Source organism: Maribacter forsetii DSM 18668 (assembly GCF_000744105.1).
GTDB lineage: Bacteria > Bacteroidota > Bacteroidia > Flavobacteriales > Flavobacteriaceae > Maribacter > Maribacter forsetii.
In genome coordinates this window covers 1,845,486-1,903,156 of record NZ_JQLH01000001.1, presented here as the reverse complement: position 1 = coordinate 1,903,156, position 57,671 = coordinate 1,845,486, and the positions used below count along the sequence as shown (strand labels likewise).

Annotated in this window: 50 protein-coding genes (2 of these 50 cut by a window edge); 20 read left to right on the top strand and 30 right to left on the bottom strand. The window is 34.4% G+C overall.

What is annotated here, in order from left to right:
* The 3 genes from P177_RS07960 to P177_RS07950 form a co-directional block, all read right to left on the bottom strand.
* Positions 1-132, bottom strand: partial view of an aminotransferase class I/II-fold pyridoxal phosphate-dependent enzyme gene (locus P177_RS07960; RefSeq protein ID WP_036153710.1) — the 5' end (the start) only. 1,128 nt of this gene lie to the left of the window's left edge; the window shows 132 of its 1,260 coding nt (coding positions 1-132); it begins with the start codon at positions 130-132; the stop codon falls past the left edge of the window.
* Between the two features lie 116 nt (positions 133-248).
* On the bottom strand, positions 249-1,289 hold the full coding sequence (locus tag P177_RS07955) for a PLP-dependent cysteine synthase family protein (RefSeq protein WP_036153707.1): 1,041 nt from the start codon (positions 1,287-1,289) through the stop codon (positions 249-251).
* A gap of 79 nt (positions 1,290-1,368) precedes the next feature.
* Positions 1,369-3,426 carry a S9 family peptidase gene (locus P177_RS07950; protein WP_036153704.1) on the bottom strand — a complete coding sequence of 686 codons (2,058 nt, stop codon included), beginning with the start codon at positions 3,424-3,426 and terminating at the stop codon, positions 1,369-1,371.
* 125 nt (positions 3,427-3,551) lie between these two features.
* Between P177_RS07950 and P177_RS07945 the strand changes: the two genes are divergently transcribed.
* Positions 3,552-3,878 carry a YbaB/EbfC family nucleoid-associated protein gene (locus tag P177_RS07945; protein WP_036153701.1) on the top strand — a complete coding sequence of 109 codons (327 nt, stop codon included), beginning with the start codon at positions 3,552-3,554 and terminating at the stop codon, positions 3,876-3,878.
* A 41-nt stretch (positions 3,879-3,919) separates the two neighbouring features.
* Complete coding sequence (locus P177_RS07940) at positions 3,920-4,372, top strand: thioredoxin family protein (protein ID WP_036153699.1); 453 nt, start codon at positions 3,920-3,922, stop codon at positions 4,370-4,372.
* 435 nt (positions 4,373-4,807) lie between these two features.
* On the opposite strand, the gene P177_RS07935 is transcribed toward P177_RS07940, so the two are convergent.
* Complete coding sequence (locus P177_RS07935) at positions 4,808-5,908, bottom strand: OmpA family protein (RefSeq protein ID WP_036153696.1); 1,101 nt, start codon at positions 5,906-5,908, stop codon at positions 4,808-4,810.
* A gap of 192 nt (positions 5,909-6,100) precedes the next feature.
* Here P177_RS07935 and P177_RS07930 point away from each other — a divergent pair, with 192 nt between their 5' ends.
* Positions 6,101-6,415 (top strand): YegP family protein, encoded by a 315-nt coding sequence (locus tag P177_RS07930; RefSeq protein WP_036153695.1) that lies wholly within the window; start codon positions 6,101-6,103, stop codon positions 6,413-6,415.
* Here P177_RS07930 and P177_RS07925 read toward each other — a convergent pair.
* Both P177_RS07925 and P177_RS07920 read right to left on the bottom strand, forming a co-directional pair.
* On the bottom strand, positions 6,408-7,430 hold the full coding sequence (locus P177_RS07925) for a threonine aldolase family protein (RefSeq protein WP_036153692.1): 1,023 nt from the start codon (positions 7,428-7,430) through the stop codon (positions 6,408-6,410). The two genes, P177_RS07930 and P177_RS07925, sit on opposite strands and share 8 nt — an antisense overlap.
* An 18-nt stretch (positions 7,431-7,448) precedes the next feature.
* The gene (locus P177_RS07920) at positions 7,449-9,857 is read right to left on the bottom strand and encodes a zinc-dependent metalloprotease (protein WP_036153689.1); all 2,409 of its coding nucleotides are present in this window, start codon (positions 9,855-9,857) and stop codon (positions 7,449-7,451) included.
* A gap of 194 nt (positions 9,858-10,051) precedes the next feature.
* On the opposite strand from P177_RS07920, the gene P177_RS07915 reads away from it, so the two are divergent.
* From P177_RS07915 to P177_RS07885, 7 genes are all read left to right on the top strand, one after another.
* Positions 10,052-11,515 carry a circularly permuted type 2 ATP-grasp protein gene (locus tag P177_RS07915; protein ID WP_036153687.1) on the top strand — a complete coding sequence of 488 codons (1,464 nt, stop codon included), beginning with the start codon at positions 10,052-10,054 and terminating at the stop codon, positions 11,513-11,515.
* Positions 11,516-11,524: 9 nt separating this feature from the next.
* Positions 11,525-12,472 carry an alpha-E domain-containing protein gene (locus P177_RS07910; protein WP_036153684.1) on the top strand — a complete coding sequence of 316 codons (948 nt, stop codon included), beginning with the start codon at positions 11,525-11,527 and terminating at the stop codon, positions 12,470-12,472.
* Positions 12,473-12,500: 28 nt separating this feature from the next.
* Positions 12,501-13,352: a transglutaminase-like domain-containing protein gene (locus tag P177_RS07905; RefSeq protein WP_036153682.1), complete on the top strand. Its 852-nt coding sequence runs from the start codon at positions 12,501-12,503 to the stop codon at positions 13,350-13,352.
* A gap of 64 nt (positions 13,353-13,416) precedes the next feature.
* A protein-coding gene (gene prfB, locus P177_RS07900; RefSeq protein WP_157486491.1) for a peptide chain release factor 2 occupies positions 13,417-14,518 on the top strand; the annotation gives its coding sequence in 2 pieces (ribosomal slippage) (positions 13,417-13,482 and positions 13,484-14,518; 1,101 coding nt in all).
* Between the two features lie 64 nt (positions 14,519-14,582).
* Positions 14,583-14,927: an arsenate reductase (glutaredoxin) gene (gene arsC, locus P177_RS07895; protein WP_036153680.1), complete on the top strand. Its 345-nt coding sequence runs from the start codon at positions 14,583-14,585 to the stop codon at positions 14,925-14,927.
* A gap of 87 nt (positions 14,928-15,014) precedes the next feature.
* Complete coding sequence (locus P177_RS07890) at positions 15,015-15,530, top strand: hypothetical protein (protein WP_051941757.1); 516 nt, start codon at positions 15,015-15,017, stop codon at positions 15,528-15,530.
* Entirely contained in the window at positions 15,531-18,023 is a 2,493-nt protein-coding gene (locus P177_RS07885) for a TonB-dependent receptor domain-containing protein (protein WP_036153678.1), read from the top strand.
* 59 nt (positions 18,024-18,082) lie between these two features.
* On the opposite strand, the gene P177_RS20195 is transcribed toward P177_RS07885, so the two are convergent.
* Entirely contained in the window at positions 18,083-18,256 is a 174-nt protein-coding gene (locus P177_RS20195; protein ID WP_167333102.1) for a hypothetical protein, read from the bottom strand.
* A 172-nt stretch (positions 18,257-18,428) separates the two neighbouring features.
* On the opposite strand from P177_RS20195, the gene fumC reads away from it, so the two are divergent.
* Entirely contained in the window at positions 18,429-19,829 is a 1,401-nt protein-coding gene (gene fumC / locus P177_RS07880) for a class II fumarate hydratase (protein ID WP_036153676.1), read from the top strand.
* A gap of 68 nt (positions 19,830-19,897) precedes the next feature.
* On the opposite strand, the gene P177_RS07875 is transcribed toward fumC, so the two are convergent.
* A complete protein-coding gene (locus P177_RS07875; protein WP_036153674.1) occupies positions 19,898-20,785 on the bottom strand; it encodes a hypothetical protein in 888 nt (295 codons plus the stop codon).
* 154 nt (positions 20,786-20,939) lie between these two features.
* On the opposite strand from P177_RS07875, the gene P177_RS07870 reads away from it, so the two are divergent.
* Positions 20,940-21,404, top strand: a complete 465-nt coding sequence (locus P177_RS07870; protein WP_036153671.1) for a GNAT family N-acetyltransferase — start codon at positions 20,940-20,942, stop codon at positions 21,402-21,404.
* A gap of 4 nt (positions 21,405-21,408) precedes the next feature.
* A complete protein-coding gene (locus tag P177_RS07865) occupies positions 21,409-22,230 on the top strand; it encodes an MBL fold metallo-hydrolase (protein WP_036153669.1) in 822 nt (273 codons plus the stop codon).
* Between the two features lie 139 nt (positions 22,231-22,369).
* Here P177_RS07865 and ettA read toward each other — a convergent pair whose 3' ends face one another.
* The 3 genes from ettA to P177_RS07855 all read right to left on the bottom strand — a co-directional run bounded on the left by ettA (position 22,370) and on the right by P177_RS07855 (position 25,353).
* Positions 22,370-24,061 carry an energy-dependent translational throttle protein EttA gene (gene ettA, locus P177_RS07860; RefSeq protein ID WP_036153667.1) on the bottom strand — a complete coding sequence of 564 codons (1,692 nt, stop codon included), beginning with the start codon at positions 24,059-24,061 and terminating at the stop codon, positions 22,370-22,372.
* A gap of 67 nt (positions 24,062-24,128) precedes the next feature.
* Positions 24,129-24,305, bottom strand: coding sequence for a CAL67264 family membrane protein (locus P177_RS20190; protein ID WP_167333101.1), 177 nt, complete (start codon positions 24,303-24,305; stop codon positions 24,129-24,131).
* A 76-nt stretch (positions 24,306-24,381) separates the two neighbouring features.
* A complete protein-coding gene (locus P177_RS07855; protein WP_036158013.1) occupies positions 24,382-25,353 on the bottom strand; it encodes a Gfo/Idh/MocA family protein in 972 nt (323 codons plus the stop codon).
* Positions 25,354-25,427: 74 nt separating this feature from the next.
* Between P177_RS07855 and P177_RS07850 the strand changes: the two genes are divergently transcribed.
* On the top strand, positions 25,428-27,056 hold the full coding sequence (locus tag P177_RS07850) for an acyl-CoA carboxylase subunit beta (protein ID WP_036153665.1): 1,629 nt from the start codon (positions 25,428-25,430) through the stop codon (positions 27,054-27,056).
* A gap of 3 nt (positions 27,057-27,059) precedes the next feature.
* On the opposite strand, the gene P177_RS07845 is transcribed toward P177_RS07850, so the two are convergent.
* From P177_RS07845 to P177_RS07815, 7 genes are all read right to left on the bottom strand, one after another.
* Positions 27,060-28,790 (bottom strand): carboxypeptidase-like regulatory domain-containing protein, encoded by a 1,731-nt coding sequence (locus P177_RS07845; protein WP_036153663.1) that lies wholly within the window; start codon positions 28,788-28,790, stop codon positions 27,060-27,062.
* 212 nt (positions 28,791-29,002) lie between these two features.
* The gene (locus tag P177_RS07840) at positions 29,003-30,745 is read right to left on the bottom strand and encodes a carboxypeptidase-like regulatory domain-containing protein (RefSeq protein WP_167333100.1); all 1,743 of its coding nucleotides are present in this window, start codon (positions 30,743-30,745) and stop codon (positions 29,003-29,005) included.
* A 182-nt stretch (positions 30,746-30,927) separates the two neighbouring features.
* Positions 30,928-33,564 (bottom strand): carboxypeptidase-like regulatory domain-containing protein, encoded by a 2,637-nt coding sequence (locus tag P177_RS07835; protein WP_167333099.1) that lies wholly within the window; start codon positions 33,562-33,564, stop codon positions 30,928-30,930.
* Positions 33,565-33,732: 168 nt separating this feature from the next.
* Positions 33,733-35,082, bottom strand: a complete 1,350-nt coding sequence (locus tag P177_RS07830) for a M24 family metallopeptidase (protein ID WP_036153657.1) — start codon at positions 35,080-35,082, stop codon at positions 33,733-33,735.
* Positions 35,083-35,122: 40 nt separating this feature from the next.
* On the bottom strand, positions 35,123-36,193 hold the full coding sequence (locus tag P177_RS07825) for an AMP-binding protein (protein WP_036153655.1): 1,071 nt from the start codon (positions 36,191-36,193) through the stop codon (positions 35,123-35,125).
* A 3-nt stretch (positions 36,194-36,196) separates the two neighbouring features.
* Positions 36,197-37,144 (bottom strand): CPBP family intramembrane glutamic endopeptidase, encoded by a 948-nt coding sequence (locus P177_RS07820; protein ID WP_036153653.1) that lies wholly within the window; start codon positions 37,142-37,144, stop codon positions 36,197-36,199.
* The gene (locus P177_RS07815) at positions 37,135-38,187 is read right to left on the bottom strand and encodes an o-succinylbenzoate synthase (protein ID WP_036153651.1); all 1,053 of its coding nucleotides are present in this window, start codon (positions 38,185-38,187) and stop codon (positions 37,135-37,137) included. Before P177_RS07815 ends, P177_RS07820 begins: the two co-directional genes overlap by 10 nt.
* Before the next feature lie 54 nt (positions 38,188-38,241).
* Between P177_RS07815 and P177_RS07810 the strand changes: the two genes are divergently transcribed.
* Positions 38,242-39,027, top strand: a complete 786-nt coding sequence (locus tag P177_RS07810) for an SDR family oxidoreductase (protein WP_036153649.1) — start codon at positions 38,242-38,244, stop codon at positions 39,025-39,027.
* A gap of 2 nt (positions 39,028-39,029) precedes the next feature.
* Here the strand turns inward: P177_RS07810 and P177_RS07805 are convergent, their stop codons facing one another.
* The 9 genes from P177_RS07805 to P177_RS07765 form a co-directional block, all read right to left on the bottom strand.
* Positions 39,030-41,000 (bottom strand): sensor histidine kinase, encoded by a 1,971-nt coding sequence (locus P177_RS07805; protein WP_036153647.1) that lies wholly within the window; start codon positions 40,998-41,000, stop codon positions 39,030-39,032.
* Positions 41,001-41,403: 403 nt separating this feature from the next.
* On the bottom strand, positions 41,404-42,168 hold the full coding sequence (locus P177_RS07800) for a LytR/AlgR family response regulator transcription factor (protein WP_036153645.1): 765 nt from the start codon (positions 42,166-42,168) through the stop codon (positions 41,404-41,406).
* A gap of 32 nt (positions 42,169-42,200) precedes the next feature.
* Entirely contained in the window at positions 42,201-43,109 is a 909-nt protein-coding gene (gene menA / locus P177_RS07795) for a 1,4-dihydroxy-2-naphthoate octaprenyltransferase (RefSeq protein ID WP_036153643.1), read from the bottom strand.
* Positions 43,109-43,717, bottom strand: coding sequence for an SPOR domain-containing protein (locus P177_RS07790; protein ID WP_036153640.1), 609 nt, complete (start codon positions 43,715-43,717; stop codon positions 43,109-43,111). Before P177_RS07790 ends, menA begins: the two co-directional genes overlap by 1 nt.
* Positions 43,718-43,889: 172 nt before the next feature.
* Positions 43,890-44,726, bottom strand: a complete 837-nt coding sequence (locus tag P177_RS07785; RefSeq protein WP_036153636.1) for a CvfB family protein — start codon at positions 44,724-44,726, stop codon at positions 43,890-43,892.
* Positions 44,727-44,820: 94 nt separating this feature from the next.
* Complete coding sequence (locus P177_RS07780) at positions 44,821-45,165, bottom strand: DUF2853 family protein (protein ID WP_036153632.1); 345 nt, start codon at positions 45,163-45,165, stop codon at positions 44,821-44,823.
* A gap of 33 nt (positions 45,166-45,198) precedes the next feature.
* The gene (gene menD, locus P177_RS07775; protein WP_036153629.1) at positions 45,199-46,950 is read right to left on the bottom strand and encodes a 2-succinyl-5-enolpyruvyl-6-hydroxy-3-cyclohexene-1-carboxylic-acid synthase; all 1,752 of its coding nucleotides are present in this window, start codon (positions 46,948-46,950) and stop codon (positions 45,199-45,201) included.
* A 49-nt stretch (positions 46,951-46,999) separates the two neighbouring features.
* A complete protein-coding gene (locus P177_RS07770) occupies positions 47,000-48,112 on the bottom strand; it encodes a chorismate-binding protein (protein WP_036153627.1) in 1,113 nt (370 codons plus the stop codon).
* A 1-nt stretch (position 48,113) separates the two neighbouring features.
* Entirely contained in the window at positions 48,114-48,536 is a 423-nt protein-coding gene (locus tag P177_RS07765) for a PaaI family thioesterase (RefSeq protein ID WP_036153624.1), read from the bottom strand.
* A gap of 64 nt (positions 48,537-48,600) precedes the next feature.
* Between P177_RS07765 and P177_RS07760 the strand changes: the two genes are divergently transcribed.
* A complete protein-coding gene (locus P177_RS07760) occupies positions 48,601-49,245 on the top strand; it encodes an alpha/beta hydrolase (protein ID WP_036153622.1) in 645 nt (214 codons plus the stop codon).
* Entirely contained in the window at positions 49,242-49,799 is a 558-nt protein-coding gene (locus P177_RS07755; RefSeq protein WP_036153619.1) for a GNAT family N-acetyltransferase, read from the top strand. Before P177_RS07760 ends, P177_RS07755 begins: the two co-directional genes overlap by 4 nt.
* A gap of 3 nt (positions 49,800-49,802) precedes the next feature.
* On the opposite strand, the gene P177_RS07750 is transcribed toward P177_RS07755, so the two are convergent.
* Together P177_RS07750 and dnaK are read right to left on the bottom strand one after the other, a co-directional pair.
* A complete protein-coding gene (locus P177_RS07750; protein ID WP_036153616.1) occupies positions 49,803-50,732 on the bottom strand; it encodes a hypothetical protein in 930 nt (309 codons plus the stop codon).
* A gap of 103 nt (positions 50,733-50,835) precedes the next feature.
* Positions 50,836-52,737 carry a molecular chaperone DnaK gene (gene dnaK / locus P177_RS07745; RefSeq protein ID WP_036153614.1) on the bottom strand — a complete coding sequence of 634 codons (1,902 nt, stop codon included), beginning with the start codon at positions 52,735-52,737 and terminating at the stop codon, positions 50,836-50,838.
* Between the two features lie 186 nt (positions 52,738-52,923).
* On the opposite strand from dnaK, the gene P177_RS07740 reads away from it, so the two are divergent.
* The 3 genes from P177_RS07740 (at position 52,924) to P177_RS07730 (ending at position 57,011) form a co-directional block, all read left to right on the top strand.
* The gene (locus tag P177_RS07740; protein ID WP_036158010.1) at positions 52,924-54,348 is read left to right on the top strand and encodes an L-serine ammonia-lyase; all 1,425 of its coding nucleotides are present in this window, start codon (positions 52,924-52,926) and stop codon (positions 54,346-54,348) included.
* An 87-nt stretch (positions 54,349-54,435) separates the two neighbouring features.
* Positions 54,436-56,355, top strand: a complete 1,920-nt coding sequence (locus P177_RS07735) for a DUF294 nucleotidyltransferase-like domain-containing protein (protein WP_036153612.1) — start codon at positions 54,436-54,438, stop codon at positions 56,353-56,355.
* Positions 56,355-57,011, top strand: coding sequence for a 3'-5' exonuclease (locus tag P177_RS07730; protein ID WP_036153609.1), 657 nt, complete (start codon positions 56,355-56,357; stop codon positions 57,009-57,011). Before P177_RS07735 ends, P177_RS07730 begins: the two co-directional genes overlap by 1 nt.
* 2 nt (positions 57,012-57,013) lie before the next feature.
* On the opposite strand, the gene P177_RS07725 is transcribed toward P177_RS07730, so the two are convergent.
* Positions 57,014-57,671, bottom strand: the 3' portion of a protein-coding gene (locus tag P177_RS07725) for a phosphoribosylaminoimidazolesuccinocarboxamide synthase (protein WP_036153608.1). Its footprint extends 299 nt past the window's final position; only the last 658 of its 957 coding nucleotides appear in the window; its start codon lies beyond the right edge, outside the window — the gene reads right to left on this strand; the stop codon is at positions 57,014-57,016.

Below are 57,671 nucleotides of genomic sequence, written 5' to 3'. Positions count from 1 at the left end.
TTTACCTTGAAATTTCATTCTATTAGAAATAGGACCTTCCAATTTAGGGAACACAAAGTACCCCTCTGCTTGTGAAGCCCATTTACCTAAAGGGCCTTTATTCGCTAAAATTCTATCAAATAAGTCTTTCATTGTTTAATTTGGATCTGTCTGCAAAAGTAAATAATTTTGCTAAAAATTCATAAATTATTTACAACGCAAAAAAGTGGGCTATAAACCCACTTTAATAACACTATATTTTGTATTAATTATTTTATGTATTGGATCTCTTGTGTCTCTTCAACCGTTTCGGTATTTAAGAAACCTTGATCTTCCATCCACTGGTCGCTATATATTTTACTCATGTAACGAGAGCCATGATCAGGAAAGATGCAAACAACATTACTATTTTCGTCAAACGTATTTAATTCATCTAACTGCTTAATAGCCTGCATTACCGCACCACTTGTGTACCCAACAAAGATACCTTCTGTTCTAGAAATCTCTCTAGCCGTATGTGCACTTTCTGCATCGGTTACCTTAATAAACTCGTCTATAGCGCTAAAATCCGTTGCTCCAGGAATTAAATTTTTACCTAAACCTTCTATTCTATATGGGTAGATTTCGTTGGTATCCAATTTACCGGTTTCGTGATATTTTTTCAATACAGAACCAAACGCATCAACACCAATAACTTTGATATTAGGGTTTTGCTCTTTTAAAAAGCGAGCTGTACCAGAAATAGTACCACCAGTACCACTACAAGCAATAAGGTGTGTTATTTGTCCGGCAGTTTGTTCCCAAATTTCAGGACCGGTAGATTTGTAATGCGCTTCCATATTCAGTTTATTGAAATACTGATTGATGTATATGGAACCTTTAGTTTCTTTATGCAATCTTTTAGCCACTTCATAGTACGATCTAGGATCATCTGCACTTACGTGAGCCGGACAAACATATACCTTAGCACCCATAGAGCGAAGCATATCTATTTTATCTGGAGATGATTTAGAACTTACCGCTAGTATACAATCGTACCCTTTAATGATACTTGCCATTGCAATACTAAATCCTGTATTTCCTGAAGTTGTTTCTATTACTGTGCTGCCTTCGGTAAGAATACCTGCTTTCTCTGCCTGCTCAATAATATGAATCGCAATTCTGTCTTTAGAAGAGTGACCTGGATTAAATGCTTCTACCTTGGCGTAAAAATTACCAGTAAGGTTTTTTGCAATTTTGTTTAACTTAACTAGTGGTGTATTACCTACTAGTTCTAATATATTGTTGTAAGCCCTGATCTCATTTTTCATAAGGGGGATATCAATGTTTAGTTAATATATAAACGAAATTTGTTAAAATTTCTGATGCAAATTTACAGTTTTTTTTCCACTATGCGATTTTCCCTTCTAAATCTAAAAGAAATGCATATTCCTTAGCTACCTCTCGTAAAGACTCAAACCTACCCGAAGCACCGCCATGACCTGCCTCCATGTTTGTATTTAACATCAACAGATGATCATCTTTTTTTAATTCCCTTAGTTTAGCCACCCACTTTGCGGGTTCAAAGTATTGTACTTGAGAATCGTGCAATCCTGTTGTTACCAGCATATTTGGATATTCTTGGGCAACAACATTATCATAGGGAGAATATGATTTCATATAATCATAATATTCTTTTTCATTAGGATTGCCCCACTCATCATACTCACCTGTAGTCAAGGGTATGGAATCATCTAGCATAGTAGTAACAACATCTACAAAAGGTACCGCTGCAATAACGCCGTTGTAAATATCGGGTTGCAAATTAATTATCGCTCCCATTAGCAGACCACCGGCAGAACCGCCCATTGCATACAAATGCTTGGCACTGGTCATTTTCTGTTCAATCAAAAATTTAGAACAATCGATAAAATCTGTGAACGTATTCTTCTTTTTTAAAAGTTTACCAGTTTCGTACCATCTACGCCCTAAATATTCACCTCCTCTAATGTGAGCAATGGCAAAAACAAAACCGCGATCCAATAAACTCAACCTAACGGTAGAAAAATAAGGATCGATCGTAGAACCGTAAGACCCATACGCATATTGTAAAATAGGCGTATTTTCATCTAAAACAGTATCTTTTCTATAAACGATGGACATAGGTATTTTTTCACCATCTCTCGCGGTAGCCCACAAACGTTCCTCTTTATAATTTTCTTTATCGAACAGCCCTCCTAGTACCTCTTGTTCTTTTTTGATTTCCTTTGCCTTAGTTCGCATATTAAAATCGATTACCGAACTAGGTGTTGACATAGAGTTGTAAGAATACCTTAAAACCTCAGTATCAAAATCAGGATTACTACCCACATAAGCAGTATACGTTTCACTTTCAAAAGGTAAGAAATACTCTTCCATTCCATCCCAACGAATAATTCTAATTTTATTAAGTCCGTTTTCACGTTCAGAAAGCACATAATATTCTTTAAAAATATCTATATCCTCTAAAAGCACATCTTTTCTATGTGGTATAAATTCTTGCCAATGCTCAGAAGAAGTCTTGTCTTCTGAAGTTTGCATCAATTTAAAATTCTCCGCTTTATCCTTATTGGTTAAAATATAAAAGCTATTTTCATAATGAAAAATAGTGTATTCCAATCCGCGTTCTCTAGGCGAAAATATTTGAAACTCCGCATTGGGTGTATCCGTAGACAAAATTTGAAATTCAGAGGTTAAAGTACTGAACGAACCAATAACCAAGTATTTCTTAGATTTTGTGCGATATATAAATGTACTAAACGTATCATCTTCCTCATGAAAAATCAATACATCTTCAGAAGTTGGAGTACCTAATTTATGCTTGTAAATTTTATCTGAACGGAGAGTAACCGGGTCTTTACGAGTATAAAACAATGTCTTATTATCATTTGCCCAAACTCCGCCACCTGTAGTATTTTCAATTTTATCATCTAGAACAACTCCTGTTTCAAGGTCTTTGATCTGTAAGGTATATTGCCTTCTAGAAACTGTATCTACCCCAAAAGCGGCCATTTTATTGTTCGGGCTAATAGCTATACCACCAAGACTAAAATAATCATGGCCTTTAGCCATATCATTACAATTGAACATAATTTCCTCTTCAGTATCTAAATTATTCTTAAATCTAGAGTATAAAGGATATTCACCTCCAATAACATATCTAGTGCTATACCAATAATCGTTCAATTTATAAGGAACAGAAGAATCGTCTTCTTTGATCCTACCTTTCATTTCTTGAAATAAATCTTCCTGAAACACTTTGGTATGCTCGGTTAAGGCATCATAATACTCATTCTCAGCTTCTAGATAAGAAATAACATCTTTGTTTTCCTTATCATTCAACCAATAATAATTGTCTACCCGTACATCATCATGAATAACCAATTCTTTGGGAATTTTTTGCGCCTTTGGCGGATGCTTAACACTCATACAAACTTCATTATAAAATAAGACGGCAAAAATAAGACTAATTAACAGACCCCCGTTTTATTACAGTTAAAAACTAAAATGCCCCTATTTTTATTATTTTTACAACCTAAATTAAAAATGAAATTATGTTCGGAGATATGATGGGTATGATGGGAAAGCTTAAAGAGACCCAAAAAAAAGTAGAAGAAACCAAAAAAAGATTAGATACAGTTTCTTTAGAAGAAAAGTCTAATGACGGTTTAGTTTCTGTTACCATAACAGCGAATAGAGAAATTAAGAAAATAGCAATAGATGACAGTCTTTTGCAAGATAAAGAGCAACTAGAAGATTATTTAATTCTAACGTTAAATAAGGCTATAAAAAATGCAACTAACGTTAACGAAACCGAATTAGCAGCTGTTGCTAAGGACGGAATGCCCAATATTCCCGGCATGGATTCGTTATTTAAATAAGATCGGCAAGTTATTTGTAGTTAACCTTTTAAATATTAATTATGAAGTATTTAATTTTATTATTCATGATTCCGCTTTTTGCCTCAGCACAAGCTGACTTTAATAGCGTAGATGATTCTAAGTGGCTAACTAATTACGATTCCGCTATTTCTAAAGCTAAAAAGCAAAAGAAAAATGTACTGGTTTATTTTACGGGTAGTGACTGGTGTCCGCCATGTAAAATGTTGAAAACTGATTTGTTCGATACTAACGAGTTCCAACAATTATCAAATAATTATATACTTCTATATATAGATGTACCTAGAAACAGAGATTTAATATCAGAAAAGCAAATGGTTCACAATAAAGAATTGTTGACGAAACTGAACAAGAAGAAGGTGTTTCCTATGTTTAAAATTATAGATGCCAAAGGAAACGAACTAGATAAATTATCTGGCTACAGTATGAACGGTGTTATAGATTCCCACCTAAGACTTTTAGAAAAGAACAAATAAAAAACATTACTAATAGATAAAAAGGGCTTACATGATGTAAGCCCTTTTTATTTTTACATACCTCTATAAACCAGTTTTAAACTAAAGCTTTGACAAATATTTAATTGTCTTTACCATAACAACATAGATATCCTCAACGTTTACTACTTCATTATAAAGCTTAAACTCACCTACTGTATCTTAATATCTATAGTTTACATACATCATATCTAATTGCATGCCTTATAAAGTAAAACAAATCTTAGCTCCAAAGCCTTAATAACAATAGTATTCATCGTTCTGGTGATTACGAAGAATCTTTATGACCATAACCTATTGTGTATAGATTACAATAGACCGTAAAGTAAAAAGCTTAGTACATGTAGAATGGAAAATTTACCGCATAAAAAAAGGGCTTACTACATGTAAGCCCATTTTAACTAAATAACCTAATTACTAGTTATTAATTAATCTAAATTGAGTTCTTCTGTTTGCAGCATGCTCTCTTGCAGTACAAGAAACACCATCTTTACATCTGTTCAATAATTTAGTTTCACCATAACCGTTAGCAACTAAAAGACTAGAGTTAACACCTTTAGTGATTAAGTAATCAGCAACCGCCTTAGCTCTTCTTTCAGAAAGATTTTGGTTAGAAGCTGCACCACCTTGAGAATCTGTATGAGAAGCTAATTCAACTTTAACACCAGGGTTTTGAGCTAATACAGGTAATAATCTGTTGTCAATAATACTTTTTGCTTGAGAAGTTAATGTAGCGCTACCAGAATCCCAGTTAATCGGTAAAGCTTGGTACTCAACTAGTGCACACTCTACCTCTTTCCAAGTAGTTAAGCCACCTTTTTCTTTTAAAACTTCTTTTGTTAGTGTAGTCGTTTTTGCAGGAACTATTTCTTCAACAGTATAAGCATCTTTATCCAATACAGTTTTAGTAATTTCTCTGTACTCAGCAGGAATAATTTTCTCTACAACAGTTGCTGGAGAAATCAATACTGATTTAGTGTATGATCCGTTTTTAGAACCTAAAGGACTACTTGTAGTTGAAGCATCGTTTGCAAGAACTTGAGTTGAAACTGTCTCAAATTGTGCAGGATACCCTTTGTAACACCAGTATCTACAATCATCTGGATTACCAGACTCACAATCAGGAGCGGCAACACCTAACTCCCATTGAGCATAAGCTGGCTTTATTTCTAATGTTTGTGTGCTAGGAGAAAAAGAAGCAGGGATTACCTGTAAAGAATTTCCACCTCCTTTAGATACATATGTTACAGTTTCTGTTCCCCACTTAGCAGGAACAACTGTAAGCACTTTTTCTTCTTCTCTCACTAGTACACGTTCTGTTATTGTTTTGAATGTAGCAGGAATCGTTTTTAAAATCTTGTACGACGGATTTGTTGTAATGGTTGTTGTTTCATTTACATAAACATCTGGAGTTGTACAACGAACGTAACATTTACCAGGTTCTGGATTTGATGGCAGATCTTGAGCCATTGCAAAAGAAGCTGAAAATGCAACTGCTAGGAATAATACTTTTTTCATTTTGATAAGGATTTTAATAGTTAATATTTGACAATTTATGTTAATATTTTAACATTTGAATAAGAATTACCTTACTTTCTGTAATCTTTCTCTTAATCAAAAGTTAAATGGATTAACTTCTCAATAGTTAAGACACAGCATTATTTAAAAAGTCACTAAAAAGCAGAGAAAATATTATATATCTTTATTGATATGATTAAAATTGACAAAAAAGAAGATGGGTTTTATCAGTTTATCCTGAAGTCTGATAACGGTAACATTTTATTGAAGAGTGTATCGTTCAGTACTGAGAACGAAGTAGATAACACTTTAAATGACATAAAACATTTAAAGGATACTAATGGCAAATTGTTTGAACGCAGAACAAATACTGATGGTAAATTTTTAATTGAATTAAAAAATTCTAACGGAAAAATAATTGGCTCCAGCGGACTTTATTCCTCTGAAGCCGGTATGGAAAATGGCATCCTAAATATTTCTAACAGTATAGACTTAGCTATTAAATAGCTTTTAACTGCTTCAATAATTCGTAATGCATATCATCTGTATAATCTAAATGGGTAACCATTCTTAATTTACCTTGCCCCATGCCTATGATTAAAATATCCTTTTCCTTTAATTTACTTACAAACTGATCACTGGTCATAAAAGCTTCATCTATCTCAAAAATGACAATATTGGTCTCAATAGACTCTACTTTCTTAATAAATGATTTAGCAGCTAAAGCTTTCCCAATTTCCTTGGCTCTTTTATGATCTTCTGCCAAACGGTTTACATGATTATCCAAAGCATATATTGCTGCAGCCGCCAAAAAGCCCGACTGCCGCATACCACCACCAAAAATCTTTCGAATACGTAGCGCTTTATCCATATGCTCTTTAGTTCCAATCAACAAAGAACCTACCGGGCAACCCAAACCTTTGCTTAAACAAACACTAATAGTATCGAAAAGTTGACCGTATTGCAATGCAGTTTCATTCTTTTCTACCATGGCATTCCATAAACGGGCTCCGTCTAAGTGGTAACCTAACTTATGTCCATCACAGACTTTTCTGATTTTCTGTAATTCTTGAAAATCCCAACAAGTACCACCTCCTTTATTCGCAGTATTCTCTACACATACCAAAGTAGATAACGGACTATGATAAAAATCCGGAGGATTAATTGCAGCTTCTACCTGAGTAGCGGTCATTGTGCCCCTGTCACCATCTACCAACCTACAAGAGACTCCGCTATTAAAACTTACTCCCCCACCCTCATAATTAAAGATATGCGCATATTTATCACAAATCAATTGTTCACCAGGTTGGGTATGCAATTTTATAGCTGTCTGATTGGTCATGGTACCACTAGGGAAAAACAACGCAGATTCCATTCCAAAAAGTTTGGCCGCTTTTTCTTCCAAAGCATTTACCGTGGGATCCTCTTTGAATACATCGTCACCAACCGCTGCAGACATCATAGCATCTAACATGCCTGGCGTGGGCTTTGTTACCGTATCACTGATAAGATTAATTAACATAAAAACTGTAAAATTGAATTAATGAAAACAACTTGTTCCTATTGGTGATCCATCAGGAATCTTTGGTGAAGGTATCACTTTGAACAATTCTGGATGCTCACTAAATGTTTTTATTCTTTTCACCATTTCTGCACTAATTGCATTTGAACCTGAATCCTTATTAAATTGAGTACGCAACTCTTTTAATTTTTGAGATGCTATAGCATTTACCTGCGGATGCACATTCGTATGCCCTGCCAAGTTCATGACATGAAACAATACCCTAAAATTGATAATTGTCTGGGCTTCGTTCAGGTAAGCATCTTTCTTTTTCTTATTAATAGTTGATGCTATCAATTTATCTAACACCTCATCTAAACCAACATTGTCGGTATCTATAGCTTTTTGCTGAATAAGTCTTGATGCTTTCTCTGGATGCAATAAAAATTTCAATGTCATATCAGAAGCAGTTTCTACAGCCGACAATGCATCAAAAGAAACTCCTGTTTTACCATTAATAGACTCTCTTGTTCTAGGTGTTCCAAAAGATCTTGGTGGAAACAAACTAAGTTTATCTTTAGGTATTGCTATTTCTGCAGCATCCAAAGTCCTTAACACACTCTTTAATGCCTCTTGTTGCATAGACTTATCGGCAATGGCAACAACTTCTTGTCCGTCACCTTTCACTGCATAATTATATTCTAATCCACCTATAACTTTTGCCACACCTTCAGTTTGGTATCTATGAAAGAAATATAACGGAACAAAAACATCCTCTAAAACAGAATATGGCGTACCATCTTGGATATTATCTACAGAAAAATTATTGATAGCCACTTTACGCAACCTTAGCATATCATCTAACTCCTTACTAACATTTGTACCGTTATCCCATAGATGAGCTAACACATGAGCACTACCCTGCGGACGTGCATCTTGATCGGTAATGTAACGTAGTCCATCAGCTTTAGCTTTATCTAAAATCTTATTTAATTCATCTTTCTCGTTCTTTCCTTCATTGAAGCTCTGATAAGAATAGGCAACTGTTACTTTATCCCAATCTCCTATACCTACTTCGTAAGCTTTAGAAAAATCTACCTTACCATCAACTAAAGTAAATTGCGGATGAGGATAATCCATCACAGAAGCTTTACCCGTTGTACTTGCCGCATAATTATGTGCAAAACCTAAAGTATGCCCAATTTCATGAGCCGATAATTGACGAATACGAGCAATAGCCATTTCCAACATTGGCTGGTAATTATCATCTCTTTCAGCAAAAGGTTTATTCATTAATGCTTGAGCAATTAAAAAATCTTGACGTATTCTCAAGCTACCTAAACTTACATGTCCCTTCATAATTTCGCCAGTTCTTGGATCTGTAATGCTACTTCCATAACTCCAACCTCTTGTTGATCGGTGCACCCATTGTATTACATTATACCGTACATCTAATGGATCTGCATCATCTGGTAACATTTTTAATTGAAAGGCATCTTTATATCCAATTGCCTCAAAAGCCTGGTTCCACCAACGACCACCATCTAAAAGTGCGGAACGTACGGGTTCTGGCGTACCATTATCTAAATAATAAATAATTGGCTCAACCGCTTCACTAACTGCAGCAGTAGGGTCTTTTTTCTCTAAACGGTGTCTTCTTATAAATTGCTTTAAAATATTAGATTCAACAGGAGTTGCATAATCATAATAATTAAAAGGAGATGATCCTGACCTTGGATCAAAAACGCGCTTTTCATATTTATCATCTGGCAGCTCAATAAAAGAATGATGCTCTGCAACGGTAATTAAATCTGCATTTGGCGTTACGCTTTTAATATAACTTCCTTTTGCTTGTCCTTTAAAAGTCATGGTAACATCAAACTCTACATTCTTTGGAAATGCTTTGGTTCTATCTAAAGCAAATGCACTTTTAGATTTATCTAGGCTATACGAACCTTGTTCTGTTCTTTTTAGACGATTAGAAACACCGTGGGCATCTTGCATTAAAAAATCGGTAATATCAATAACATACGTACCACCCTTCTCTTCTATGATAGGAAAACCGAATAAAACTGATTTTGCAAAAGCCTGCTCAACAGATTTGCGCTCTAATTCATTATCGGTAATCGCCCTATATTTCATATTTGGCTGAACCAACAATAACTTGTTCCCAGCTTTCTTAAAAAATACTACTTGCTCATCTCCTAATTGACCTCGATCTAAACCAATGTCATTGCTACCAATCCCACTACTTAAAGAGTAGACATATAAAAACTCTTCATTTAAATTGTCAACCTCTAAAAAGATTTTATCAGTATCACCATCGTAATAAAAATCATAAAGCCCCTCGTACTTAGTAAAGTTCTTCTTTTGATCACTAAACTGTGCAGATAACATATTAACAGATAGTAATACCAGCCCAACCAGTAGTGCGTAATTCTTTCTCATTTTCAATTAGTTTTCTCTAAAAGTATAGAAAAACTTACGAATGAAAAACAAGAGCAGCCAACTAAATTATAAATACGGTAGTTGTTAAAAATGCTGTCGAATTATTACAGAATAAAGAAAAAATCTACCGATTATTACAAAAATGTCATTTGTTTATTGCTTTTTATCATGTACCTTTTAACAAAAGAATATATATGACCAACATTGAAAATCAAATTTTTTCTTCTTATCAAAGAAATCCAGATTTATATGATGAAATATATGATAAGAATGGAAAAATAAAGGAGGTATACCAAAAACTATTTAACCTTTATGGCGAACATTCTATTATTGATTATGTATCATTGAATAACAAAGCCAAGTCTTCTTTTTTCAATCAAGGAATTACTTTTCAAGTATATGGTGATAATAATGTACAAGAAAAAATTTTCCCCTTCGATTTATTCCCTCGAATAATTGACCCGGTCGACTGGGATATCATAGAACGTGGATCCATACAAAGAAGTAAAGCCTTAAACTTATTTCTTTGGGATATTTACCATGATAAAAAAATTCTTAAAGATAAAGTAGTACCTATAGAACTAATTACCTCTTCTGCCAATTACTTAGATCAAATGAATGGAGTAAATCCGCCCGGCGGAATTTACAATCACATTTCAGGTACAGACGTCATAAAACATAATGATGGTAAATATTACGTACTTGAAGACAACATTCGTTGTCCTTCAGGAGTAAGTTATGTTATATGTAACCGAACTGCATTGAAAAAAGCACTGTTTGGCGTGTTCAACCATTACCAAACCCATACCGTTACTAACTATGCCGAAAACTTATTAGAGCTATTAGAATCGGTTAAACCTAAAGGGGTTGACATACCAAATGTAGTTGTCATTACACCAGGCATGTACAATTCTGCATTTTACGAACATTCATACTTAGCAAAAACCATGGGTGTTGAATTGGTAGAGGGTCGTGACCTATTTGTAGAAAATGATTTTGTGTACATGAAAACTATAAAGGGACCAGAAAAGGTTGATGTGATCTATAGAAGAATAGATGATCAATTTATAGACCCCTTAGAATTTAATCCAGATTCCGTACTTGGCGTACCTGGTTTGTTCGCCGCTTATAAAAAAGGCAATGTTACGTTAGCAAATGCACCAGGCACCGGAGTAGCGGATGACAAAGCCGTATACACCTACATGCCAGAGATCATAAAATATTACTTGGACGAAGAACCTATATTAAACAATGTACACACCTACCACTGTAGTAGACCAGACGAATTAAAATATGTACTAGAACATATACATGAATTGGTTATTAAACCAGTGGATGAAGCTGGTGGTTACGGTATTTCTATAGGTAACAAACTCACCAAAGCAGAAATTGAAAAAGTAAAAGCCGAAATTAAGGCTAGCCCTAGAAAATATGTTGCCCAGCCTATATTGTCTTTATCTGTTCACCCAACATATATAGATGATTCAGAGTCTTTTGAACAACGACACGTAGATTTGAGAACGTTTACTGTACTTGGCAAGGATAAAGAATTTGTTTTAAAAGGCGGATTAACACGAGTAGCATTAAAAAAAGGAAATTTAATTGTAAACTCTTCGCAAGGAGGGGGATCAAAGGATACCTGGGTATTAAAAAAATAAAGAAACTATATGTTAGCAAGAGTTGCCAATAATCTATTTTGGATGGGGCGTTATATTGAACGTTCTGAACACGTAGCAAGATATTTAAATGTAAATTATTTCTCTTCACTAGATGCACCAAATCTAAAATCTCAAGACCGCCAGTTTGTATTGCGTTCTATGTTATTTATGGTCGGTGATCCTGAAAAAGACCCTAATAAATTTCTGAAGGAAGAAGATGTATTATATAAAATAGGGCTTGATCCAAATTACAGCTCATCTATAATAAACAACATAAAATTTGCAAGAGAAAATGCCAATAGTGCTCGTGATTTAATTTCAACAGAGCTGTATGAAGCAATTAATAAATTTTACCATTTTGTAATCAACTACCCTAAAGAAGTATTTGTAAAAAACGGACTTCATGAATTTACTACTCATGTGGCTGAAATGACAGATATTCTAAGAGGGAAAATACGTGGTACGCTATTACATGATGCAACCTATGCAATCATTTCCATGGGTATAAACATAGAGCGAGCCACTCAAATTACTAGAATGATCAATGCAAAGTATAATGATGCATTATTATCTCAAGATGGTGAAAATGAAAGATTCAGAAAAAGTTTTGAATGGACAACATTATTAAAATGTGCAGAGTCTTATGATATGATGCGTAGGTTCTACAAAAAGACCCCAACAAGTATCTCTACATTAGAATTTTTAATCCTAAACCCTAACTGCCCTAGATCTGTAATGAACTCTTTAAATCAGGTTAACCAACATGTAAAAATGCTTAACCCAGAAAAGAGATACAATAAAGATTCTACTGTCTTTTTAATTGGTAGAGTAAGATCAGAATATGAGTTCAAATATATTGAAGAAATAGATGAAGACATTAAATCTTTTATAGAAGATATTCTAAAAAGTCTAGTTGACATAAGCGACAAGGTAGACGAGGAATTTTTTAACTATTAGACCATTAAAATAAGGTATATTTGCTCTTATGCCGAGAGAATTTGAGATTACCTATAATGCGGAAAATGTTTATGATGATTGGGTGTATGATGCACATTGGCAATTTTTAATAATTCCCGTTGAAAATGAAAGTCAGTACGAGGTCGAAATCGAGTTTGAAAACTCTTTATTTGCCTATACTGAAGAATCTATTAACGGCTTTGGTTTTAAAACCCTTCGCATACACCCAAAGAAGAAATTCAAAAAGATTTCTTTTGAGGCAAAGTTTAAGTTCAAAAAAAAAGAAGTTGACCCTTATAATTTCTATATAGAACCTGATATTTCTATTGCATATAATGAGTTGCAAGATTTTAATTTTAAAATAACCCATGAGCGTTTTCTAAAATTAACCTCTTTTACAATTTTAGAAAGTTTACAAGAACAGTTGTTTAAATTCAACAATTCTCTCTCTATTTTTGATAATCTTGAAGCCCTAAATCATTGGATTTATAAGTACATTAAGTTTACCACTGGCGTAACAGAAGTAGGTACCCCACTTAAAGATGTCATTGCTAAGAAAAAAGGAGTTTGTCAAGATTTTGCCCACCTATTTTGTGCATTATCCAGAACCAATGGTGTACCCACCAGATATGTTTCTGGATACCTTGATCAAGAAAGCGGTTTTGTTGGTGATTCCCAAATGCATGCTTGGGTAGAATCATTTATTCCTGGAATTGGCTGGAAAGGATTTGACCCCACAAATAATATTTTGGCAAACACCAACCATATAAAAGTATCTCACGGAAAAGACTACAATGATTGTGCACCGTTAAAAGGCATAATTCATACAGTAGGGCAAAATAAAACCTCCCACTCGGTAACTGTTCAAAGCCAACAATAAGTATTCTCAAGATATCTCTAATCATTATTTAAAAGAGTATTATTTTTACCCAAAATATAATTATATGAACGTAAGTACAGACCACTACAAAGGTCTTATAGATCGCCTTGGTGCGTTAAGGAGGTATCTTTGACATTGATGCCAAATTAATTGAAATAGAAAACGAGCAAGAAAAAACCTTGGCACCTGATTTTTGGGATAATCCTCAAGAAGCGCAGGCACATATGAAGTTTATCCAGTCTAAAAAACAATGGGTAGATGATTATAATGCAGCAGAAGTTCTAATTGCTGATCTAGAAGTGCTCATTGAATTCCAGCAAGAAGGAGAAGTTACCGAAGCTGAAGTTGAAAGCCAATACGAAAAGGCTTTGAATACTTTAGAGAAGATGGAATTTAAGAACATGCTTTCTGAAGAAGGTGATGAATTACCGGCTGTACTTCAAATTACTGCAGGAGCTGGTGGTACCGAAAGCTGCGATTGGGCGGCAATGCTTATGCGTATGTATATGATGTGGGCAGAAAAAAACGGTTATAAAATCAAAGAGCTCAACTATCAAGAAGGTGATGTAGCCGGAATAAAAACCGTTACATTAGAAATTGATGGAGAGTATGCCTTTGGTTGGTTAAAAGGTGAAAACGGTGTACATAGATTGGTACGTATTTCTCCGTTTGATAGTAATGCCAAGAGACATACGTCATTTGCATCTGTATATGTGTATCCTTTAGTGGATGATAGCATAGAGGTAGATGTCAATCCGGCTGATATAACAATTACCACAGCAAGGTCTAGTGGTGCTGGTGGACAAAATGTAAACAAGGTAGAAACCAAAGTTCAATTGACCCACCACCCTACCGGAATTCAAATTTCATGTTCAGACAGTAGAAGTCAACATGACAATAGAGCCACGGCTATGAAAATGCTAAAGTCTCAATTGTACGAGATAGAGCTACGTAAAAAGATGGAGGCACGTCAAGAAATTGAATCCTCTAAGATGAAGATTGAATGGGGTTCTCAAATCAGAAATTATGTTATGCATCCTTACAAATTGGTAAAAGATGTAAGAACAGGTCAAGAAACAGGAAACGTTGACAATGTAATGGATGGGGACATAGACCAATTTCTTAAAGCCTATCTAATGATGATGGGACAAAAGGATGAAGAATAAAATAGATATCCCTACTTGTTTTTAAATCAAGTAGGGATATCAACATTTAAAGTGAATACAAATTATGATTAAAATATATCACAATTCTAGATGTAGTAAATCTAGAGAAGGGCTTAAAGTACTTGAAAATTCTGGCAAGAAATTTGAAGTAGTAAAGTATTTAGAAGACATACCAACAAAAGATGAGTTAAGAAATGTAATTAGCTGTTTGGGCATTAAGCCCATTAATCTAGTGCGTAAGTCAGAAGCAATCTGGAAAGAAAAATTCAAGCATTTACCATTAAATGATGAAGAAGTATTAGAAGCGATGATCACATACCCTAAATTAATTGAAAGACCAATTGTTATAAATGGCAACAGTGCGGTCATTGGTAGACCTGCTTCTAACATAGATCAATTATTAAAATAGAATTCGCTATAATTGATTGGTTTATTATCTTAACAAACAATTAACCATTTTCAGTTAAACCATAGTATAACTTTATAATCTAAACACATGAAAAAAGTAATAAAATGTAGCAATCTAAAGGTGTTAGCATTGCTATTAATTCTATTAGGAAGTTCTGAAATTTACGCACAGTACGGTTATGGCAATAACGGTTATGGATCACGTGGCGGTTACGGTTATGGTAATCAAAGAAGTTCTATACCACAGGCACAAACACCTGCTGAGCCACCAAAACCTAAAACTGCTGAAGAATTGGTAGATGGTGAAATGCCAAGAATTACAGAAGCCCTTGCACTTAATGAATTTGAACAGGCAGTATTAAGTTCTGTTTTAAAGAAATATGTACAAGAACGTATAGAAGCTCAGATATTAAAGCTACCGCCAGAAAAAATGGCTGAAGTATATGAGAATATTACTAAAAGGCAAGACGAAGAATTAAAAGCAGGTTTGCCATTAGAGAAGTATGAAGCTTTTGTTGCACTACAAAAAGATGGTGTTTCAAAAACTTTGAAGAAAAATAAAAAGAAGAAAAAAGAAAAACGAAAGAAATCAAAATCCGACTAAATGAAACAACTTTTCCCTTTACTCCTACTCCTATTACTATCAAGCAATTATATACATAGTCAAAGACCGGGAGGAGACCGGGAAAGAGGTCCAATTGTCATTAGCGGAAAGGTTCTAGACAAAGATGATAACCTTCCCTTAGAATATGCTACACTAGTACTACAAAGTGTAAACAACCCAGATCAAATTACAGGTGGTATAACAGATATAGACGGAAATTTCAAAGTAGAAACCACTCCTGGCAAATACAATATCTCCATTGAATACATTTCATACAAAACATACAAACTACCCAATCAAACTCTGACAAAATCTACAGATTTAGGCACCATTAAACTTGCTTTAGACGTTGCTCAATTAGAGGCCGTAGAAGTAGTTGGCGAAAAAACTACGGTAGAAGTTAGGCTAGACAAAAAGATTTACAATATTGGTAAAGATTTAACCAATAGTGGTGCAACCATTACAGATGCCTTAAACAATGTACCGTCTGTTGATGTAGATGTTGAAGGTGCTATAAGTCTAAGAGGTAATGAGAATGTTAGAATCTTAATCAACGGAAAACCATCTGCATTAGCAGGTTTTGGCTCTACCGATGCCCTTACGCAACTTCCCGCAGATGCTATTGAAAAAGTTGAGGTTATTACCAGTCCGTCTGCAAGATATGATGCTGAAGGTACCGCCGGTATCTTGAACATTGTACTTAAAAAAGAAAAGACATTAGGTTTCAATGGCTCAGTAAATACAACTATAGGTTACCCTGTTAATAGTGGTATTTCTGTAAATGCAAATTTACGTACAGATAAGTTCAACTTATTCAATACCACAGGTTATAACTACAGAGACGCACCAGGAAATGCATTTTATGACAACACCTATTCTTCTGGCACCTATGATAGAATTATTGAAGACAGAGAATACAATAGATTAAGAAAAGGATTCAACACAAATTTAGGTTTAGAATATTTCTTGACCGAGTCATCTTCTATAACCGGTAGTGTTTTCTATAGAACTTCTAAAAGTGAAGATGAAACCGCCAATACAAACCAAAGGTTTATAAGCAATGCATTAGATAGTGAAACATTTAGAAGTGAAGATGAAAGCGAAGATGACAATAACTATCAATTTTCTTTGAATTATGTGAACGATTTAGATGATGATGGTCAAAAGCTAACCGTAGACTTACAATATTCTAAAGGAGAAGAAGAAAAATTCAACATCATTCAAGAAAATAATACATTACCAAATGATGATTTAATTGTTTTAGAAAATGTTTATGAGGAAGAAACCGATAACGAATACTTAGTACAAGCAGATTATGTACTACCAATGGGTGACGCTCAATTTGAAGTTGGCTACAGAGGAACTTTTGAAGAAACAGGCACTGACTATCGCTTAGATTCCTTAAACCAAGCAACAGGTTTAATTGATATTAATGAAGATCTTACCAACCTATTTACTTATACCGAAAATGTAAACGCATTATACACGCAGTATGGTAACAAATTTGGAAAGTTTTCTTTCTTATTGGGATTAAGATTAGAAAATACCCAATTGAAAGGTGAGCTATCTTCTTTATATGACAGTAGTGAACTAGAAGAACAATTAGGCGTTGATGTAGAAGCTAATTTTGATAATAATTATCTAGGCTTATTCCCAACAGTAAATTTCATTTACGAGTTAGCTGAAAATGAAAACATCTCTTTGGGATATAATAGAAGAATAAATAGACCTAGAGGAAGGTTTGTAAATCCTTTTCCATCAAGATCAAGTAGGACAAATATTTTTCAAGGTAATCCAAACTTAAACCCGGCATTTTCAAATGCTTTTGATTTAGGTTACTTAAAAAGGTGGGATAAAATAACTTTAACTTCCTCTGTATACTACCAAAGAGAAACGGATTCTTTTGAGCGTGTTCAGGAAGAAACAGGTCAAACCACTACAGATGGTATTGAAATTATTAGATCTATTCCAATCAACCTATCTACAAATGACAGAATAGGTGTTGAAGCAGGTGTATTATATAGCGCAGCAAAATGGTTACGTTTAAATTCTAGCTTTAATTTTTTCCAGTTTTCTACTGAGGGAGATTTCAATGGTGTAGATTATGGCACAACAAATACAAGTTGGTTTGCTAGATTTAGCTCAAAGGTTTCACTACCAGCTAAAGTAGACTGGCAAACTAATGCATTCTATAGAGGACCGTCGTCTACGGCACAAACTGAAAACGGAGGTATATTCTCATTGAACTTAGCCTTTAGTAAAGATATTTTGAACGATAATGGAACACTTTCACTTAATGTAAGCGACTTATTAAACTCTAGAAAAAGAACATCTTTTACAGAAACGGAGTTCTTCACTTCAGACAGTGAATTTCAATGGAGACAGCGCCAAATAACTATGGGCTTTGTATATCGTTTCAATCAACCAAAGGAGCGTAATAAGGGCAACAGAGGAGGAAACAACGATGATGACGGTGATGAAATAGAAGGATAAAATTAGAAAACAAGACATAAAAAAAGGAGCCAATAGGCTCCTTTTTTATTACACTTTATCTATGCTTCTCTTGCGGCTTTTTTCTTGTCGCGTCTTTCTTTTAATAACTCCATAATGTTACCACCTAACCAGTAAGGGACAACAAATAATAACAAAAACATCATTAGCCAAAAACCTATAGTTAATATGGTTAAAAAAGCTAAAAATCCTAAATATTGGTCAAAATCAAACATATCTTCTTACTTATATATTACAAAGATACCATAAACGAATTATTTTTTGCAAACGTTCTGCAAAATTAATTTTACTTTTCACAACAAAGTTGTCACAATAAAAATAAATGTAAACCTTATTTTTGAGGCTATATTAATAAATTAACTTAAGATTCATATAAATTATAAGATTATGGAGTTCAGAATCGAAAAAGATACCATGGGTAATGTTAAGGTTCCCAAAGACAAATATTGGGGAGCGCAAACAGAACGCTCTAGAAATAATTTCAAAATTGGTCCTTCGGCGTCAATGCCTTTAGACATTGTTTACGGGTTTGCATATTTAAAAAAATCTGCTGCTTATGCTAATTGCGAACTTGGCGTATTAGCATCAGAGAAAAGAGATTTGATAGCACAGGTTTGCGATGAAATTTTAGAAGGAAAGCATGATGATCAATTTCCATTGGTAATATGGCAAACAGGTTCTGGTACACAAAGTAACATGAACGTAAATGAAGTGGTTGCAAATAGGGCTCATGAAATTGCCGGTAATGTTATTGGTGAAGGCGAAAAAACAATTCAACCAAATGATGATGTAAACAAATCGCAATCATCAAATGACACCTTCCCTACCGGTATGCACATTGCTGCTTATAAAAAGATAGTTGAAGTTACCATACCTGGTGTTACACAATTAAGAGATACACTTCAGAAAAAATCTGTCGAATTCAAGAACGTAGTTAAGATAGGTCGTACGCATTTAATGGATGCTACTCCCCTAACCTTAGGTCAAGAGTTTTCAGGATATGTTTCTCAATTAGACCATGGTTTAAAAGCACTGAACAATACACTTGCCCATTTAAGTGAACTTGCCTTAGGAGGAACTGCTGTAGGTACAGGTTTAAATACTCCTGAAGGATACGATGTTTTGGTTGCCAAATACATTGCAGATTTTACAGGTTTACCTTTTATTACTGCTGAAAATAAATTTGAAGCTCTTGCTGCACATGATGCCATTGTTGAAAGTCACGGCGCATTAAAGCAATTAGCTGTTTCATTAAATAAAATAGCTAATGATATTAGAATGATGGCTTCAGGTCCTCGTTCAGGTATTGGTGAAATCATTATTCCTGCAAATGAGCCAGGTAGTTCTATTATGCCCGGAAAAGTTAATCCTACGCAATGTGAGGCGTTAACTATGGTTTGTGCACAAGTTATGGGTAATGATGTTGCTGTTAGCGTTGGTGGCACGCAAGGTCATTATGAATTAAATGTTTTCAAACCAATGATGGCTGCTAATATTTTACAATCAGCACAATTAATCGGTGATGCCTGTGTAAGTTTTGAAGAGCATTGTGCTGCTGGTATAGAACCAAATCATGGTGTAATTAAAGAGTTATTGAATAACTCCCTAATGTTGGTTACTGCCTTAAATACCAAAATTGGATATTACAAAGCTGCTGAAATTGCAAATACTGCACACAAAAACGGCACAACATTAAAAGAAGAAGCTGTAAATCTAGGTTATGTTTCTGCTGAAGATTATGATGAATGGGTAAAACCTGAAAATATGGTTGGTAGTTTAAAAGACTAATAACAACTTTCAGGAATAAAAAAAGGCGACCAATTGGTCGCCTTTTCTATTATATGTTTATAAAACTATTACTTCAACATGAATTTAGAAGTACCCAATAATTTTAATTGATCGTCATATACGTTTACCATGTAATTCCCATCTTTAAAATCACCAGAAGGCTTACTGATATAATCACATACATCTAAAGATTTGTTCTCGTAGTAGAAACCAGTTTGCTTACTATAAGTAATAGAAGCTCCATTATCATTAGTCATAGAGTTGCTACCACCAAGTACATTACCTTGAGGATCTAAAACCTCTAAGAAAAATTCTCTGTCACCAGCTTGTGCAATCACGTTGTCAGCTACAGTAAAACAAATTTTGAATTTATCAGTTGCTTTAGCTCTTTGTGTAGAAACCAATTTACCACTGTTACGTTCTTTTACGGCATCAACATTGAATTTAGATAGGTTCAACGCAGAACCTTTTTCAACTACTTGAGCCAAGTTTGTGTTTTGTACTACTAAAGAATCATTAAATACAGTTTGCTTCTCCAATTCAACGTACGTACTGTCACGTTGCATAGCAATAGCAGTATTAGAACGTGTCAAAGAATCTACTTGCTTCAATAATTGCTCTCTTTCAGCTTTAAGAACACCAACTTGTCTTCTATATCTAGATAAAGATCCAATATCAGCTTTCATAGTTTTTACAGAGTCAATATATTTTGCAATATTATCTCTTGCGCTTACCAACTCCTCATTAGTGGCGTTGCTTTCTAAAATAGCCTTATCATATTCAGATTTTAAGCTATTTAAATCTTCAACTACCAATTCTTTTTCTTTGGTAAGTACTACTTCAGTCTTCTTTTTGTCTTGGTAAAGACTAACTGTGTAAATGATAGTACCTAAAAGCACAACACCTAAAAGAGCGGTCAAAACCTTTAAGCCATTGTTGTTTTTTGTTTCAGTCATAATGTTTAATTTAATAAAGTGTCTGTTTGTTCAGTTTATATACGTGGTAATTCAAATTTTAGATTTTTTAATGTTAAATTAATTTATAAACCTTGGCAGTGACTATATAATATGACATACCTTAGTTAACAAGTTAAAAAAACACCTTAAAATCATGCTTAGCATTGTGCCTTACGAGCCTAAATATACTCAAAACTTTAGAGATTTGAATATTGCCTGGATTACTGAATATTTCAAGGTCGAAGAAAAAGACAGGGAGTTATTGGAACATAGTCAATCTACAATTATTGATAAGGGCGGATATACCTTTATAGGATTATGGAACAATGAACCCGTAGGATGCTTTGCATTGATTAAAAAGAAGTCCAATCGTTTTGAATTGGGCAAGATGGCAGTTGACAAAAACCATCAAGGTTTAAAAATCGGACAAAAAATGCTAGCCTATGCCATAGAATTTTCAAAGACTAAAAAATGGGAAACTCTAGAATTGTACTCCAGTACTAAATTAGACACCGCGCTGCATATATATAAGAAATTCGGTTTTAAAAATGTGCATTTGGAAAATAATTTAGAGTACCTTCGATCAGATATTAAAATGGAATTAACACTTTTAACGTAACCAAATGAAAATAAATAAATTGCTTCTTTTACTAATATTGGGATTTTTGACATTTGCATGTAAAGATGCCAAAAAATCGGAGAGCGATGTGGATACTACAAACGAAATTGAAGAAAGTAAATCGGTTACCGAAATAATCAACGAGCGCAAATCAGCAGACATTAAAATCACTCCCATAGAACATGCAACGGCAGTCTTAGAATGGAGCGATGTTGTCATTTATATTGATCCAGTAGGCGGAGCTGTTACTTTTGAAGGTCAAAAGAACCCTACCTTAATATTGATTACCGATATACACGGTGATCATTTAAACGTAGAAACCTTAAATGCCCTAGACACTTCTAACGCCACTTTTGTAGTACCACAAGCGGTTGCAGATAAATTACCTAAAGAATATTCAGATCAATTGGAAATTATGGCAAACGGCACCACCAAAGAACTTAACGACATTACCATAGAAGCCATACCCATGTACAACTTAAGAAAAGAGGCTTTAAAATTTCATGAAAAAGGACGCGGTAACGGTTATGTTCTTAATATTAATGGTCAGCGTATTTATTTCTCTGGAGATACCGAAGATATTCCTGAAATGCGTTCTTTAAAAAATATAGACAAAGCTTTTGTATGTATGAACCTACCATATACTATGACAGAGGAAAGTGCTGCTGCTGCCGTTTTAGACTTTAAACCTAAACAAGTATATCCTTATCATTACAGAGGCAAGCCAGATGTTAGTGATGTTGCAAAATTTAAGCAATTAGTAGATGCAGGCAACCAAGATATCGAAGTAATACAATTAGATTGGTACCCTAATGAAGAATACTAATTTAAGCGGTTAGCTGTTAGCTGTTAGCTGTTAGCTGTTAGCTGTTAGCTGTTAGCTGTTAGCTGTTAGCTGTTAGCTGTTAGCTGTTAGCTGAAATAAAAAAGCCCGCAATTGCGGGCTTTTTTATTTTAATTCTTTATTATCTAATCAGTTTCTTGTATTTGATTCGCTTTGGCATAAGATCTCCGCCTAATCTCTTCTTCTTATTTTCTTCGTAATCAGAGAAAGAACCTTCAAAGAAATATACTTGAGAATCACCTTCAAAAGCCAAGATGTGTGTACAAATACGATCTAAAAACCATCTATCGTGCGAAATTACTACTGCACAACCTGCAAAGTTTTCTAAACCTTCCTCCAAGGCACGTAGTGTGTTTACATCTAAATCATTGGTAGGTTCATCTAAAAGAAGAACGTTTCCTTCTTCTTTTAAGGTCATTGCCAAGTGCAAACGGTTACGTTCACCACCAGATAACATATTTACTTTTTTATTCTGCTCACTACCTGAGAAATTGAATCTACTTAAGTAAGCACGAGAATTCACTTGCTTACCTCCCATCATCACCAATTCTTGCTCATCACTGAAATTCTGCCAAATGGTTTTTTCAGGATCAATATTAGAATGACTTTGATCAACATATGCTATTTTAGCAGTTTCACCAGTTTCAAACTCCCCTTTATCAGGAGTTTCTTCACCCATGATCATCCTAAATATTGTAGTTTTACCGGCACCGTTTGGTCCAATTATACCTACAATACCAGCTTGCGGTAATTTAAAGTTCAAATCCTCATATAGCAACTTATCGTCATAAGCCTTACTTACTCCTTTTGCTTCAATTACATTGGTACCCAAACGCGGTCCGTTAGGAATATAGATTTCCAATTTTTCGTCAAGTTGTTTTTGATCTTGACTCATTAACTTATCGTAGTTCTTAAGACGTGCTTTTTGTTTTGTCTGTCTACCTTTTGCACCTTGGCGTACCCAATCAAGCTCTCGTTCAAGGGTTTTTTGTCTTTTTGAAGCCGTTTTACTTTCTTGAGCCATACGCTTAGACTTTTGATCTAACCAAGATGAATAATTCCCTTTCCAAGGAATACCCTCACCTCTATCCAACTCTAAAATCCAACCGGCAACATTATCCAAGAAATACCTATCGTGCGTTACGGCAATTACCGTTCCTTTATAAGACGCCAAATGATGCTCTAACCAGTGTACAGATTCCGCATCCAAGTGGTTGGTAGGTTCATCTAACAATAATATCTCTGGTTCTTGAAGCAGTAATCTACATAAAGCCACCCTTCTTCTTTCTCCACCGGACAATACAGCAATTTTCTTATCTGAATCTGGAGTACGTAAAGCATCCATTGCAATTTCTAACTTGGTATCCAGTTCCCAAGCATTAGCAGCATCAATCTTATCTTGCAGTGCAGCTTGTTGATCCATCAACTTCTGCATTTTGTCTGCATCTTCATATACTTCAGGAAGACCGAACATATCGTTTATTTTATTGTATTCATCAAGGATTGCTACAGTTTCTGCAACTCCTTCTTTTACAATCTCTAAAACGGTTTTATTTTCATCCAATTCAGGTTCTTGCTCCAAGTACCCAACTTTATAACCAGGGGAAAAAACAACATCACCTTGAAAATTCTTATCTACTCCCGCAATAATTTTTAGTAAAGTAGATTTACCAGAACCGTTTAAACCTAAGATACCTATTTTGGCACCATAGAAGAAACTTAGGTAAATGTTCTTTAAAACTGGGGTATTAGCATTCTTATAGGTTTTCGTAACTCCTGACATGGAGAAGATTACCTTCTTATCGTCTGACATAAATTATAGTGTTTATTGAAAAATTATAAGCTAGTAGAAAAAATTCTCTACCGGTTTAAAATGTATGTTATACTCTACCCTTAAGTGCGTTGAACACCCAGGCAATAGCAAAAAAACCAATTCCGACGGATGCAAAACCCCAACCAGCAACTTGATCATAGCGAAAAGCTCCTAAAGCAATAAGAGCAAGACCTACAAAAATCATAATAAAAGTAGCCCAAGTGAGCACAGTATTCTTGTTCATTTTCGAGTCTATTAAAATTTAAGCGAACATCAAATATCGTAAATTTTAAGGTATTTGTCCACTATTACCTCCGCTATTATTCAAACGGAAAGACAATTCCCGTCATTTTACGAACGGAATCCATAATACCAATTAAATCTAGACTATTTTGGTGACTCCATAAGTCACTTTCCTTTTTTCCAGAATTTAGACAATCATGTACTTCCTCAATTTCATGCACATACCCTTTACCCCTCTTTCCTACTTCATTAGAAATCGTTTCCCCATCTTTTTCTAAAGTGTAGCCAGTAGACTCATGCCATCTAGGGTGAATAAAAATAGAGCCTTTGCTACCGGCAATTTCAGACTTCTTTTCTGAATTTGAATTGAGTCCGCTATACAAGATAGCTTGTGCATTGTCATAATTAAAAATCATACTACACTGCATTTCAACACCTGTTTTATAGAAATTCGCCGTTGCCTTTATATCCTTTGGCATTCCCAACATCACATATGCTAAAAATATAGGATAGATTCCAATATCCAGTAAAGAACCACCTGCCAAATCAGGGCTTAACAATCTCCCTTTTTCATCACGATCCAAAGCATAAAAAGCAAAATCTGAATGTAAATATCCAATGTCGCCAATAGTTCCATTATCTACCAATTCTTTTACTTTAACAATCGTAGGATTAAACCTAGACCATAAAGCCTCCATCAAAAAAACATTATTCTCCTTAGCTACAGCAACCATTTTTTCTACCTCCGCTTTGTTTACACCCATTGGTTTTTCGCATAAAACGGCATTACCCGCTTTCATTGCTTCAATACTTAAATCTGCATGCGAGGTATGTGGGGTTGCCAAATAAATAATATCTACTGTATTACTTTTAAACAACTCTTCATAACTACCAAAAGCATTGGGCGCACCATATTCGTCGGCAAAATCTTGAGCTTTCTCTAAGCTCCTAGATGCTACCGAAACCAATTTACCACCATCTACCAATGCCAAATCTTTTGAAAAACTATGTGCAATGTTACCTGCCCCTACTATACCCCACTTTATCATACTTTTTGATTTTTGTTGCATGAACACCAAAATTAACTCCTTATCTTTATCCTAAGAAAAAGAAATTATACAGAATGGATTTAAAATTCAATCAAAACGAAGATAGGAATAAGTTGTTATTATCAGACCTTAGACGAAAGCTAAACGAGGTTTATTTAGGCGGAGGAAAAACAAAAATAGCCAAGCAGCATGATCAAGGCAAAATGACAGCCAGAGAACGTATTGATTACCTTTTAGATCCAAAATCAGAACAAATAGAAGTCGGGGCCTTTGTAGGTGACGGCATGTATGAGGAACATGGAGGTTGCCCTTCTGGCGGAGTTGTTATTAAAATTGGTTATGTTCAGGGAAAGCAATGTATTGTTGTAGCCAATGATGCAACAGTAAAAGCCGGAGCATGGTTTCCTATTACCGCAAAAAAGAATCTAAGAGCACAAGAAATAGCAATTGAGAACAAGCTTCCAATCATTTACCTAGTAGATAGCGCGGGAGTATACTTGCCATTGCAGGATGAAATCTTCCCTGATAAAGAACACTTTGGGCGTATTTTTAGAAATAATGCGATTATGAGCAGTATGGGTATTACCCAAATATCTGCAGTTATGGGCAGTTGTGTTGCCGGTGGTGCTTATTTGCCTATTATGAGCGATGAGGCTTTAATCGTAGATAAAACCGCAAGTATATTTTTGGCAGGTAGCTATTTGGTAAAAGCGGCTATTGGAGAAAGTATCGATAATGAAACGTTAGGTGGAGCAACCACTCATTGTGAAATTAGCGGAGTAACGGATTATAAAGCGAAAGATGATGCTGCCGCATTAGACACCATTAAGAATATAATGGATAAAATTGGTGATTTCCCTAAAGCGGGATACAACCGTAAGAAAAGTGTAAAGCCAAAAGAGAATCCGGATGATATATACGGAATTCTACCGAGCTCTAGGGCTGAGCAATACGATATGATGGAAATCATAAAGCGATTGGTCGACGATTCAGAATTTGAAGAATATAAAGCCGGATATGGACAAACTATTTTAACCGGATATGCACGTATAGACGGATGGGCAGTTGGTATTGTTGCCAATCAAAGAAAAGTAGTAAAAACCAAAAAAGGTGAAATGCAATTTGGCGGAGTAATCTATTCTGACTCTGCAGATAAATCTACCCGATTTATAGCAAACTGTAACCAAAAGAAAATTCCGTTGGTCTTTTTGCAAGACGTAACCGGATTTATGGTCGGTAGCAAAAGTGAGCATGGCGGTATTATTAAAGATGGCGCTAAAATGGTTAATGCGGTAAGTAACTCCGTCGTACCAAAATTCACCATCGTCATAGGAAATAGCTACGGCGCAGGAAATTATGCCATGTGCGGTAAAGCTTATGACCCAAGATTAATTGTCGCTTGGCCAAGCGCAGAATTAGCCGTAATGAGCGGAAACTCGGCAGCAAAAGTATTATTACAAATTGAAAAAGCTTCTTTGAAAAAGAAAGGTGAAACTATTACAGAAGAAAAAGAAACCGAGCTATTTGATAAAATCAAGAAGCGTTACGACAATCAAGTTTCTCCATACTATGCAGCGTCAAGATTATGGACCGATGCCATCATAGATCCAAAGGACACCCGTAAATGGATCTCAATGGGTATAGAAGCCGCTGATCATGCACCTATTGAGAAACCTTTTAATATGGGGGTGTTGCAGGTTTAATTTTTACTTACTCTTATAGAGTTCTTTAATTACATTGAAACCAAAAAGCTGTTGATTCGTACCATTAACATCTAATCTAAAGACTTTAGTTTCTTTAGTTTGACGAACTGAATTATAATTTCTATAAATAGTTGCTTTTAGGTAAGTGGGGGTTAATTGCTTGTTCCCAAAATATGTTGCATTTACTTGCCATTTACCTAAAAGTGATTCATCTACGTCAAAATCTTTAATTGAAAAACCAAGTTTTTTTTCTTCCCTGATTCTATCAGGTATATTTTCTAATGTGTGATTCCAATTGAAATATTGATTATTAGGGTTCACGAATTGAAGATTGAATTCAGCTTCACTATCATTCCACTCAAATACTAATCTCGTATTTGAAATTTCACTTTCTATACCCTGTGCATTTAAAAGACTATTTGACAAAATCAGATTTTCTGTTTCTTTTCTAATCAAAGTCTCAAATTCATCAGTCTTACTATTAAAATACCCTTCTTCTATCAAATATTCATGCCTTGCTAATAATGAAATAGATGCTTCAGGATTGTCTAAATTTCGATAACTTCTAGAAATATCTAAATAACTCTGAGTATAGTCAGGTCTAAGAATAAATATTTTCTCGTAAAGATTATGGGCTTTTTCAAATCTATTCTGAGACTCATAATAATATGCCAAAGCTTTTAACCAAACCGAATTGTTTTTAAATCTGGTAAAACAAGACTTAATTACAGCATCAGCTGCCTTCTTCCCGAATTTTTCATAAAACAAGTTATAACTATCAATATAAAAATGTGGACTTGAAGAAAATAGCACTGAATAACCTTCATAAATATTCAAAGCTTCTTTTAAACTAATTGAAGAATTAATTGACTTCATGTAAGTAGGAAGATTTTCTACCTTATCTATATCACTAAGAATTCTTTCATTTACATAGTTATTTCTTAAACGAGCTTGATCATATCTTTTTAAACTGTTTTCCTCTCTAAGTCCATGTACACCATTTTTAGTATTAATGATTACTACACCTCCACTCGCTATAGCTCCAAATCGCCAAACTGCTTGAACACCTGGTATAATTGCAACTCTTTGAATTAAAGAAACATCTAGCCAAACCGGAGGGTCAATAAAAATATTACCGTCAACTTCAAACAGCGCAGGAGACACATTCCCTACCGACCCCATACCTCTTAAAAACAAAGTTCTAACGGATACTCCATTATTATCTAAATACGTCATTACTCGAATTCCTGAACGTCTACTAGCAATAGAATTTAACACCTCTGCTCCTGGAATAAATTCCGAACCATCAATAACTTTTAAATGATAAGCAGTGTTTGCAGGACTGATATAACCAAAAGAAGTATTCACGATTGTAACATCAGTAAAATAGTTCATGGCAAGCCTTTTTTGCTTACTAACTTTCTCTGTTAGAACTACCTCATCTAATTCCTCAACCTTAGGTTGCATTTTTAAATTTAAAATTGTTGTAACATCTTCAATAAGAATTGAAATTGTATCCATACCGACATAAGTAAACCTTAACTCATCTTTCGGTTTGGCATTAATTACATAATATCCATTCTTATCCGTGAAGGAGACAGCTTGAGAAGATAGGTTTTGAATATTTACATCAGATAAAGAAATACCATCTGTACTTATTCGTCCTTGTATTTGCTGTTGTCCATAGAGGTTGACAAAAAGTAAAAGAAAACCAATAACAACAAATATTCTCATAATCAAACTCTTAGACAATACTTTAAAGATAATAAATCGAACCAAGGAAACAGAGAAGTTCTTATACAAAAGGCTTATAAACCAATACCCACAATACACTTAAAAACGTATTGTGGGTATTTAAATATCTAAATATTTATAAGTTTTACTAATAATCTGAAAAATTAAAAAGCTCGGGGCAGCCCGCAGGCATTTAAATCTCGTTTTCGAGTTTAATTAGCAACAATACTAACAGCATTAGAAACTGAAAATAATTGCTGATTTACATTACGAAGACCGAGTTTAAAAACCTTCGTTTCTTTTCGTTGCGATGCACTACCGTAGTTATAATACACAGTGGCTTTCAAATAGGTTGGAGTCAAGCTTTTATTACCTAAATACGTAGCATTAACCAACCAATTACCACGAAGGGTATCATCTATTAAATATTCTTCACTAGAGAAACCTGAGCGCTTTTCAATTTGAATACGTTCAGCATCTGCTACTAGAGAATGTTCACTTTTGTAATATCTTTTTTCAGGATTTACAAATTGCAATTCAAATTCAGCCTCACTATCGCTCCATTCAAAAACCAAACGAGTCCCCTTAAAATCATCATCTAGTTTAATTTCATTCACCTTATCAGTTGAAACCAAATCGGCACCTTTTAAAGAAATCAAATTATTTAAATCGCGATCCATAATAGTTTTTACTTCCTCTTCCTTTTCCAATAATTCTTCTTCTAATAAATAATCGTATCGTAAATACATAGCTGCCGCTTTTTGATTCATACCAAGCTCCCTATAACTATTGGCTAAATCTAAATAAGATTGGGCATAATCCGCTCTAAGTGTATATACAGCTTCATATAATTTATTTGCCTCCTTAAACTTTCCTTCTGCTTGATATATGTATGCCAAAGATTTCAATGCTAAAGGGTTTCCACTTAGAACTCTATCATTCTCTTGAAGAATCATTTCTGCAAATTCTTGATTTTTCCATCTATTAGAAAAGTAATCATAAGCATCTAAAACATAGTAATAAGAACTACTGTATTTTTTGATTTGATTTGCGTAAATCATCTTTGCCTCTTCTTCGGTATTCGCATTTAAAAGTACATTCATATACGAAGGTTTATCTTCCTTAAAATCAACCGAGTTTAATGCTGAATTATCATATTTATTATTTTTAACTTTTGCATAATCAATAGGTTTACCATCTACCGTTCTAGAATATGCACTAGCTTTAGTATTAATCACAATAACGCCACCAGCTCCTATAGACCCATATCTTGTAGTCATAGCTAGATTATTTAAAACAGCCAATCGTTGAATAGCGGCGGGTGCTATCCAAGTAGGAGTTTGAGTCAATACCTGTCCGTCAACATCATAAACCGCAGGAGGCGCTTGACTTACAGAATTTAAACCTCTGATATAAATAAGACCTCCATATACACAATCGCCAACGACATTAACTCCTGGGAACTCATTTTTCATTAAATCAAGAATACAAATACCAACATCATTGATTTGATTTTCTTGTAAAAACCTAATTTTGCCTGGTGCAGTCTCGCTATCTAGAATACCATATGCCGTTTTTATAAGATTTGGGTTATAACTATACTCTTGTTGTAGCTCATTCTGTGATTTTCTATTACTCCCTTTTACGGTAACTTCATTCAACTTCTCTATTTTTTGACTCATTTCTATATTCAAGGTACGAGTAACATCTTCTACCATAATCTGCACATCATTGAGACCTGAGTATTTGTATAACAATACATCTCTAGGTTCAGTCGTTATTTGGTAAAATCCGTTTGAGTCTGTTCTAGTTGCTATTTCAGAATCTATAATAGAAATCTGAACATTTGCCAAAGGAGAATCCATTTGGGTAACCTTACCCTTAATTGTTTTGCTTTGTGCTTGCACATTGAAAACAAAAGCTATTAGCCCAAAGAGAAATAGAATTTTTTTCATAGTATATAGTATTGAAGATAAGTCCATTATATGACATCAAAAATCAATCCATGATTAAAATTGAAAGAAAACAACACACTAATCGTGATAAATTTAACATTTTATAGATAATTAAGGTTATTTACAACATATCATATCTAACCAAACCGACTAATCTATTGTTTTTCAAATAATTACATCACTTAATTCAACCTATCAACGCCCAGGGTTGGCAAGTAAAATAGATTCTGATTTACATTTTTTAACGACAACCTATATATTCTGGTTATGCTTTCTTCATTATCTGTACCGTAACCTAAAAAGCTAGTCACTTTTAAATAAGTTGGCAAGCCACTTTTATTGCCATGGTAATTAACATTGATAATCCATTCTCCTTGGATATCACTTTCAAGAAAGAACTCTTTGCTCGATGAATATTCTTGCTTACCAAAATATTCATTTTGATTGTTTAGAGATGTATTCGAAACAAAATAACGATTTTCTGGATTTACGAACTGAAGATCAAATTCAGCCTCATCATCGTTCCATTCAAAAAGAAGACGGGTATCTGCACCCTCGCGCATAGCCGCTACTTCTTTTAAATCTTCTGAACTAATGTTATAGTCGGTTTTATGCTGTAAAAAGTGATTGAACTCAGTTGTAATTACAGGATGCAATCCTATAGTATCTGCCACTAGAAAAGAATCGTTCAATAATTTGGTGTACCTACTATAAAGATTAGCTGCTTTCTGTACCTCATTCACCTCAACATAACTATTTGCCATGTCTCTATACGATTGCGCATAATTAGGTCTCTTTACAAAAACGCTGGTGTAAAGTTCGTTTGCTTGTTCAAATTCACCTTCTCGCTGATAAGCATATGCCAAAGCCTTCATTTCATTGATGTTATCAACAAATAGAGATTGATGGTTAGCGATTATATCATTGTTGAATTTTTCTTGCTTCCAATTAGCTGTAAAATAAATATAGGCATCAAGAAAAAAATAGGCAGAACTACTATAAAGCTTCTCATTTTCTTCATATACTTTCTTAGCCGCTTCAAATTTATTACAAGCTAAAAAAGCCGTAAGATAGCTCGGCAAATTTTTATTAGCTTGTTCTTTATCTATTGCATCGTGCTTATAAATATTACGTTGTATTAATGCTTTATCAATGTTTTTACCATTTTTATTAGCAAAATTGGAAACGTGAGTACTTATTGCAATTACACCTCCTGCAGCAACTTGTCCATACCTTCCAACGCCAGCGAGACCAGGTATTACCGCTATGCGCTCAATTACATTCAAATCCAAGAAATAAGGCACTTCTTCATAGATTATACCATCAACCTCGAATATAGCAGGTCTCAAATTATTTATTGACCCGCTTCCCCCTCTTATAAAAACAACAACTTTGGTAAAAGAACATCCAAAACAAGGATTTTCAACTTTTACGTTCCCTACCCGAACACCCGCTATTTTACCGTCGATAGCCGCAAGGATATTCGGGGCAGTTAAATTTAAACTCTTGCCATCTACAATAGTTATAGCATGACCAATTGTTTTTTTGTCAAGAGTTCCATAAGCAGTTTTAGCGAATTCATCATTCGTTAAATATTCAGAGAACATTTCTGCCTCGGTTTTCTTTAAGCGTGCTCTTTCAGTAACTGTTACTCCTGCTAATTCTTCTACCTTGAAGTTCATGCTTACATTTATATTATGTATGGTTTCTGCAACTTCACGCTCTACCTTTTCAAAACCTAAATAATCAAAACTTATGACATCACCTATTTGTGCCATAATGTTATACCTACCATAGGCGTCTGTTTGTGTCTGTTTTAATGACTCCGTTATTTGAACAGTAGCATTTTCAATAGGCTCACCATTATTAAAAACAAAACCTGTAATTGATCTATGTGTTTTAATAGGGTTGGTATTTATTATTGGAGTTTTAAAAGAATTTTGAAGAGTTTTGTTTCTGGAATAATCTGAGATTTGAGAAATGTCTCCATCACTCAAAGTAGACGTATTCAAATAAAAAGTCATTGCATCTCCCCTAAACGTTTTCCATTGCCCTTGACTCACATATCTTCTGTACGAAGTACTTGGTCTATAGTCTGCAGCCAAAACCAAGCCAACGCGCTTACCATATACTTCCAATAATTCTAGACCAATACTAAAATCTTCATCTACAATAAGATTGTACGGCTTTAAATCTACAATTACCTCTCCAGGAGAATTGCCAATCATTGTAGTAACGTTCTTTTTCAATAATTTATCTTCAGGATAGATGGTACCCCCCTTGTAAATATTGATACGTACCAAAACGCTATCAGAATAATTCTCGTTCACATAAAAATGAAAATCCTTTAAGAAATGTTTCTTCTTATCTACACTTATTCTTGTTACCAACTCAGCGCCCAATGAACCATCCCCTTTCCAGTACCCGTACTTATTTTTACTTGGATAGGAAAAACCTATAGCATCATTTATTTTACCTTTTAAATATTTAGCGGTAACAATGGCCTCGTTTAATTGCATTGCCTCGGGCTGCATGACAACTTTTTGAAAAAGTGTATTATTAAAGTTTACCTCGGAAATTTTGAACTGAACCGTTTTATAACCTACAGATGAAAATTGTAGAATATCGCTACTAGAAAAATCAGCTTTATCAATCTCTAGATAAAATTCCCCATCAAAATTACTTACGGTACCTACACCTTTATTAACTATTCCAATATTTACAAAAGGAAGCGTCTCTTGTGTTTCCGCATCCAGTACTGTTCCTTTATATTGATGTTGTCCAAAAAGTCCCAAACTTAGTGTACATAAAAATGACAAAAGGCAATACTTTATATGAAGTTTGGTAATCAATAACATTTGGCTGGTTATTTAAAAATTGTTAAGGTATTCTTAAATATATGAATAACAGCCAATTAAATCAAGTGCCTAATATTAAAAAATAAGATTTTTATTACATTACCAATTATAAATCTTACAAATAGAAGATTAATTACCCTGATGCCCTTTTACTCTTGGTATCAACAAAAGTTCTGTCTGTCTACCATTAACATACCTAAAACCTTCTTCACCATAAAAGCCGGCTTCTTCAAGCATGATACGTATATCTCTATTCCATTCTGGTATGTTAACCGTGGTATTTAATTCAATAGCATACACCGTGTTTGGATTTAAACCATAATTTTCACCGTCGTCACGCATAACACCGCCTTGGGAATCCCACATACCAATTGTTGTACCTGCAGAATGACCATATAAGCCAAGTGGATGCGTATATATTGATGGTTTTAAGCCTGCTGTTTTAGCTTCCTTCAATGACTTTGCTAGAATATCATTCCCAGACCTACCCTTAACCATATTGTTGGTCAAAAAATCTTGTACCCTATTACCATCTTTTAATCCGTTCACCAAAAAGTCAGGCGCAGAAGTTTCTTCTGGCTTAAGCACATATGCCAATTCTTGACAGTCTGTATTTAAACGCAAATAAGTAATACCAAAATCGCAATGCACTAAATCTCCCGGTAGAATTACCATATCATCAGGCTTATTTGCAAAAGAATAGAATTCGCTTTTTTTACCCTTCTCACTTCTTTGAACGTCCACGGTTGGATGAAACCAAGTTTCCAATCCTAAATCCGTAACTTTTTGTCTCATCCACCACACCACATCTGAAGTAGTCGTTACGCCCGGAGTAATAACTTTCTCAGAAAATGCTTCAGCGATAATATCATGTGTAATATCTACTAATTGGTTATAAATAATCATTTCTCGCTCAGACCTTGTTTCAATCCAACGAACAGCTAGTTGTTCTGCTGAAGTCACTTTTGAAGTATATTTCTTAGGCAGATTAGCCATAAACTCTTCATAATCTGTCTTTACCAAGCCATCTGCAATATTGTGGTCTGTAGAATAATTAAGTCCGATTTTCTTCGGATTTCTTTCCTCTATTAATTGCATTAAACGTACCCACTGATTTGGCTCCTTCTCTTTATCCCAGGCAGATTTTATGTTCTTACCAACATTGTAACGGGCTACAGCCAGCTTCTCTATAGTATTCTTCGCCTTATCTCTATAAAACAATAAAATAGTTCGTCTACGCGCATTCAACCACGTTGCGGGAAGCATAGTCTTAATTACGGGATCTTCATTATATTCTCTAGAAATAACCACCCACATATCTATGTCAGCGGCATCCATTAGTTCAGGTAGTAGATTGTTAAAGCGATCATCTAAAATTTCGTCAATCACTGTTGCTCTTTCTTTTTCGTTGAGGATTTGTTGGGCGTTCATCACATAGCCCTGAATACAAATAAATAGGATAATTAGTTGTTTGGTCATTAGATTTTGGTTTTTCTAATGATGAAAATAGTAGAATTAATTATGCCCTCAAAATTTGTTGAAGCGTTTTAGTACGCTGCACTTTTCCACTTACTGTTCGTTTAAATTCTTTTGAAATCAAAATTGATTTCGGTTTCTCAAATTTTTTGAATTCTGAGATACTTTTTAAAATTTTCTGAACATCACTTTCTACGGAATTTTCAACTACCAAAACAACTTTCTGCCCTAATTTATCATCTTCAACTCCAGTAACGAAAAAAGGTACATCTATATGATTGGAAAGTATTTTCTCTATATGCTCTGGATGTAATTTTACCCCTCCAGAATTTATGACATTATCAAATCTACCTAACCAATGAAATTCCGTTTTAGAAACCAGCTCCACAACATCATTTGTCACAACTGTTTCCTCTGAAACTTTTGGAGCATTGATTACTAAACAATCTCTATTATCAATTGAAATCTCCACATCTGGCAAAATTGAAAATGGAACATTTTCCCCAACTCCATTATTTAAAGGCTTTACAGCGATATGTGTTATGGTTTCTGTCATACCATAGGTTTCGTAACTATCATTAGAAATGCTTTTTAATTCTTTTCTTAACGAAGTAGAAATAGGAGCCCCACCAATAATCAAGTTTTTAATTTGATACAATCGAGACAATGAATTAGCCACTTGCATAGGTACCATTGCCCCAAAATCGAAAGAATCCTTCACACCAACTAGCGGATTTGAACTTGGTGACAGAAATTGAATATTCAACCCTAAGACCATAGCTCTTACCAACATCATTTTACCAGCAATATATGTTGCCGGCAAACAAAGTAAAGCTGTAGATTTTGGTTTCAAATTAAAATAGTAGCCCGTTGCCAGAGCGCTATTTATCATTTGTTCTTTTTTTAATAGAATGGTCTTTGGAGTACCTGTAGAACCGGAGGTTTTTACGGTTATGGTTACCGACTCATCTATCCAATCTAAAAGGAATTCACCAATCTGCTTTTCAAATTGTTCTCCTTCTTTAATTAGGCTATAGCTAACCTCTGTTAAATCATTAAAAGAAATAGTTCTACCATGAATAGAAAAACTTGGGTGAACAGCATGTTTATTCATTGCCTAATTATCTAACTTAAGAAACTCTTCTTTAGACAAAACTTTTCCAGCTAATTTATCTTTCCAATTTGTCCAACCATATTTTTTTGAAAAGACTAATAGCAAAATAGGAAATACTACAAACACTGGCACTAACATATCCCAACCAAGAACCGGTTCTGAAATATCCCTGTATAACGAATCTACACTAAACGCCGTCCAATCTGCAGTAACCAAAAGAGCAGCGGTTAAATTATTGGCGGCATGAAAACCCAACGCCAATTCTAAACCTTGGTCCATAAGGGTAACTATACCCAAAAAGAGACCAGTACCTATATAAAAAACTAAAATACCGTATCCTAACTTATCAACTTCAGGATTCATTATATGCAACAAACCAAACAGCAATGAAGTGAACAGAAGCGGAAACCATCTATTTTTGGTAAGAACGCCCAACCCTTGCATCATATAACCTCGCATTAAATACTCTTCCATACTTGTTTGTAAGGGAATCATGGCAATTGCGATAACCGCTAAAATTAAAAAAGGTACTAATTGAAAGTTATATTCATAGTCTTCAGGTGCAAAGTAAATATCTACAAAAATAAAAAGTACAGAAATTGACGCCCACAAGAAGAAAGAAAAAGCAACTCTTTTCCAATCTATTTTAGGTCTCGATGTAGTCAAACTCGTAAGCGATTGTTGGTGTAAAAATTTTACGACCAGAAAAACCGCAATTAGTCCAAATACAAAGGTTAGAAGCATAAAAAATAAAAATGTATTGGAACCCAAGACTCTTGACATTTCTCCAATATTACCACTTACCATTGCAGCCATACCACCATCTTTCATTGCTAATGCCCCCAACAAAGGAAATGAGCCTAAAAATTGCCAAACTCCTATTATTACGAGTATTCCAATTAAATAACGCCAATTGTCAATTAAGCCTTTATACGCTTGTTCTATATACATAAATCATCAATTAAATTTGTATTCCATTCTTTGTTCTTGCTGTAAAACAAGCTTCCTTTTTTCACTTCTAAAGGGCTCTTCACATTATTTGTAAACAATGCACCAGTTCCCAAACCTTGTGGCATTTTGTTATTTAAAGTTGCTGTCCACTGTGCTATGGCATTTAAACCAATATTACTCTCTAATGCACTTGTTACCCACCATCTTATTTTATTGTTTTCGGCACTGGCTATCCATTCATTACTACCCGAAAAACCACCGACTAAACTTGGCTTTAAAATAATATATTGTGGTTGTATTGTTTGTATCAACTCTTGCTTCTTTGTTACATCTACAATGCCAATTAATTCCTCATCTAATGCAATTGGCAAAGGTGTAGCTGCACAAAGATTTTGCATCTCTTTCCATTGACCCTGTTTAATAGGTTGCTCTATAGAATGTAAATCAAGTTTTGATAAAATTTCTAATTTAGACAACGCTTCTTCTGCAGAAAAAGCACCGTTAGCATCAACGCGAAGTTCTATTTCATCTTTTGTATAGCGTTCTCGAATAGATTTCAGCAACGCAATCTCCGTATCAAAATCTATCGCACCAATTTTCATTTTAATACAAGAGAAGCCATCTTTTAGCTTATTTTCTATTTGTTGATGCATAAATTCCTTATCGCCCATCCAAACCAAACCATTGATAGAAATCGGTTTTTGGTCATTCAAAAAAGCAGATTCAAAAAGATGAAACGGATTATTAGAACGTATGGATAAAAATGCCTGTTCCAAACCAAATTGAATACTAGGAAAATCTCTTAACTGCTCTATCAATTTAGCTTCTCCTAATTCAATATTCTCCGCAACCCAAGTACATTTTTGTTCATATTCAGGCACATCATCAAAACTAAGCCCTCTAAACAGTCCGCATTCACCAATACCCCATTTTCCTTCTTCTTCTAAAAAAAGAAACCACGTTTCTTTAGTTCGCAGAATTCCCCTAGAAGTTCCACTGGGGTTTTTAAAATTTAAGAGATACTTTTTAAATATTGCCTTCATATAATCCTTCAAATTTAGTTATATTTTGAGTTTAATTACGATGGATAGATAAGTATGGAGAATAAGGTGATTTGGATAACAGGAGCATCTTCTGGAATTGGGGAAGCATTGGCATATCAATTCAATGCTCTCGGTGCAAAAATTATTATTTCAGCAAGACGAGAAAAAGCATTGTCTGATGTAAAAAACAAGTGTGAATCTCCAGATAATGTTGCTGTGCTTTCATTAGACTTAACCCAATTTGAATCCTTAGAAAGCATCACAAAAAAGGCTTTTTCATTGTTTGGAAGAATCGATGTTCTTGTCAATAATGGCGGACTAAGCCAGCGTTCACTCATTATTGACACCAAATTTGAAGTCTACCAACAAATGATAGATGTTAATTATCTGGGTACTATAAAACTAACAAAGCATGTACTACCTAATTTTATAACACAAAAAAGCGGTCATTTCGTAACTATTACTAGTTTAATGGGTAAATTTTCATCGCCCTATCGTTCTGGTTATTGTGGAGCAAAACATGCCTTACATGGCTTCTTTGATGCTTTAAGAATGGAACACGAAAAAGACAATATCAATGTTTCTATTATTTGTCCGGGGTTCATACAAACAAACGTTGCAAAAAATGCTTTGACCGGTGATGGCTCTGCTTTACAAAAAGAAGATAACGCCACAGAAAACGGTATGCCCGTAAATGAGTGTGCAAAAGAGATTATCTCTGCAATTAAAAAGAAAAGATTTGAAACCTATATTGGTGGAAAAGAGAAATTCGGAATTTATCTCAAAAGATTCTTTCCTAAACTTTTACATAAAGTAGTTATGAAAAGTAAAGTTCGTTAAGCCTATTTAAAGTTAAACCAGAAACGTACACCTTCTTGGGTTTTATCGGTATTCAATGAAGTCTGTAGTTGGTTTGCTAATCTACTCATTAAGCGAATACCCATAGAAGAACTTGCTCTTTCATCTGAATCTTCTGGTAGACCTATACCATTATCAGTGTATTCAAAGAAACCTTCTTGACCCGTAATTTTACGCAAATGAATATATATTTTTCCATTACTATCATCATTTGGAAAAGCATATTTAAATGAATTCGAAACCAATTCGTTTAATATAAGTCCGAATGGAATAGCCCTGTCAATATCCAATTCTACACCTTCGGCATCAATAGTAATATTAATATTATGACCGCCTTTTTTATAGACCGACTGAATACTATTAATTAAGCTTTCTATATAACCCTGCATTTCAATAACAGACAAATCATCATTTTGATACAATTTTTGGTGTATTAACGCCATTGCTTTCACCCTACTCTTACCTTCTTCTAATGCAGCAATAGCAGCTTTACTTCTAGTATTTTTAGTTTGTAGACTTAACAAACTAGATACCATCTGTAGGTTGTTTTTAACCCTATGGTGAATTTCTTTCAATAAAGAATCTTTCTCTACCAACGAGTTTTCAATGATGAATTTTTGCTCCGCAATTAAACGTTGATTTTTAATACTCTTTAAGTAAGCATATACTAAACCTGCAAAACCAATAAGTGTAAATATCAAGGATACGAATACCAAACTAATTTTATCATCTCTTGCTTTGATATCTTTTCTAGATTCTTCTAATTGAGCTTTCTGCTGCTCTATCGCTTTTCTAGAATTCTCTAAATCTTGCGCAACGACAGAAGTCAATTGTTGGTTTTTGATATTAGATGCCAATGCATCAATAGAATCTCTAATTCTTATATTTTTTTTAAGGTATACCGTAGAGTTTTTAAAATCTCCTGTTTTATAGTAATAATCTGCATATATGCGATTACGTTTTAAAATATTATCTGATTTTATAGGATTAAGGTCGTCGCTTAAATAATCAGTAGCTTTAGCATAATCATCTAACTTTAAATAACATTCCGCAAGAGCCAAGGTATTCTCAATTATATCAGAAGAAAATTTACTTTTATTGTATTTTTTAATAATCTCTCTGCTCTCTTCTAAAAACGGAATAGCTTTTTCGTATTCACCTAACTGTACATGACTTTTTCCAATATTACCTATAATCAATCCGTTTAAAATTCGTCCTTCAGCGATTTCCTTATCGGAATGTTCGTTTGTAACATCGCTCAAAAAGACCTTAATCAGTCCTTCCGCTTTCTTAAAATAACTTAATGCTGTAGCCGTAGATTTATCTAATCTTAGATAATTACCTATAGTATTATTATAAATAGCTTGACCATAGTAATCATCATCACTAAGCACTTTCTTCTCTTCAGTCATGTAATCACGCATAGCCTTCCTATACTGACCTAAACTAGCGTATATGTCATAAAACGCAACGTTATCTGTAAACCCCAATTCCCGCTTTATCCTTCTAATCTCTATCTGCTTGTCATACAACTCTAGCTTTTCATAATTGCTATCTAATATGCCAAGAATCGTTTTCTTTGATTCTACGTCTAACTTTAATAAATCTTCATAAAGTGGTCTTGCAATAGCTAAACTCTTCTCGTAGTTACCCAAATCATAATAAATTTGAGATTCTATAAGTTGGTAATTACGAATAGAGATGGAATCTTTTGTTTTTTCAGAACTGTTCAAATAAACTTTTACAGTATCTAACCAATCATAAGGAGAATTCTGGTTATAGCGATTAGGAGTATTAAAAAAGAAAAAAGAACGTAGTTCACCGTTCTCTAAATCTTGAAACTGCTTGTAGTAATCTTCATTCTGAGTTTCAACATAGTCTTGTGCAAAAACAAGGCACGTAAATACACTTAAAAACAAAGTGCACATTAATCTCAAAATAATTTGTTTTTTCATATCTCAATAAAAACAGAATCAAACTTAAAACTTATAGCCAATTCTATTATTTTTTTGTTGTGAGCCTTCATTAATTTTTCATCAAATATCCAAAAGCTCAAAAAGCGTGTTCTACGTACTTTTCAATAATTCTTTAAAAACTGCAGTGGATTCTAGTATTAAAATCAAATGCTAGAGAAAAAGACCTACAATATCTAATATCTCAAAATTATAAATAACACATAGTTATCAAGATTAATTGTTGTGTAACCCCCAATAATTGTTGTGAAACGTATTGAAACCTCTAAACAATGAATTTTACCGATAAAAAGATACAGTTAAACGATAAATAAATACATTTCATCTAAGGTAAAATCAAAAAAAAACACCCTTATAAGGTGTTTTTTTTACTTCATTACTCGGATTAAGAATTCATAGCCGAAATAATAAATTCTTTAAAATCTTTGGAAATCGGAATCAATGTATTATTGATCATAATATCTTTAGAATTGATAGCATCAATATGATCTACATTAACTATGTAAGATTTATGTGCTCTATAAAATTTATTCTGTGGTAATTTCTCTAAATAGTCTTTTAATGGAGAACGTACTAAAAATTTCTTATCAATTGTATTTACTTCTAAATATACATTATCAGCTTTTATAAACTGAATATCTCCAAATTGTATTCTATAATACAGGTGTTGCTTTTTTACAAAAATGGAGTCCTTTAATATTGAATTGGACATTGCCACATCTTCTGTATTGGTAGCATTTGCATTTCCATTGCTGGCAGCTGTCTGTTTACCATAAATAAAGTTGGATAGTGCAATTTCTATAGAAGTATATAAGTCTTGTTGTTCAAAAGGCTTAACCAAGTAACCGTTTGGCTTCACCGTTTTAGCATTCTCAACTGTTGCACGGTCAGAATTAGAGGTTACAAAAATGAAAGGAATATCATAATTCTCTCTAATATGTTTACCCAAATCAATACCTGTTTTATCAGAAGCTAAAATGATATCAATTAAAACTAAATCTACCTGTTGGGTTTTTAATACTTCAACAGCCTGTTCGTAAACAATTACGTTGTCAACTATTTCATATCCTATCTCCTCTAGCATAGATTGCATATCATCGGCGATGATAACATTATCCTCAACAATTAGAATTTTAATGGGTTGTTCCAAGGTTTAAATTGGTTTGTGGGTTATACTCAAAATTACAAAAAATAATAATAACTAATAAAAAACAACAGGGCTATAAAAAAGGTACTTAATGCCAGGATTTTAAGTTCTGGGTCAAGTTCTGCCTCGTTGTTAGTTTGGGCTACTTTTCTTAAATGCATAAAAACCGGAAGGTAGCCTACAAGACTAACATAACGTAACTGTGATCCATTTGTTGTAAGCAAAAAACAAAACAGACACAAAAACGAAATAATTAACAATGTATAGTGATACTTTTTTGCATTAGCCAAGCCCATTTTAACAACCATAGTATTCTTACCTACAGCTGCATCAGATTTTATATCTCTCATATTGTTGAGATTAAGAACACCTACACTTAAAAACCCAATGGAAACGGCTGGCAGAACAGTCATTAAAGAAATTGCTTTTAGAAATAAAAACATGGAGCCTAAAACACTGACTAGCCCAAAAAATAAAAAAACAAAAATATCACCTAAACCGTTGTAACCGTACGCAGATTTACCTACGGTATATTTTATAGCTGCCCAAATTGCAAATGCTCCTAACAGTAAAAATAAAGTAGGATATATAATATCTTTTAAACCAAATGCGGTTATAATTAAACAAACAATGAGAATGGCATTTATTACCATGCTAATATAAATACCAGATTTTAATTGTGATGCAGTCAGGAGTCCACTTTGGAGTGCCCGTTTTGGTCCTAGCCTATCATCACCATCGGTTCCTTTAATTCCGTCACCATAATCATTGGCGAAATTGGAAGTCACTTGTAAACCAATTGTAGTCAAGATTGCCAAAATAAAAATACCGGTACTAGTAACACCATGATAAGCTGCCATTGCAGTACCTACAAGTATGCCTGAAATTGATAATGGAAGCGTTCTAAGTCTTGCTGCGTTGAGCCAAGCTTTAACTCTAGTCACTAAAAAGGGTCTTCTATTTGAACTCGTTTACCATCTTGGTATGAAGCAACAAAAGCATCTCCAAAACCAATATCAACCAATTGCTTTCTAAAAGATTGAGCCTCTTCTAGAGTTTCAAAATTACCAAGAGAGTAAGAGTAAAAAGGGTTTGTTTTAACAAAAAGTGTATTTGTTAAAGCTTCAGAAGCTAAAGTGACATTATTATCTACAAAGGATTTTACCTGAACTGAGTATATTTTTTCTTTTTGCAAAAATTCTTTAGCCAAGTAAAACTCCTTTACCAAACTTAATTCTTCGTTCTGTTCTTTTAAGTTTTCTAGTCGGGTTCTTATTGCATCTACACTATCAATTGATGTTAACACCAAATCGTTAGAGGTTTTTCTATTGAAACCACCTGAACTTGACAACCCAGCAGTAAATGAGGTAAATGCCAAACCACCAATTAAAAAAAGTCCTGTAATTCCAGCAAAAACATTGCGTTGAATCTTACTCTTCTTTAATTCTTTGTTCTTGAACTTAATTTGATCTAATAAACGCTCATTAATAATCTGAGCTTTATCAACGTCTTTATGTAATTCTAGTAAATCACTCTCTTCTATAAAAGGCATAAATACAGTGGTAATTTTTAAGCTTAAAACTTAAATGTAAGCTAAAAATTGTTAATAACTTTTTATTTACAACAAAAATAAAATTAATTGTAAGGTATTACAAAAAACTCGACGTTTATTTAAGATATTCTGCTGAAAATCAAATACTAAAGAATTTTCTTACAGTTTTATCTTAATCATCTGAAAGTGTAATACCATCAGATTCTATCTTAATTTTTCGTTCTCTATACAAGGTTCCCAGACCTTTTTTAAAAGTCTTTTTACTCATTTGAAAAACATCCCTAATTTCTTCTGGCGCAGATTTGTCATGTAAACCCAGAAAACCACCACTTTCTACAAGAACTTCATATATCTTTTTTGCAGCGGGTTCCAAAACTTTTGCTCCTAACGGCTGTAGTGAAATATCTAATTTATTATCCTTTCTTATGGTTTTAATACAACCAGGTATTACATCACCAATGTTTATTGGTTTAAATACTTCATTAAAATAAACTAAACCTTTATGTTTTTCATTTACAATGACCTCCCAACCTAAATCGGTTTGTCTGGTAACCACTAAATCCACTTTCTCCCATTCCTTAAGGTCAATTGTATCATTGTTTAAAAACTTGTCTAACTTATTTGAGGCTACCAATCTACCAGAACGATTATCTAAATAACAGTGCACCACATACCATTGCCCTTCCTTCATCTTAACCCTTTGTTCACGAAAAGGTACTAAAAGATGCTTTTCAAGACCCCATTGCATAAAAGCACCAAACTCATTGACCTCTGCTACTTGCAACAATCTAAACTCACCAAGCATAATGTCTGGCTCTAAGGTAGTTGCAACGGGTCTTTCATCATAATCTAAATAACAGAAGACACTTATTTTTTCCCCTATTTCATATGCTGTAGGCACATATTTATTTGGCAACAATACATCATTTCCTTCTTCATCACCCAAAAAAAGACCTACACTGGTGTCTCTTAAAATCTCAAGGTTGTTTATACGTCCTAATTCTATCATGCTGCAAAATTACATTTTAAATATTTAAAAACTTAACCTAAAAAAAAAGACCGTTACCAAAAAGGCAACGGTCTTTAATTTATTTGTCATCTGACTATTTATCGTATACAGATGCTTTCTTGAAATGTTGACAAAGCTTATAATAGATAACTGCTCTATGCTTGTTTCTATTAGAAGAACCATACTTGTCCATAACAGTTGCAATAGCATCATCTAATTTAGAATCATCTGCAAGACCTAATTTTTTGATCAAGTAGTTATTTTTTACCGTATCCAATTCTTTTTGATCGCTACCAGATACTTTAGAAGCATCAATGTTGTAAATAGATGGTCCTAAACCAACAGTTACTTTTTTAAGCAAGTCCATGTCCGCATCCTCACCAAATTTATCTTTGATGTCAGCAGCATACTTTTCAATTAAATCGTCTCTTTTACTCATGTTAATGTGTTATAATTAATGGTTAATACTCCACTAAGATATGAAACGAAAATAATCAATCAAAATTTTATCGTTTATTATTGTAGGCGTAGTAATTTCCAGTAATTGCGGACGAAGGGTTTCTTTGAAAAAGTCACTCAATACTTCTTGAAGTTCTTCAGATGATTTTGCCGTTCTGTAATCAAAACCAAACATATTACAAAGCTGATCTGCAGTCAGTGAATGTCTTGTCTCAAAATAGGTTTCAAATACATCTGTATCATCCTTCCCGGGAAGTATTCTAAATATACCTCCACCCTTATTATTGATAACGATTATTCTAAAATTTGCCTTTATGTAATTATTCCATAAAGCATTACTATCATAGAAAAAACTAAGGTCCCCTGTTATAAATAGTGTTGGAGAGCTATGTATTAAAGATGCACCTACCGCAGTAGATGTACTACCGTCAATACCACTTGTTCCCCTATTACAAAACACTTTTAATGTTGGGTTTACATCGAATAATTGAGTGTAACGTATGGTAGAGCTATTTGCCAGTTGCAACATGTAATCATTAGGCACACCTTTTAAAATTTGATTAAATGCTAAAAAATCTGAAAATGGAATTTGTTTTAAATATACTTCTCGTTTTAAAATATAGCCTTGTTTTACTTTATTCCAACTAGAAAAAAAATCACTTTCTACAAAACCAGAAGCCACATACATTTTATCAAAAAAGGTATTCACTGGTACTTTAATATGCTCTTCTAAACAGAAAAAAGTATCGTTCGCAAATTGACCACCAATATGCCAGTGATGGTTAGGCTCGTAATTTCTTAGAAAAGCCTTCACCTTTTTAGAAACAATTAATCCACCAAAAGTAATTAGTACTTCAGGTTTCAATGTGGCAAACAGATTCTCTTTATCTTTTTGCATTTCAATAGGAGCAATCAAGGAATCTATACTACTGAAGAAATTTGGATGATGAATATTAGATGTCGTCTCGGTCAATACCATAACACTAGGGTCATTTGCCAGCAATTCCAATATGTTTTCTTTTATTTCGTTGGAAGTATTAACGCCAACCAAAACCATTTTACGTGGTGATGCATTCCAAATCTCCTTATGACTATCCAATATTGGAATTTCATTAAGCTCAACAGGAACCGGACTAATTTCTGACGAAACTGAAGGTTCTGAAAGCGTGTCATACAAAGGCTCTTCAAAAGGAGGATTTATATGGACGGGACTATTCTTGGTCAATGCAATTTCTAAAGCGAGATTTAATTCACCGTCATTATAATTCTGAATTTCCTGCTGAACCTGGTTTATCTCTCCATCAGAAATCCACTCTGGTTTATATTGTAAGACCTTTGATGTAGCATGACTGACATCTTGCTTTAGATTCGCCGAATACCTAATATGGTTTTCAAATACGTTTCGCTGATTTATAGTTTGCCCATCTCCTATTCCCAATTTATAAACTGGTCTATCTGCAGAAATAACCACTAAAGGAATATTACTAAAATATGCCTCTGCAACAGCAGGATAATAATTTAATAATGCACTACCAGACGTACATAAAATTACAACGGGCTCTTGTAATTGTTGTGCCATACCTAATGCAAAAAAAGCGGCACAACGCTCATCTACTATACTATAACAAGTAAAAAAAGGATTCTCTGCAAAGGCAATGGTAAGTGGTGCATTTCTTGACCCTGGCGATATTACGATATTAGAAATATTCTTTGCCTGGCAATGTTGAACAATAGATTGTGCGGTAGGTATAGCGGAATATCTCATGTAGTTCAAAAATACGACCAAAGCAGGTCATTACCCAAAACTTAAGTATCTATTTACCATCTAGAACCCTAAACATGGTATTACTTTTTAAAGCCGTTTCTTCCCATTCTTTTTCAGGTATAGAATCAGTTGTAATACCACCACCTACATAAATCTCAGCTTTCTCTTTGAACAATTGCATACAGCGTAGATTCACAAAAAGTTCTGAGGTTTTCATAACACTTCTATAAGCACTATTCTCTTGGTTACGGCGGTTTCTATTTCTTGGCAGTTCTGTTTTTGTATTCAGCTCACCTAAAAATCCGGTGTAAAAATTTCGTTCATACAATTCGTTTTCTAAAATAAAATTCTTTGCATTTTCTAACGGGCTACCGCATACTGCCGGTGTTGGGTGTAGTGCTTTTAATATATCACCAAATTTATTCGGTGCAAAGGTGCCTTTCATTTCAGTACGAAGATGCCAAAGTTGACCTGCCTTAACAGACTCTCGTTCAGAACTATTCAGAGAAACAACCTCATCTTTTAAAGTATCCAAAATATAATCGGTTACCAATTGCTGTTCATCTAATTCTTTCTCCGCCCAAATTGGTTCATTAGCACCTATTGCATTCTGTGTACCTGCCAAAGACATTGTAGTAAATTGAGTACCATTGCTTTTTATCAAGATTTCTGGGGTAGCACCCATCCAAGTTCCAATTTTTGGGTGGTACCAAAAGTAGCAGAATGCTTTTTTATATACTTGAAGAATTCGCTGATACACTTCAAAGTAATTATCTCTTACATCAACTTCTATTTTCCTAGATAATACAACTTTATTGAAATCACCTTTACCAATGCGCTCAATGGCTTTAGATATTAAATTAAGATATCTTCCCTTTTCTGTAGCTTCGCTTTCCGGTATGTTTTTCTCACTGACCTGAAATTCGTCATTTAAATTGAACGGAACCTTTTCAACGGCATCCATTTTCATTAAAATAGCATCTGAATTCACATCGAACGGAGCAAAAACGAATCCTGTTTCCGTGAAATCCATAACCTTATGAACGTCATCGTTGTTTTGAAAAACACCGACCAATTCAGACTCATTAGGTTTGCTATATAACACAAACGGCAACTGCTCTTTCAAGCAATTTTCAGCTCTATGAAAAAGTTCTTGCATCATACTACTTTCTAGGTAATGCTATAGTAGTTAATTTACAAAGAGAGACCAGTTGATCATCTTCGTTGGTCACCCTAATCTCCCATAATTGGGTAGTTCTACCTTTGTGTAAGATGGTTGCCCTGGCATAAACAAATCCTTCTTTTACACTTTTAACGTGATTTGCAGAAATCTCCAAACCTCTAACAAAAAATTTGTTACCATCTAAAAAAACATAAGATGCCGCACTACCAACACTCTCTGCCAATGCAGCGGTTGCTCCACCATGTAAAACTCCGTCTGGCTGATGCACTTTTGGAGTAACTGGCATTTTAGCCAACAAAAAATCTTCCCCTACATCTATGTATTCGATTTCTAAAGTCTGCATTAAGGTATCTTTAGAAGATTCGTTACAAATCTTTAGAATTTTCTCTTTGTAGTCGTTCATCCTTTTTTTTGTAAAATTAAGCATTACATTACCAACAGAAAAGCATAACAGTAATGATAGATTTATGGAGAACCAGATAAAAAATGTTACTTATAAAACTACGAATACCTATGAAACTTTAAATGAATTAAATAGCGACACAAAACAAATTTGGATTGTTTTTCATGGCATAGGATTCTTAAGTAGATTCTTCTTAAAGTATTTCAACGAACTGCCTAAGAAAGAAAATTATATCATAGCACCACAAGCACCTTCTAAATACTATTTAAAGAATGAATACAAGCATGTAGGAGCAAGTTGGTTAACAAAAGAAAATACGGCACAAGAAACCAAAAATCTCTATAATTATTTAGATGCTGTATTAGAGAAAGAACAGCTTCCGTCTGATTGTAAAATTGTTTTCTTCGGATTTTCACAAGGTATTTCAATAGCACTGCGTTATCTGGCATATTCCAAATTAAGTTGTTCCAAATTGATTCTTTACGCAGGCGGGATTCCTAGAGAATTAAAAACAGTTGATTTTATCCATCTAAAAGGCAAAACAGATATAATTTCAGTAATCGGAAACAAAGATGAATACCTGACTCCAGATAGATTAGCAGAAGAAAACAATAAACTTAAAACACTTTTTGGAGACCGTATTAAAAACATCACTTTTGATGGTGGACACGAGGTTAAGAAAGAGATTATAAATCAATTGGCAAAATGAACTATACACCAACCTTAGAAAACGAACGGGTTATACTGAGTCCGTTAACCTTAGAAAATTACGAAAAGCTAATTCCTATTGCTTCACAGAAAAAATTGGTTCAGTACTCCCCTTCTGATATTGAAACACCAAGTAGTTTAAAAAATTATGTAGAAACGGCATTGCAGCAATTAGCGGCAGGCACAAGCATACCTTTTATCATTTATGATAGAGAACATAATACTTTTGCAGGTTCTACACGCTTTATGCATATCAACAGAAAAAACAAAGTACTACACATTGGTTCTACTTGGATAGGACGTGAATTTCAGGGCACAGGTTTAAATTCACAAATGAAACAACTAATGCTTACATATGCCTTTACTACTTTGGATTTTGAAAAAATTGAATTCCGTGTAGATGAAAGAAATACGGCATCAAGAAAAGCAGTAGAAAAACTAGGATGCACCTTAGAAGGCATACTTAGAAAAGACGTGTACCTATTAGATGGTTTTAAAAGAAATACGTGCTATTATGGTCTTCTGCGAGAAGAATGGTTAGGTACCAATAAATAAGCTTTATTCTTCAACAACTTTTGTATCTGCGGGATAATAAGTGATTTTTCTGGTAGTATAGGTGTTATCTGGCGTTACAATTTGCTTGATCCAATTACCTACTTCAGAATTATCATATTGATAGATGTATTCTTTCTTTATAATACCGGCACCTCTTTTAGCAGTTTCAGCAATCAACATACCTTTTTCGTCGTATTCATAGGTGGTACGGGTAGTTGGCTCAAAATTTTTCAATTCAGAATTATATTCAAACTCTTGTTGCGCCATTAGTTTATCATCCATACTAAACACTTCTTCAAAAGCACTACTCTCTTCACCATTTAAATACTCTTTGGTCAAAACTACACGTTGAGCTGGTTTATTCGTTGGTTTCAATGTTGACGTACGAATAGATTTTAGAGGAACATCATTTAATAAGTAAGTAACGGTATTTTCTCCTTTGAACTTCTTATGTTCTACTTGGGTAATATCCGTATAATCATTGTTGGTTCTCTCAATACTGGCTAAATCTCCAAACTCATCATACCCATATATATACTGGTCTAAAAACTGCTTATCGTAAGAAAATATACGCTCCTGAATTGTTAAATTATCAGTTGAATCAATTTCATAAAAATGAGCTATAGAAGTGCTTGGGTCAAAAGTATTGTTTCTATATGATTCCGCTCTTTTCTCTAAAAGTTCTCCTTTACTATACTTATAATAAACAACATCATAATCTGCTTCATTATACCTAGTAACAGATTTGTTCAGCAACCCGTTCTTATTAAAGTCGTATTCTTCTTTACCATAATCGGTACTTACCAAACATACTTTTACATCACCTTTTAGATCAAAATCTTCTATTGTAAAGATTTGAATTTCTTGACCTTTGACAATAGTGAAAGCTGCCATAAAAACAGATAAAAACAGAAAATGTCGTTTCTTAACCATACTACAAAATTACTTTATTAATAATAGGCATAAAAGAATATCCTATAAAAGTAAAAAGGGACGGTAAATACCGTCCCTTTTTTTATAACAACTTAAAGTTATATTATTTAACTTCTTCGAAGTCTACGTCTTCAACGTTATCACCTTCAGAAGCACCACCGTCAGCAGTTGGTTCTCCTTGTGGAGCACCACCTTGGGCGTCAGCTTGCGCTTTGTACATTTCTTCAGATGCAACTTTCCAAGCTTCATTGATTTTATCTAAAGCTGGTGTAATAACAGCCAAATCTTTAGTTTCATATGCCGCTTTCAATTCTGCTAAAGCATCTTCAATTGTTTTTTTCTTATCGTCAGATAATTTATCGCCAAATTCAGTAAGTTGAGATTCAGTTTGGAAAATCATTCCGTCTGCTTCGTTCAACTTGTCAGCAGTTTCTTTCGCTTTTTTATCAGATTCAGCATTTGCTTCAGCTTCAGCTTTCATCTTCTTGATTTCTTCTTCAGTTAAACCAGAAGAAGCTTCAATACGAATATCCTGAGTTTTGTTCGTAGCCTTATCCGTTGCAGATACTTTAATAATACCGTTAGCATCGATATCGAAAGTTACTTCAATTTGCGGAGTACCTCTCTTTGCTGGTGGAATACCATCTAAATGGAATCTACCGATTGTTTTGTTATCGTTTGCCATTGGTCTCTCTCCTTGCAATACATGAATTTCAACCGATGGTTGGTTATCAGCAGCAGTAGAGAATACTTGAGACTTTTTCGTTGGTATTGTTGTGTTAGCCTCAATTAATTTAGTCATTACACTACCCATAGTTTCAATACCTAATGATAGCGGAGTAACATCTAATAACAATACATCTTTAACATCACCGGTTAAAACACCACCTTGAATAGCTGCACCAATTGCAACAACCTCATCTGGGTTTACACCTTTAGAAGGCTTCTTGCCAAAGAACTTCTCAACAGCTTCTTGTACTGCAGGTATTCTAGTAGAACCACCAACTAAGATAATCTCATCAATATCACTCTTAGAAAGTCCTGCTGCTTTCATAGCAGTCTCACATGGCTCTATAGTTCTTTTAACCAAATCAGCGATTAATTGCTCAAACTTAGATCTTGTCAAAGTTCTAACTAAGTGCTTTGGTCCTGAAGCTGTAGCTGTAACGTATGGTAAGTTGATTTCTGTTTGTGCAGAAGATGATAATTCAATCTTAGCTTTCTCAGCTGCCTCACGTAAACGTTGTAAAGCCATAGCATCTTTTCTAAGGTCCATATCTTCTTCAGACTTGAACTCTTCAGCTAACCAATCAATAATTTTTTGATCCACATCATCACCACCTAAGTGCGTATCACCATCAGTAGCCAATACTTCAAAAACACCGTCACCTAACTCTAATATAGATACATCATGTGTACCTCCACCAAAGTCAAAAACAACTATTTTCTGATCCGTATCTTTTTTGTCCATACCGTATGCTAAAGAAGCAGACGTTGGTTCATTAATAATACGCTCTACAGTTAAACCTGCAATTTCACCAGCTTCTTTAGTAGCTTGTCTTTGCGCATCGTTAAAATATGCCGGTACGGTAATTACTGCACGAGAAACTTCTTGACCTAAATAATCTTCAGCAGTTTTCTTCATTTTCTGAAGAATCATAGCTGATAATTCTTGTGGAGAATATAAACGACCATCAATATCTACTCTTGGTGTATCGTTATCTCCCTTTACTACTTTATAAGGTACTCTTTCAGCCTCTTTACTAGATTCTGAATATTTATTACCCATAAACCTTTTAATAGAATAAATGGTTTTATGAGGATTGGTTACCGCTTGTCTTTTTGCTGGATCACCAACTTTAATTTCACCTCCATCAACAAAAGCGATGACAGATGGTGTAGTTCTTTTTCCTTCTGCATTTGGAATTACTACTGGCTCATTACCTTCCATTACGGAAACACAGGAGTTGGTAGTACCCAAATCTATTCCTATAATCTTACTCATTTTATATGTTTTAAATTAAGTGCTTTATTTTACAATCGATTAGTAATTGACAAACAATATGCCAAGCCAGAAAAACTGACATGATGTCATTAATACACTTTTCTACATAATAATTATGCCAATATAGTATGGTAATACATTACCAAAACATTGTACCTTAGCCTACAAAACTTATACGATTTGGAGATAGAAAGCATTAGTGTTTTTGATATGCTAAAGATAGGCGTAGGTCCTTCTAGTTCACATACCTTAGGTCCATGGCGTGCTGCAGAGCGGTGGTTGGCCAGATTAAACTCTAAAGACAATCTTGAGAAGGTTGAAGAAGTAGAAGTGCACTTATACGGATCGTTATCATTGACAGGTAAAGGTCATGCCACTGACTATGCCGTAATGCTAGGGCTGTTGGGTGCCGATCCAGAATTGATTCCTATTGACACTATTGACCCTCTGATAAGTAAAATTAAAAACGAGCATGTTTTACTTTTAGATGGTACGTACAGGATCCCCTTTGATCCGGATAAGCATATTATATTCAATAGAAAATTTCTTCCTTTTCATGCCAACGGATTAAAGTTTCAAGCGAAATTGAAATCGGGCAGAAAAATTTCAAAAACTTATTATTCTATAGGTGGAGGATTCGTTATCAGTGAAGAGCGTAAAAATGCCAAACGCAAGATTGACATGTTTGAAAAGTTTCCGTTTCCTGTACAAAAAGGAACTGAACTTCTTGATTTTTGTAAAAACGAAGATTTAAAAATCTCTGAATTGGTTTTGCAGAACGAAAGATCTTTGCGAGATGATGCGAAAATCGACCATGAATTGAATCGTATTTGGTCAACCATGTTAGAATGCATGTATACTGGTTGCCACACCGAAGGAACTTTACCCGGTGGGTTACATGTAAAGCGTAGGGCTTTTGAAATGCACAATAAGCTAAAAAGCGACCTACCCTACTCCAACCCTGAAGAGTGGTTACAGAGCATACGACAGACAGAGGTAAAGTTTAGACAAATACTACAGTGGGTAAGCTGCTTTGCCTTAAGTGTAAATGAAGTGAATGCATCCTTAGGTCGTGTAGTCACAGCACCAACTAACGGAAGTGCAGGTGTTATACCTGCCGTACTAATGTACTACATGGTCATTGAAAACCACGCAGGTAATTTTGAACATGTAAAACAGTTTTTACTTGTTGCCGGAGAAATTGGGAGCATCTTTAAAAAAGGAGCTACGATATCTGCCGCAATGGGAGGTTGTCAAGCAGAAATAGGCGTTTCTTCGGCTATGGCCGCAGGAGCACTTACAGAGCTGTTGGGCGGTACTCCAGAACAAGTACTTATGGCTGCAGAAATTGCAATGGAACATCATTTAGGGCTTACTTGTGACCCTATTGGCGGATTGGTACAAATACCATGTATTGAACGCAACTCTATGGGAGCCATAAAAGCTATTAATGCTGCAGAGCTAGCCTTGGGGTCTGATCCTTCAGCAGCTAAAGTACCATTGGACAAAGTGGTACAGACCATGTGGGAAACCGCAAAAGACATGAGCTCCAAGTATAAAGAAACCTCTGAAGGCGGATTAGCAGTTGGTGTTTTCTTGAGCGATTGCTAACCTTTTTTAAAACAAGGCAAACTTTACTTTGTAGTTGCACATATAAAGGTCTTTTTATATCTGCATTTATTCCGCTAACTTTAATTTATGAAAAATCTGATTTCTGAAAGGGTAGCCGATTTTATTAAAAACTATCCGCCTTTTAATGTTCTTGACAGCAAATCACTTTTTGAGTTGGCAGAACAAGTACTTATCGTCTATAAAGAAAAGAACAGTATTATTTTCAATGTTGATGAACCTCAGCATTCACACTTTTATATGGTTCATAAAGGTGCGGTTACTTTAAACAATCCCACCAATTCAAATATTATTGACTATTGTGATGAAGGAGATATATTTGGGTTACGTCCGCTTTTTGCCAATGAAAATTATAAGTTAGAAGCTAGAGCACATGAGGAGTGTATTCTCTACGGAATTCCAATAGATATATTTAAACCTATTGCCAAGAAGAATGACCAGGTAACTATTTTCTTAATGGAGAGTTTTGCCTCCAACACCCGTAATCCGTACGCAAAAAATCAAAAAGGGCAGCTTTATGATAACGAAGATGAAGAAGAGGTTACTACGGAAGTGGTACTGCCAGACTTACAATTAGCTAGCTATTCAAAAAAATTGGTGACCTGTTCCACAAGAACCTCTATTAAGAAGGCTGCTGATATCATGTCCAAGAAAAAAATTGGATCACTATTAATTACCAGTAAAGATTTACCCGTTGGTATTATTACCGATAAAGATTTCAGAAACAAAGTAATATCAGGTGAGCAGCCAATAACTGCTTCAGTTAAAACCGTAATGACTACTCCGGTAATTACGTATCCAAAAAATCTTACCATTACACAGGCACAAATGGCGATGATGAAAAGCAACATTAGTCATTTGGTTATTACGGAAGATGGTACGCCAAATTCTCCTGCATTAGGAATTTTATCCAAGCATGATGTAATGGTTTCCCTAGGCGATAACCCGGCAGTATTGGTAAAAGCAATTAAACGTACCTCTCGCATTAAAAAAATAAAACAGATCAGAAAAAGTGTTATGGTTCTTTTAACCGGATACTTAGAGCAAAATATTCCATTAGGACTGATTGCTAAAATCATCTCTGAACTAAATGATACATGTATTAAGCAGGTAGTGGAAATTTCTATTGTTAAAATGGATACGCCCCCACCCGTTAAATTTGCATGGCTGGCATTGGGTAGTCAAGGTAGAAGCGAACAACTTTTACATACAGATCAAGATAATGCCTTGGTATTTGAAGATGTACCTGAGGAAGAATTATCTAAAACTACCACTTACTTTCTTGAACTTTCCAAACATATAACCAAAGGATTGAATACTATAGGGTATGAGTACTGCCCAGCGGACATGATGGCTTCTAACCCAAAATGGTGCTTAAGTCTAGAAGAATGGAAAAACAAACTATCATACTGGATCAGTAACCCAGGACCCAACGAAGTTTTAATGTCCTCCATTTTTTTTGATTACAGTTTAGCATTCGGAGAAAGAAGTTTATTGGATAATATGTCTGACCATATATTTAGAACCGTTAAGAATTATCCTATTTTTTTGGTGCATTTGGCAAACGGTGCACTTCAAAGTCCGTCACCCACTGGTTTTTTTAGGCAATTTGTTGTTGAGCAAGACGGTCAACACAAAGATTCCTTTGATTTAAAAAGTAGAGCTTTAAGACCCTTGGTTGATGCTGCTCGTGTTTTAATACTATCACATTCCGTTAAAGCTATTAGCAATACATGGGAACGATATGAGAAATTAGCGGAACTTGAACCCAATAACAAAGAGTTGTATTTAGCTTGCTCTTATGCTACCAAAGCTTTATTGAAATTTAGAACACGCCAAGGTTTAGCTAATCATGATTCAGGTAGATTTATTCAACTAGATCAATTGAGCAAGCAAGAAAAAATGAAATTGAAAAGAACCTTTAAAGCTATTAAGGAAATACAAGAACTGATTACACTTCGTTTTAAAGTCACTAATATTTTAGGCTAATGGGATTATTTAAAAGAACACCTAAAAACCTACCAGAATTTTGGAAAACTTATGAAAGCCTTTTCAAGGAAACTCAAAGTAAAAAATTTAATGACCAAATTTTTGTAGTCTTAGATACCGAAACAACAGGCTTTAGCTTTGAAGATGACCGTATCCTCTCCATTGGCGCGGTAAAAATTACAAATGAAAGCATCTCTGTTCAAGAAGTATTTGATATCTATTTAGAGCAAGAAAAATTCAATAAAGAGACTGTCCACGTTCACGGACTTTTAAAAAACGGACAGCGAGAGTGTATTAGTGAAATTTTGGCACTTGAAAAGTTTTTAGCTTATGTTGGCGATGCGGTTATTGTGGCACACCATGCAGGTTTTGATATGGGGATGCTAAATACTGCTTTAGTAAGACATGGTCTACCTAAACTAAAAAACATGGTCTTAGATACGGGAGTGATTTACAAGAAAACATTAATAAAGTCCTACCTAGTTCAACCAAAATCCAATTATACCCTAGATGAGCTTGCGGAAAAATTCTCCATTTCTAGAAAAGACAGGCATACTGCTTTAGGCGACGCCTATATAACAGCCGTCGCCTTTTTAAAGATAATATCACGCTTAAAGGAAAAGAAAAACTTCTCGCTTAAATATTTACTTAGATAAGTTTAAAGGCTCTCCAAATAACTTAAGACATTTCTATTTATTCTATCATGAATATGAGTAGTATCAGCCTTTACAAATGGCTCTCCAGTTATATGCTCGTAAAGTTCAATATAACGTTCAGATACAGACTCAATGTATTCATCAGACATCTCAGGAACGGTTTGCCCCTCTAAACCTTGAAAGTCATTCGCAATCAACCATTGTCTTACAAACTCCTTCGATAATTGCTTTTGAGGCTCATTGGCATCTTGCCTAGCCTGATATCCGTCAGAATAAAAATATCTTGAAGAATCTGGAGTATGAATCTCGTCTATCAAAACAATCTTTCCTTCTTTAGTTTTTCCAAATTCGTATTTCGTATCCACTAAAATCAATCCTCTTTCAGCAGCGATTTCCGTTCCCCTTTGAAAAAGAGCATAGGTATACTTTTCTAAAAGTGCATAATCTTCTGCTGAAACTATTCCCTTGCTTAGAATATCGGCTTTCGATATATCCTCATCATGATCACCCATTTCCGCTTTGGTAGCAGGAGTAATTATAGGACTCGGAAATTTGTCATTCTCCTTCATACCATCAGGCATGGCAACACCACATAACATTCTTTTGCCCAGTTTGTATTCTCTAGCCGCATGACCGGATAAATACCCACGAATAACCATT

Bases quoted from the DNA above. Each gene is read 5' to 3' on its own strand.
- P177_RS07955 (WP_036153707.1), bottom strand. From the start codon at position 1,289: ATGAAAAATGAGATCAGGGCTTACAACAATATATTAGAACTAGTAGGT.
- P177_RS07950 (WP_036153704.1), bottom strand. From the start codon at position 3,426: ATGAGTGTTAAGCATCCGCCAAAGGCGCAAAAAATTCCCAAAGAATTG.
- P177_RS07945 (WP_036153701.1), top strand. From the start codon at position 3,552: ATGTTCGGAGATATGATGGGTATGATGGGAAAGCTTAAAGAGACCCAA.
- P177_RS07940 (WP_036153699.1), top strand. From the start codon at position 3,920: ATGAAGTATTTAATTTTATTATTCATGATTCCGCTTTTTGCCTCAGCA.
- P177_RS07935 (WP_036153696.1), bottom strand. From the start codon at position 5,908: ATGAAAAAAGTATTATTCCTAGCAGTTGCATTTTCAGCTTCTTTTGCA.
- P177_RS07930 (WP_036153695.1), top strand. From the start codon at position 6,101: ATGATTAAAATTGACAAAAAAGAAGATGGGTTTTATCAGTTTATCCTG.
- P177_RS07925 (WP_036153692.1), bottom strand. From the start codon at position 7,430: ATGTTAATTAATCTTATCAGTGATACGGTAACAAAGCCCACGCCAGGC.
- P177_RS07920 (WP_036153689.1), bottom strand. From the start codon at position 9,857: ATGAGAAAGAATTACGCACTACTGGTTGGGCTGGTATTACTATCTGTT.
- P177_RS07915 (WP_036153687.1), top strand. From the start codon at position 10,052: ATGACCAACATTGAAAATCAAATTTTTTCTTCTTATCAAAGAAATCCA.
- P177_RS07910 (WP_036153684.1), top strand. From the start codon at position 11,525: ATGTTAGCAAGAGTTGCCAATAATCTATTTTGGATGGGGCGTTATATT.
- P177_RS07905 (WP_036153682.1), top strand. From the start codon at position 12,501: ATGCCGAGAGAATTTGAGATTACCTATAATGCGGAAAATGTTTATGAT.
- arsC (WP_036153680.1), top strand. From the start codon at position 14,583: ATGATTAAAATATATCACAATTCTAGATGTAGTAAATCTAGAGAAGGG.
- P177_RS07890 (WP_051941757.1), top strand. From the start codon at position 15,015: ATGAAAAAAGTAATAAAATGTAGCAATCTAAAGGTGTTAGCATTGCTA.
- P177_RS07885 (WP_036153678.1), top strand. From the start codon at position 15,531: ATGAAACAACTTTTCCCTTTACTCCTACTCCTATTACTATCAAGCAAT.
- P177_RS20195 (WP_167333102.1), bottom strand. From the start codon at position 18,256: ATGTTTGATTTTGACCAATATTTAGGATTTTTAGCTTTTTTAACCATA.
- fumC (WP_036153676.1), top strand. From the start codon at position 18,429: ATGGAGTTCAGAATCGAAAAAGATACCATGGGTAATGTTAAGGTTCCC.
- P177_RS07875 (WP_036153674.1), bottom strand. From the start codon at position 20,785: ATGACTGAAACAAAAAACAACAATGGCTTAAAGGTTTTGACCGCTCTT.
- P177_RS07870 (WP_036153671.1), top strand. From the start codon at position 20,940: ATGCTTAGCATTGTGCCTTACGAGCCTAAATATACTCAAAACTTTAGA.
- P177_RS07865 (WP_036153669.1), top strand. From the start codon at position 21,409: ATGAAAATAAATAAATTGCTTCTTTTACTAATATTGGGATTTTTGACA.
- ettA (WP_036153667.1), bottom strand. From the start codon at position 24,061: ATGTCAGACGATAAGAAGGTAATCTTCTCCATGTCAGGAGTTACGAAA.
- P177_RS20190 (WP_167333101.1), bottom strand. From the start codon at position 24,305: ATGAACAAGAATACTGTGCTCACTTGGGCTACTTTTATTATGATTTTT.
- P177_RS07855 (WP_036158013.1), bottom strand. From the start codon at position 25,353: ATGATAAAGTGGGGTATAGTAGGGGCAGGTAACATTGCACATAGTTTT.
- P177_RS07850 (WP_036153665.1), top strand. From the start codon at position 25,428: ATGGATTTAAAATTCAATCAAAACGAAGATAGGAATAAGTTGTTATTA.
- P177_RS07845 (WP_036153663.1), bottom strand. From the start codon at position 28,790: ATGAGAATATTTGTTGTTATTGGTTTTCTTTTACTTTTTGTCAACCTC.
- P177_RS07840 (WP_167333100.1), bottom strand. From the start codon at position 30,745: ATGAAAAAAATTCTATTTCTCTTTGGGCTAATAGCTTTTGTTTTCAAT.
- P177_RS07830 (WP_036153657.1), bottom strand. From the start codon at position 35,082: ATGACCAAACAACTAATTATCCTATTTATTTGTATTCAGGGCTATGTG.
- P177_RS07825 (WP_036153655.1), bottom strand. From the start codon at position 36,193: ATGAATAAACATGCTGTTCACCCAAGTTTTTCTATTCATGGTAGAACT.
- P177_RS07820 (WP_036153653.1), bottom strand. From the start codon at position 37,144: ATGTATATAGAACAAGCGTATAAAGGCTTAATTGACAATTGGCGTTAT.
- P177_RS07815 (WP_036153651.1), bottom strand. From the start codon at position 38,187: ATGAAGGCAATATTTAAAAAGTATCTCTTAAATTTTAAAAACCCCAGT.
- P177_RS07810 (WP_036153649.1), top strand. From the start codon at position 38,242: ATGGAGAATAAGGTGATTTGGATAACAGGAGCATCTTCTGGAATTGGG.
- P177_RS07805 (WP_036153647.1), bottom strand. From the start codon at position 41,000: ATGAAAAAACAAATTATTTTGAGATTAATGTGCACTTTGTTTTTAAGT.
- P177_RS07790 (WP_036153640.1), bottom strand. From the start codon at position 43,717: ATGCCTTTTATAGAAGAGAGTGATTTACTAGAATTACATAAAGACGTT.
- P177_RS07785 (WP_036153636.1), bottom strand. From the start codon at position 44,726: ATGATAGAATTAGGACGTATAAACAACCTTGAGATTTTAAGAGACACC.
- P177_RS07780 (WP_036153632.1), bottom strand. From the start codon at position 45,165: ATGAGTAAAAGAGACGATTTAATTGAAAAGTATGCTGCTGACATCAAA.
- menD (WP_036153629.1), bottom strand. From the start codon at position 46,950: ATGAGATATTCCGCTATACCTACCGCACAATCTATTGTTCAACATTGC.
- P177_RS07770 (WP_036153627.1), bottom strand. From the start codon at position 48,112: ATGATGCAAGAACTTTTTCATAGAGCTGAAAATTGCTTGAAAGAGCAG.
- P177_RS07765 (WP_036153624.1), bottom strand. From the start codon at position 48,536: ATGAACGACTACAAAGAGAAAATTCTAAAGATTTGTAACGAATCTTCT.
- P177_RS07760 (WP_036153622.1), top strand. From the start codon at position 48,601: ATGGAGAACCAGATAAAAAATGTTACTTATAAAACTACGAATACCTAT.
- P177_RS07755 (WP_036153619.1), top strand. From the start codon at position 49,242: ATGAACTATACACCAACCTTAGAAAACGAACGGGTTATACTGAGTCCG.
- P177_RS07750 (WP_036153616.1), bottom strand. From the start codon at position 50,732: ATGGTTAAGAAACGACATTTTCTGTTTTTATCTGTTTTTATGGCAGCT.
- dnaK (WP_036153614.1), bottom strand. From the start codon at position 52,737: ATGAGTAAGATTATAGGAATAGATTTGGGTACTACCAACTCCTGTGTT.
- P177_RS07735 (WP_036153612.1), top strand. From the start codon at position 54,436: ATGAAAAATCTGATTTCTGAAAGGGTAGCCGATTTTATTAAAAACTAT.
- P177_RS07730 (WP_036153609.1), top strand. From the start codon at position 56,355: ATGGGATTATTTAAAAGAACACCTAAAAACCTACCAGAATTTTGGAAA.